The sequence below is a fragment of the Acidovorax sp. IB03 genome (genome assembly GCF_016406015.1).
GTDB lineage: Bacteria > Pseudomonadota > Gammaproteobacteria > Burkholderiales > Burkholderiaceae_C > Acidovorax > Acidovorax temperans.
The window spans coordinates 56,332-114,002 of sequence record NZ_JAEFCH010000003.1 but is presented as its reverse complement, the minus strand read 5'-3'; the positions used below and the strand labels follow the sequence as shown (position 1 = coordinate 114,002).

Genomic DNA, 57,671 nt, shown 5'->3' with positions numbered 1-57,671 from the left:
TACTACTGGCCCTCCCCCCTCGCAGACGAGCGCCCAATGGTCTTCTGGCTACCACCCAAAATCCTACCGGATGAGCGGGTCATCTCACAACTCAAGAATATCCCGGTACACCAAGGCGTCAACCCACATCTCGTAAGCCAAGACAGGTGGATCAACGACGACCCGGACCCGAAGAAAACCATCTGGAGCAAGACGGGGGTCGAGTTCTCTTACATCACGGCCGATGGTGAGGAGATACCGACACGGAAGATGACCAAGGGCATGCTGTACGCCAGGAGCTTCAAGTTATCGGACTTCCCTGACGCGCTATGGCTGCTCTCCGAAACCAAGTGTGACGCCCCAGAGGGCGGCTCCCAGCCGCCGCTTGGCGAACCGAGGCCAATGTGGTTCTACATGCCACAACTCGGCGACGACATTGCAAACAAGAAGTTCCGCATCGAGATGCGGGACGGCGAACTGTATATGTGGACTGACGATCTTCCGGCCAAGGATGGCATGGAGAAACCATCAGACCCCTACGACAGAGAAGTCAAACTTTACTCGGTATGACGTCATGAGCAACACCATCGTAATGAACACCCTCACGGGCGCCGTCACGGAGTACGACTGGGCATTCCAGTCCATCGCGCCTTGTCATGCGGGCGACGCGACCGGGCTCTATGCGCTGGGCGGCAGCACTGACGCAGGGCGCCCCATCGTCGCCACGGTGACCACCGGCACAAAGCACTGGGGGAGCACCCTGAAGAAGTTCGTCGCTGCGGTGTACTTCGCCATGCGTGGTACCGGCACCGGCAAGCTCACGGTGCACTGCCCGACGGCAGACATGTCCTTCTCCTACCTGTTCCCAGTGCGGCCATCCGGCGTGTCCCGCGCCGTCACTGGGCGGGGCATCCGCGAAAACTATCTCGCATTCACGTTCCAGAACCCAGACGGCGACGACTTTGCCCTCGACCGCATCGAGGTACTGTCATACCCATCGACCACCCGGAGGATTTAGTCATGGCATCCGCAGCAGAACTTGTCAACTCGACTTTCAGCCTGGCGCAGACCTATGCGTCGGCGGCGGAGAGCAAGTTGACGACATTCACCGACAAACTCGCCAACGCCTTCTACACCGCGCCCACTGTGTCGGTGGAGTGGGTGACGCCCGGAGAAATCACACTCGACGCACTGCCTGATGCGCCGGATATGCCAGCCATCGAGTTCAACGAGGCGAACTTGGGGACCACGCCGAACCCGCTCACGGAAGACATCCCGGAGATCGAGCTGCCCGAGTTCACTGACACGATGGACGAGCTTGTGATGCCAGAGCGCGTCACCGTCAGCTACGGTGCCATCCCTGCGATCCCAACCATCGGGGAGGTGGCCGTCCCGAACGCGCCAACAATCGCTACCCCCACCGCCCCGACGTACCTTGGGCTTTCCACGATTACGACCCCTTCCATAGACCTGCGGGAGGATTGGCTGGACGGCCTGGGCGATGTACCTACGCTGTCACTGCTTGCACCGACGCCGTACAGCTACACCAGGGGCGCTGAGTACGCATCCGCCCTGCTGGATGGGATCAAGTCCAGCCTTACTCTGCGCCTCGAAGGGGGTACCGGCCTCCCGGTAGCGGTCGAGCAAGCCATCTGGGACCGCGCCCGCAGCCGCGAGACGAAGACGGCGCTGGCCAACGAGGCAGAGGTCATGCGGGCGTCGGAGGCCATGGGCTTCCAGCTCCCGCCAGGTGTTCTGGCTGCGCAACTGCGCGAAGCCCAGCAGAACTACTACGACAAGCTCTCCGGCCTGTCGCGTGATGTGGCGATCAAGCAGGCCGAGATGGAGCAGGAGAACCTCAAGCAGACCATCGCCCAAGGGATGCAGCTTGAGAGCCAGCTCATCGACTACAGCTACAAGATGGAGCAACTCACTTTCGAGTCCGCGAAGCTCGTGGCCGACAACGCGATCCAGGTGCACAACGCTGCGCTGGATCAGTTCAAGGCACTGCTGCAGGCCTATGAGGCATACGCCAGCGTCTACAAGACCATCATCGATGCACAGCTCGCCAAAGTCGAGGTCTACAAAGCGCAGCTCCAGGGCGAACAGGCCAAGGCGGATGTCAACCAGGCGCTGGTGCAGCAATATAAGGCCGAGGTCGAGGCGGGCATGGCGCAGGTAGAGATATACAAAGCCCAGGTCGGCGCAGCGAATACGCTGGTGCAGCTTGAGCAGGCGAAGATCGGTGCAGCAGGAGAACAGATCCGAGCATTCGTCGCACAGGTGAACGCAGAGACATCGAAGGTTGAAGCGTACAAAGCGGGGGTGAACGCGGAAGCGACCAAGGTCGAGATATACAAGACCAAGGCAGAGGTATATTCGGCCAGGGTAAACGCCCAGGCCGAGAAGTCCCGGGCGCTGGTGGCGCGATACAGTGCGCTTGCGCAGGCGAAGGCTGGGGAGTGGAGCGGTTACCAAGCCCGCATATCGGCCGAGAGCACCCGCATCGAGGCGCTAGGTAAACAGTCGGGTGCGCTGCTGGACAAGTTCCGGGCGGAGACCGCTGCGATACAGGCCAAGGCGGAGATGAACACTCAGATATGGACGGCCAACATGAAGCAGTACGAGGCGGGGACCTCGGTGGCGCTGCAGGCAGCCAGGATCAACAACGACGCAGCGATCCAGGTCAACAACGCCCGCCTTGACGCCGCAAAAGCCGGAACCCAGGTGTACGCACAGCTCACATCATCTGCATACGGGATGATGCACACCAGTGCTGGCATCAGCGGCAGCGCGTCCATGAGTGTGGGCTACAGCTACGGCGGCGACGTATCTGGCGCGGTCTCGCCAGTGCAGTCTATATAGTAGCGCCCCCCAGTCTGGTTTGCCGCCACAGGACCACCCCGGAAGAATTGCACGAACGCGATTCAAAGGGTGTGCCATGTACGGCTTCAAACCACGACACGCACAGGGTAAACCCGTGCAGAACCTTGCCGATGGCGGCATTGTCCATTCACTCACTGGCATGCTGGGGATGCGCAAGCGCACGCCAGAGGAAATGCTGGCGGCAGACGCCAAGGTGCAGGAACGCAACCGGGAGGCCGCAGCCCGCGTGGCAGCTCGCGCCAAACCAGCACAGCCAGCAGCCCCGGCCGAGGGAAAAGCAGTCTCCGACTACGCGGGCATGAGCGCCATGCAGCGCCGCGAGAAGGAACTCGGGCTGAAGGATGGCGGCTTGGTGCCGCGCGGGTTCAAGCCAGGCGGCCTGATCCGTGGGCCTGGCACCGGCACCAGTGATTCCATTCAGACCGAAAAGCGACCAGGCACCTTCATCATGCCCGCTGACTCCACCCAGGCCATTGGCCCCGAGGCCCTGGAAGAACTGGGCGAGGTGGATGACAGTGCTATGGAAGAACAGGGCGAAAAGACGCCGGTTCGCCTGAGCAATGGTGAATTTGAGCTGCCACCCGAGCAGGTGCAGGCGCTTGGCGAGGCGGTGCTGACAGTGATGCGCAACGCCACGCACCAGCCAGCATCCGGCCAAGAAGCGCCAACCGACAAGGGCTTCGCGCCACACCAGTTCTTTGCCGATGGCGGCACGGTGAAGGATGAGGAACAGCAGCGCCTGGCCAACCAGACGGCCATGTACGTGCGAGGCGCGCAGGAGGCGGCAGCGAACCGGCCGCCAGCGCCACCAGACGCGGCTGCATCGCAGGTGCAGAACAAGGCTCCTGCACGTACCGCGGCACCTTTTGCCACAACTGCGCCTACTTCGGCAGGGTTCATGCCTGGCGCCCGTGCGGTGTTCAATGAATCCGGCAAGGCCATTGGCGACTTGGCAAACCAGGGGCGATACGCGGCCGCAGCCGGGGAGACTGCGCGCGCAGCCCTGGCCTATGTTCCTGCCGTGGTGGACGATGTTGTGGGCGGTGCTGTGCGGGCAGTAGGCCCAGCACTGGCAGACGCTGGAAAGCAGTTTTTGGGTATGAACGAAGCGACTGCACCAGCACCAGCGCCTGTGCCAGCAGCAGCTGCCCAAAACCCCAGCCCAGCTGCACCAACCGGTACGACGCAAGCGCCCACACTAGCGCAGCAACCCAGTCGAAACTCTCCAGTAGGAATGTCTGTCGCAGACGCGCAAAAGCAGGGGCTTGTTGGAGAGCGTGTCGGCTACGACCCAGCCTATGACCAGCGCCTTACTGGAGCACCAGGACAAAACGGCGCCGTCACTCGCAACGGCAATAGCTACGCCGGAACCAATGTTTCCGGCGACATTACAGTGAACGGCCAGGCCCCGGGCGGCGGCGCTGTGAGCGCGCAGAACATGGTAGCCGCCGATGCGCTGCAAGCACGCCAGACCCCCGCAGGATTCCAGCCGGCAGGATCGCAGCCAGCCGGCGTGCAGGCCCCCGTGGTGCGCAACTCCACCAACGACTGGGCCGCGCGCAACAACCTGCGCAATCTGGAGGTCAGCGCCAGCAGCATCACCAACCAACCCGGTTTCAGCCGCGGCGGACGCGGCTATGTGCCGCCCGATGTGGCGGCCTACCAGGCGGCGCTGCAAACCGATGCCGCCTTGCAGCAGGCCCAACCCGGCATGGACCAGACTGCCATGCGCGAGAACGCGGGTATCCAGCGCGAAGGGATGCAGCAAGACGGCGCCACCATGCGCACCAGTATGCAGGAGCAGGGCGCCACAGCGCGAGAAGCCGGGCGCACGGCGCTGGCGGGTGAAGAAATGGGTTTGAAGCGCACGGCCGCAGGGTTCCAGACCCGCGCCCTGCAGCGGGTGGAGAATCTGCAAACCCGCTACGAAGCGGAGAAAGACCCGGCCAAACGTTCCGAGTTGGCGCGGCAGCTGCGCGAGATCCAGGGCAAGGAGCAACCCAGCGAGTGGGGAATCCAAGTCACGCCAGCCACCAAGAACGCCGATGGGTCAACCACTGAGGGCAGCGTGATCCGCTACAACAAGGCCACCGGGCAGGCAGAGCGTGTGGACACCGGGGCCAACCGAAATTCTGCCCCATACCCGGATGGCACCCGCCTTAATGGGAAGGATGGAAAGGCGTATGTCGTCAGAAACGGTGTCCCGGTACCAGCGTGATGCTGCTCAAATGGTTGCTATCGCATGCGCGGGCTCACGTTACCTTGTGAGTCCGTGCACCAGTTGCCATTGCAGGTAACTGGTCCACCTACAGGCGCATGGTTATGAATGATGACCTTCTTTGGTTCTTGTTGCAGGGGTGTGTTTGAACCGCAGGCTGCATTCACTTTGGTGATGGCTGCATTGGTCCTGATTCTGCGGTCAGCATCAGAACCCGTGCGTATGGAAGCCACGAAATCGTAGTCCTTTTGGGCATCTTTGCATCCCTGGCTTGCCGCAAGTGGCGCAGGCGCAGGTGCGGGCTGGTTCATCCGCATAAGGGTTTCTTGCCTATCGCTGGCCAACTGCCCTTGCTCTGCAGCGCGTGCACGGTACTTGCGTTCATTGGCCATGTCCGCACGCATTTGGTCATCCATGATTTCCTGCTCGGTTCGCTTGCGCTGCACCTGCTTCCCGGCAGATCCATCTGCGCAAGGCTGGTCAGAGAATGTGACTTTGCCACCCCCAGCATCGCACCGGAAAACCTGGGCAAACGAGCTTTGAGAAGCTGCCGCAAGCAGTGCTCCATAGATCAATAACTTGGATACCTTCATGTAAAACCCCCTTACCCACTCACTCTATCACCAGCCACAAGAAGTGCAATCTGCACATCGCCCCCCCGTCTGGTTTGTGGCTGCGCCCGCCACCCGGAACACTCGCGGGTATGAGCCAAACCAACTGGAACGACTTTACGCCGGTCGATGACAAGGGCGCCCCCATCAAACCCGCCACGGTGGATTCTGGTACGAACTGGGATGATTTCACGCCAGCACCGGAGCCAGCAGGTTTGTTGCGCAAGGCGGGGGATCTTGGTCTGTCCGTGGCCAAGGGCGTGGTTTCCGTGCCAGAGGCGGCGGTCGGTATTGCCGACATTCCCGCGGGTGGGCGCGTAGGCAAGTTCCTGGAAAACGAGGGTGGCGCCTTCGGGTTCCGGCCAAAGCAAGCCAAGGAATACCTTTCGAGCCTGCAATCTGACGATCTGCAGAACAAGCAAAAGCAGTTCCAGCAGGCCGATGGTGTGCTGGACAAAGCAGGCGTGGCCCTGTCGAATCCTTCCCTAGTTGCCAATGCCGTGGCCGAATCCGTACCGCTGATGGGCGCCGGCGCGGTGCCTGCGCGCGCCTTGCTGGCAGCCGCCCCAAGGGTCGGTGCAGCTGCGGCCGGTGCGATTGGTGAGGGTGTTGTCGGCGCAGGCTCAGCGGCCGAGGCAATCCGCCAGGAAACACCGGATGGATTACTTACCCCCACCCAGTCGGGCCTGGCTGCGGCCACGGGCGCCGCCACCAGCGCATTTGGCTTTGCTGGCGGCAAGGTTGCGCAGCGCCTGGGCATTGGTGACGTTGACACGATGTTTGCCCAGGGCGCCGCACGCGCCGCTGGCGCGCCGTCTGCCAAAAGCATCCCCCGCCAAGTTGTGGAAGGTGCCATTGCCGAGGGCTGGCTGGAAGAACTGCCACAGTCTGTGTCGGAACAGGTGTTGCAGAACCTGGCACTCAACAAGCCTTGGCACGAAGGCGTGAGCGATGCCGCCGTGATGGGAACGCTGGCGGGCATGGCTATGGGTGGCGGTGCCGCTGGTGTGGCAGGCTTCTCGCAGCCCACGCCAGAACAGACCCCGCCGCCCAACCAGCCGGCCCCCGTTCCCGCACCCGTTGCCGGGCCCACCTTGGCGCTGGCTGGCCCTGACCGTGGCGTTATCCAGGTTGCCGGCGACGGTACCGCCCGCACGCCAGCCTACCAAGCCCCCGGCTACGTGGGCGATGTGACCGATGTGGAGCCGCGCGCGGTCAACCCCGTGCGTGAGCAGGTGGCCCTGGCGGCCGAGCAGGGTGGGGCGCTCTCCAGCGCAGCCCTGACGGCCATTGATACCGGCCTGTCCGATGCCATGCAGCCCGCCCCCGAGCAGGCTCCCCCTCAAATCAGCCTGGAAGAAGCCGATGCGCGCGACCGGGCCGCCTATGAGCAGTTTTTTGCGAGCCACGATTCTGACCCCGTGGTCAGCCGTTACTTTGAAAACGACGACGACATTCCCGACTTCGACGCGGCCAGCAACGCCAGCGAAGAAGATTTCTTGCGCGCCCTGGGCGCTACCGACGAGGACATTCAAGATGCCATTGCCACTACCCGCCAACCCTCAAGCCCGCAAGGCAGTGCTGCAGGCAATGCTGGCGCTCAAGCGAATGAGCCCGCAGGCCCGCGCGAAGGTGCTGGAGAAGGCGCGGCCAGCCAAACCGGCCAAGTAAATGCAGGAGCCATCCAACAAGCTGCCCCTGATGCACCAGTACCAGGCGTGGGTGGAACAGTGGGTGCTGACGGAGCCGGAAGCGCAGCAGCTGCAGTTTCTGGCGCAAGCGGCCCTGGTGGGGCCGGAACTGGAGCCGCCACCGGGAGTGGTGCAGGCGCTACAGAAGCTGGCATTGCACGGGCTGGTGGACGTGGAGACAGCAACCAGGCACTGAGCGCCCCCACCAACCTGCGCGATGCGCTGGTGCGCGTGCGCCAGCAGAAGCAGGAGTCCGCCAATGCCCAAGTTGCCCAAGCGCCAGCACCCGCTGCCGCCCCTGTACCCGGACCCGCCGCCGCCCCCGCCGTGGAAGCCGCTGGGCTGAATCGGCCAAAAAGCACTCGCAAAGCGGCCGAGTTTGATGCGCGCAAGGCCGCCGAGATCGAGGCCGGGGCATTGGGCGCGCAAGAGGCAGAGGCGGCCGGCGTGCCAACGCAGGTCACATGGCCTGCGCATCGCAAGTGGGTTTACTCGCAGGCGCCGCGCATGACGCTGCGAGAGTTCCAGGTGGCACTTAAAGGCCGGCATGGGATGTCGGGGTCAGAGATTGAGGCCTATTACAAGTCAAGCAACGGAGGCGCGGAAGTGAGCGCCGCCAAAATAACCACCGAAGGAGCCGCGAATGTCCCTCAAGCCGATCAAGCCCAGCAAACAGCAACGCAACCAACGCAAGCAGGCGCAGCACAACCAACCAAAGGGCTGACCAATGGCACCACCACGCCTCAGAACCTTGGAGCGCAAGCAGCGCCAGCGGGCGGCACGCAAGGCAAGGCGCAAACGCCAGATCAGATAAGGCGAGCCCGCTTGGAGCGTGAGATTTCCACGGGCAAGACAAACAATGGTGGCGTCATCGCAAGCCTCCGACCATCAGCCATCGAGAAGCGCAAGCAGGAGCTTGACGCCATGGGAGAGCGCGGACGAATTTTGGACGCGCAAGGCAAGGCGCCGCGCGCAACGGCCGAGCAACTGACCGGCGCCCAGGAGCGCTGGCAGCGCATGACCACGGCCGAACGCCAGGCCGTTGCAGCCCGCACCGATGGGCTGAACCCCATGCAGCGCAAGAACGTGCCGCGAGCGGCATGGGCTGACCTGAGTGCAGACATTCAGCGCAAGCTGGCCGATGCGATGGGTGCCAGCGTGAATACTGCGCAAGGCGCTATCAAAACAGAAGCAAATCAAGTTGCAGAACTGTCGCTTGACGAGCAGCTGAAACAGGTGAATGACCAACTGGCCAACCGGGGCCCAGTGCAGAACGCTCGCACACGCGAGAAGCGCGACCAGCTCCGCAAAGCCATTGCCGAGCGTGATTTCCCGGCCATCCTCAAGGCGGTGGACGGTGACATTGATTCGGCAGAGGCTATCAACCAGGCACTGCAGTTCGCTGGCGACGAGCCCAAGGCCAAGGTCATCGAGCGTGTGCTGAAAAACCGAGGCATCACCGCCGAGTACCGCCAGCGCTGGGCTGAGCGGCTGATGGATGGCCAGGTAGATGAATTGGACGCAGAAATGCAGTCCTACGAGAACAAAGCAGATGTTGAGCGCCGTCCAAACCTGAAAAATGGGCCGAGCAGCGCCAACACGCCAGTTGTCCCGCCCGCACCTATCTCCACCGCAGTCCCAAGCGCACAAGCGAGATGGGATGTATTCATGCCAACGGAGCGCCGCGAAATGCTGCGCGCAGCAGGCTATGCAGACGCCGATCAAGCACGCGCGCTTTCAGGTTTGAAATGGGTAGAGCTTTCCGAGGCAGTGCGCAAGGCGGTTGATTCCGCCTATAAACAGCAAGTTTCCGCTGCAGCGCCTGCACCGTCTCCCGGTGTAGTGAACGTGCCCCCGGCCATCGCAGAGGCACTGGACGCGGACATGCAAGCCCAGAAAGCGCGCATTACCCGACTGCGCAACGCGGCAACGGCGGACGGCATGAGCCTGGACGAGAAGAAGCACGCGCAGACGCAGCTCAAGGGTGCAGAGTTCACGCTGCAGACCATGCGCCGCACGCGCTTCGATGCCGAGGACGCCGCGATCAAGGCCATTGAGCAGAAGGACATGGCGCCGTTCGCTGAGCACATCACGTTCTTCAAGACGGAGAAAGCGCTGCAGGAGTTGATTGGTGCAGCACCAGCACCAGCTACCGCTGCGGCCCCAAAGAAGAAGCCCAACGCAGACAAAACCCGCGCTAAGGCCGACGCACTGACCGAGCGCGAGAAGGCCGCCAAGGCAAAGATGCTTGGCGCCCTGGGCAAGCTGGCCGCCCTGGCATCCAAGAACACGCGGATGAACTGGACGCCAGAGGAAGAACAAAAACTGCTGCCCATCGTCATCGAGTTGTTCGACGGCGCCATCGAGCTGGGCGCCGTGACGTTCCAGAAGGCCGTGGCCTACGTGCGCGACTTCATTGCGCAGGGCATCGACCAGGAAACCGCCGATGCCATCCCCTTTGAAACCCTGCAGGGCGCATACATCGCCGTGGCCGGGCGCCACAAGGACAAGGGCGTGACGGCCAAGAAGGAAGTGGCCGGGTTTGAGTCGCTGGAGGAATTGCAGGCGGCAGACGAGCCTGCGCCAGCCGACATGCAGACCCGTAGCAGCACCCTGACGGAATCGCTGTACCAGGCTATCCGCGCCGGCAACATGCCAAAGGATAACCCAGCCCTTAAAAAGCTGGTGGAATCCTTTGACGGCAAGCCCGCTGACCCGGCGCGCATGAAGCAGGCGCAGGAAGAACTGGAAACCGCCATCGCCATGGCCGCGCGGGACATTGTGGCTAAGGGCGAGAGCGACAAGGCCACGTTCGACGCGCTGTTGCGCTTGTACGAAAGCCAGCCCAGCCTGAACATTCGCACCAGCACCAGCGTGGCCAACCAGGCGTACAGCACGCCCGCGCCGCTGGCTTACCTGGCATCGAAGCTGGCCGGCATCAACCCGCAGACCCGCGTGCACGAGCCTACGGGGGGGACCGGGATGCTGCTGATTGGCACGGATCCCAAGAATGCGGTGGTCAACGAGTTGAACGACCTTCGCGTGTCGCTGCTGAAAGAGCAGGGATTCAACCCGACGCAAAAGGATGCCGCCATTGGCCCCATGCGCGACGGCAAGGGGCCGGTCGATGCAGTCATTACCAATCCTCCGTTCGGCTCCGTCAAGGGCGAGGATGGCAAACCCGTCAAGGTGAAAGTGGACGGCTACAACATCGGCCAGATTGACCACCTGATTGCTGCGCACGCTCTGGCCACCATGAAGGATGACGGCCGCGCCGTACTGATCCTTGGGGCCAACAAGGCGCCCGGCGGCCTGAGCACGGACGACCGCATTTTCTTCAACTGGCTGTACTCGCACTACAACGTGGTCGGGCACTTCGAGGTGGAGGGCGATCTTTACGCCCGCCAGGGTGCAGGCTGGCCCGTGCGGGTGATCGTCATCAATGGCCGCGAGAAGTCGTCCAAACTTTCTCCGGTTGCAGGAACCATCCAGCGAGCAGACAATTGGGATCAAGTCTATGAACAGTTCAATCAAATTCTGGGTTCCGGCCGGCGACCTGTCCGAGGGGCAGGCGATGCTGCTGGCCGTGCCAGCGACAGCCAAGCCCGACAGGCAGGTGTACCTAATGCAGCTGGCGCAGAAGCTGCAGGAACTGGTGGACCAGTCGCCCGAGCTGGCGCGGACGGTGCTGGAAATGTCCCAGGAGCAGGCGCCGGAACTGTCGCAAATCGCACAGGAGCAACCACAGACCCAGTGGGGCATATCCCTGACGAGCAGCGACTCAATGGCCAGTCTTTTGTCCCGCCTGGACTGGTCGAAGCCCGGCCAGGTGCAGACGCACCAACAAACCGACCTGCAAAGCCTGCTGGAACAACTGCCGTAGCTGCAGCGCCAGCCGCCGCTGGTAATGAGTTCCAGACCCCCTATGTGCCACGCAGCGCCCGCAAGGACGAGGGCGTGCTTATCCCATCGAACATGGCGCAGCCCACGCAGGATGCGCTCAACCGCCTGGAAGATGCAGTAGGCGACATTGACGAGTTCGCCCGCAAGGAGCTGGGCTACGAATCCACCGAGGCGCTGCACAACGCGCTGATGGGCTTACAGGTGGACTCCGTGGCCACTGCAATCTACCAGATCAAACAGAACAAGGCGGTGGTGATTGCCGACCAGACCGGTATCGGCAAGGGGCGCCAGGCCGCGTCCATCATCCGCTGGGCGGCCCGCAATGGCATGACACCTGTGTTTGTGAGCGTTAAGCCGAGCCTGTTCACCGATATGTACGGCGATCTGGCCGATATTGGAACCCATGACGTTGCACCCTTCATTCTGAATTCAACGGAGTGGGTTTCTGGCGCCGATGGTGAGAAGCTGTTTGCCAACAAGCCATCAACCCACCGGGCCGCCATACAGTCCATTGTGGACAACGCGGCCTTGCCGCAGGGCCGTAACGCCCTGTTCATGACCTATTCCCAGATCAACACGGCCAACCTGCAGCGGCAGGCACTGATGGCCTTGGCCCCCAATGCGGTGTTCGTCCTGGACGAATCGCACAACGCGGCAGGCGACTCTGGCACGGGCGACTTCATGATTTCGGTGCTCAAGGAGGCGCGCGGCGTCACGTACCTGAGCGCCACCTACGCCAAGCGGCCAGACAACATGCCGCTGTACTTCAAGACCGACATTGGCGATGCAGCTGCCGACTCGGAGGGCCTTGCCGATGCCATGGCCGCTGGCGGCCTTCCTCTGCAAACGGTGGTTTCCAACAACCTGGTCAAGGCCGGGCAAATGTTCCGCCGCGAGCGATCCTATGACGGTGTTTCAATTGCATCGACCTTCGACACCGCGAATCGCCAGCTGCACGAGCGCCTGAGCGATGAGGCAACCGAGGCCCTGCGCGCCATCGTGTCGGCCGACAAAATGTTTCACTCCGTGTTTGTGAAGTCCATGGACAAGGCCTTGAAGGCCGAAGGCTCCAAGGTGCAGGACAACGCGGGCAACCAGGTTTCCGCTGGCGTGCAGCACACCGAGTTTTCCAGCGTTGTGCACAACTTCGTGCGCCAGATGCTGCTGGGCCTGAAAGCCCAGACGGCCGCTGACGAGGCCATTGCCTCGCTCAAGCGCGGTGAAAAGCCCATCATTGCAGTGGAAAACACGATGGGTTCGTTCCTGTCTGAATACGCCGCGCAGAACAACATCAACCAAGGCGATAGCCTGGGCGCGTTTGACTACCGCACCGTGTTGTCGCGCGCCCTGGAGCGCAGTCGGGTCATCAATGTGGTGCTGCCCACCGGTGACAAGTCCAAGCAGAACATCCCGCTCTCGCAGCTGGACCCCATCACACGAAAGGCCTACGACCATGCGCAAGAGGTCATTGACCGCTTGGCCATCGACATTCCGGTGTCGCCCATCGACTGGATGCGTGCTGAGATTGCGCGCGCCGGGTTCTCGGTGGCGGAAATCACCGGGCGCGACCTGGCAGTGGACTACAGCAACCCGCGCAAGCCGGTGCTGTCAGCCATTGATCTGACCGAGCAGCGCGACAAGGTGGCATCGACGCGCCGTTTCAACGGTGGCGAGCTCGATGCGCTGATTCTCAACGTGGCGGGTTCCACAGGTATCAGCCTGCACGCATCGGAGAAGTTTGCCGATCAGCGACAGCGCCACATGATCGTGGCGCAGGCTGCTGGTGACATCAATATCTTCATGCAGATGCTGGGCCGTGTGCACCGCACCGGCCAGGTGCGACTGCCCAAGTACACCATCCTGAGCGTTGACCTTCCGACCGAGAAGCGACCTACGGCGGTGCTGTCGCGCAAGATGAAGTCGCTGAACGCCAACACTTCCAGCAACACCGAGTCGGCTACTTCGGTCAAGACTGCTGATATTCTGAACAAGTACGGTGACCAGATCGTCAACCAGTATCTTGCGGACAACATTGAGCTGGCCCGCCAGTTGGGTGTGGATGACCTGATCTCGGCCGATGGCGAGCGGGTCACGGACGACATTGCCCGCAAAGCCACTGGGCGCCTGGCTCTGCAGCCCATCGAGGTGCAGCGCGCCTTCTATGAGGATGTGGAGGCGCAATACGATGCGCTGATTGAGTACCTGAACAAGACCAACCAGAACGATCTGGAGCCGCGCACCTTCGACTTCGATGCCAAGGAAGTGCGCACTGAAATCCTGTTTGATGGCCCCAACAAGACCACGCCCTTTGGCGAGGACGCCGTGTACGGTGAATACTCGATCAAGGCGCAGGGCATGGCCATGAAGCCCGAAGAAATTCAGGCGGCCATTGCCGAGAGCTTGCAAGGCAAAACCGGGGAAGAGCATGCGCGGGATCTGCTCAATGGGCTGTTGCAGACCTATGTTGAGCAGACGAATGCAGCGCTGGCCAAAAAGGTGGGGCAGGGCGCGGCATTTGATCTGGACGAGTACGCGGCTTTCTTGAAACCGCTCTTTGGTGAGGATGGCGCCGCCCGGATGATGGCGCAGGCACAGGCGTTCATGGCCAACGGCACGCAGGTGGGGCAGCTCACGGTGCGCGACCTGTCTGGTGCGCAGGGTGTTGGGGCGGGCATGGAGTTCTTGCGTAATCACGCCATCGGCAAGACCTTCCGTGTTGAAATCAACAGTGAACCCTACAACGCCGTCATCACCAACGTGCGCAACACGCACAAGACGACTGGCAACCCTTTCAGTCTGAGCAAGTTCCAGATCACCCTGGCGGTGAATGGTGCACTGCGCAGCATCACGGTGCCTGCCACCCAGTTCAAGAAGATCGAAGTTTCCAGCATCGCCCCTGCCTTCCGCATCGAAACGCTGTTCAAGGAGCAGCCGGCCAACCAGCGAGAAACCGCAAAGATCGTGACCGGCAACCTGCTGGCTGCCTACGGTGAGATCAAGGGTGCGCGCGGCACCATCATCAGCTTCACCAAGGCTGACGGCGTGATTGAGCAGGGCATTCTGCTGCCCAAGCTGTTTGATTTCAGCAAGAACACCCAGGGCGACTACCGCCTGCGCAGCGGTGCAGACGCACTCAAGTTCCTGCAGCAGAGCACAAATAAGGACATTGGCAGGTTCGGCATTTCAACGCGCGATGGCCAGGTGCGTGTGTTGCCACGCGGCGACGGCGTGCAGGTGCGCGTTCCAAAGTCCAAGGCCCAGGGCGCCCGCTATTTCTTGGACAAGAACCTGATCGCCGTGGCAGGGGACTTTGTTTCCAGTGCCAACGCCATGGTGGCAAATGTTGACGACGCAGCCAGCGCTGTAAAAGTGCTTGATCTTTTGATGGACAAGCAGGCTCTGTATGCGCTGCCCAGCATGGCCGAAGAAGCCAAGAGCATGGCTGCAAAAACGGCAACCAGCGATGGTGCGGCATTTTCCCGTGGGCAAGGACTTTCCGCTGAGGAAGCGGTGGCGATGTTCAACGCAGCCAACCCAGTTTCTCCAGACGCCCGCAATGCCCAGCGCAGCATCAGCGATGCCCGTCTGGTAGCTACGCAGCAGCTGATTGACGGCCTCAAGGCCAAGTGGACCCGCGCCCCGGAAATCATCGTGGCCCGCAATATGCAGGACGCCCAGATCCCGCAAGCAGTCCGCGACTACGACGCATTGCTCAAGAGCCAAGGCGCCACAGGGGAGCCGCGCGGCTTCATCTACAAGGGCAAGGTTTACCTGCTGTCTGACGAGTTGAAAGGCCCGCAGCAGATTGCCGAGGTGCTGTTCCATGAGGTGCTGGGCCACTATGGATTGCGCGGTGCCTTCGGGGATGGCCTCAAGCCCATCCTGCAGCAGATCGGAACCATGCGCCGCCGTGACGTGCTGGCCAAGGCCCGCGAGTACGGCATGGTGGCCAAGGGCCTGAGCGATGCCGACACCTGGGCGGCCATGAGCGAAAGGGACCGGCTATCGGCTGCAGAGGAAGTGCTGGCCGAAATGGCGCAGAGCACGCCTGAAATCGGTTTCGTGCAGCGCGCCATTGCCGCGATTCGCAACTGGCTTCGCACCAACGTGCCGGGTTTCAAGCGCCTGGCCCTGACGGACGCCGACATCATCCAAGCCTACATCCTGCCCGCCCGTGGCTTTGTCACGCGCAGCAAGGAGACGGGAGCGCAGTCGCTGGAGAGGGCGATGGCGGCATTCAGCCGTGGTACAAATGAGGCCATGACGAACAATGATGTCGTCGGCAACCAAGGCGGGCGCTCTGCCGATGACTCAACACCGGGCGCTATGTTCGACGCCCAAGCCGCGTTTGAAAAACACGGCGGAATAGGTGATGTTGACGAGTCAACAGACATAACCGCAAAGTCTCTGGCATTCGCAGAAATGGCTGAATCACAGGGGTGGACAGTAGTGGGGCGCGGGGATAAATACGTCACCCTAAAAAAGCATTTTGGCCTTGATGGCGAAGGGTATCCAAAGAACGCAGTAATAAAGGCAAGAATCTCAGACCATTCAAATGTTAACAGAGGTGTTCATTTTGGAGAAATTGACATCAATATCGCACCTGATGACGGGCATGGCCGCGATACATTTGAAGATGCCTTGCGTAAAATAAGGTCAGCCTATGTAACAGACGATCTTGATACGGTAATCCCGAATGAGCCCGCCGCGTCAGATGGTTCTGACGCACCCATGTTCAGCCGAACACCCGGCGACCAGACCCAGACCGAGGCGTTCAAGCGCTGGTTTAAGGGCAGCAAAGTGGTGGATGCCGAAGGCAATCCGCTGGTGGTGTATCACGGGACGAACTCCGACCTGAGCGCCTTCGCATCCGACCGAGCCAACTACTTCACCGCAGACCCTGGAGCAGCCAGCGTTTACGCCGAAGGCTTCGGAGCGCCGCGCGAAGGTGCGAACGTGTCCCCGGTGTACCTGTCAATCCAGCGGCCGAAGTGGATGCCGCTGACGGACTCGGCCAAGCTGACCGCGGCGGACTTGGCCGCGATCAAGGAGGAAGGGTTCGATGGCGTCTTCGGGTGGACGCTCGACACCGGCATGGGCGGGCCGACTCCAATCGCCCGCGAAGTCGGGACTGGGCAGCGCGGCATGGACAAGATCGTTACCGAGGCGATCCCCTTGTCGCCCGAGCAAATCAAGAGCGCCATCAGCAATAACGGCAACTTCGACCCCGAGGATGACCGCATCAATTTCAGCCGCGCCGGCATGGCCGACCTAGCCAGCAAGGCCCGCGACGAGCTGAACCGCACGTTCACTGCCCCAGGCAAGCTGTCGTGGTGGCACAAGACAGTGGGCACCATGTACAACCTGGCCGAGCGCTCCCCTGCATTCAAGCGGGTGTTTGAGGCTGCCCAGGGCTTTGTGGATGACGTGAGCTACTACGCCACCGACGCGGCCGAGCAAGCGCCACGCCTTCTGCCCAAGCTGGAAACCTGGCGCGACATTGCCAAGCGGCCCATCACGGCTGCCGACAATGCGGCCGTGGCCAAGCCGGTGTTTGAGGGCACGCTGGTGTGGACCCGCGACGAGGCAGGCAAGCCCGTGCGCGTGGATGACCTGGCGGCAGCCGCCGAGAAGCTGACCGCCGAGGAAAAAGCCCGCCGCCTGCTGCGCCAAGACAAGATCAGTGCGGGCATGCTGCGCGCCTGGCAGGGTCTGCCACTGGAGCAGTACGAGAAGCTGGTGGAAAGCCGCTACGAGTCGCAAATGCTCAAGGCGGGCATTGTGTGGACGCCGGCAGAGCTGAAATCCATGTTCAAGCTGACCGATGACCAGGTGGCGCTCTACAAGGAGTTCCGCGCGGCCACCGACCGCAGCCTAGACACCATGGCCCGCTCGGACATGCTGCGCTACGGTGGCAAGGATGTGGCCGACCTGCGCGACATGGTGATGGACGCGGCCGATGCCCAGGACGCGGCACAGATTCTGCGCGACCACCTGCAGATGCTGGCAAAAGAAAACCCAGAGCGGGCAGGAGAGTTGGGCCAGCTTTCCAGCGGCATGCTGGACCGGGCAGCCAAGGTGCAGGAGCTGCAAGAGCAGGGCTATGCGCCGCTGTCACGCTTCGGCAAATACACCGTGGATGTGGTGGATGCCAACGGAGAGCGCCAATACTTCGGCCTGTTTGAAACCCAGCGCGAGGCCAACATCATGGCCATGAAGATGCGCAAGGGCTATGGGCAGGATGCCGTGTCGCAAGGCACGCTGTCGAACGAGGAATTCAAGCTGCTGGCCGGCATCACCCCTGAGTCCTTGGAACTTTTCGGCAACATGCTGGGCCTGGACTCCACCGGGGACGATGCCCAGGACCAGGCTTTTCAGGAATACCTGCGCCGCACCAAGACAAACCGCAGCGCCATGCGCCGCCTGATCCACCGCCAGGGCATTGCAGGCTACAGCGAGGACGTGGGCCGGGTGCTGGCCAGCTTCATCTACAGCAACGCGCGGCAGACTTCGGCGGGGCTGCACATGGGCGAGTTGGGCGAGGCCGTCACGGCCATTCCCAAGCAGCAGGGCGAACTGAAAGACGCCGCAGTGCAGCTGTCGGAGTACGTGAAGAACCCACAGGAGGAAGCCCAGGCCATCCGTGGGCTGCTGTTTGCCCAGTACCTTGGCGGCTCCATCGCTTCGGCGGTGGTGAACATGAGCCAGCCGGCCGCCGTCACATTCCCATGGCTGTCGCAGTTTGGCGGGGCCAAGCAGGCAGCCGCCGAGCTGGGCCGCGCAGCCAAGAATCTGGCCAACAAGGCTCACCGCTACGAGGCTGACCTGGCTGCAGCACTCAAGCACGCCGAGGAAGAAGGCACCGTAAGCCCGCAGGAGGTGCACCAACTCATGGCGCAGGCCCGTGGTTCCGGCTCGCTGCGCCCAGGGGATGGCACGCGCGTAGGGGATGCACGCGCCACAGCGGGTAATGCGCTCACCCGCCTGTCACTGGCGTGGGGCAAGGTGTTCGGCGCCGCTGAGCAGGTGAATCGCCGCATGACCTTCATTGCCGCGTACCGCGTGGCTAAGGCGCAAGGCATGGCCAATCCGGCCGTCTTCGCCAAGAAGGCCGTGATCGAAACCCAGTTCACCTATAGCAAGGCAAACAAGATGAAGTGGGGCAGGGGAGCTGTGGGCGCCACGGTGATGACTTTCAAGACCTACTCGGTGGCATACCTGGAGTTGCTGGGCCGCATGTGGAGCCAAGGCGGCCCCGAGGGCAAGAGGGCGGTGCTGCTGGCGCTGGGCATGCTCATGCTCATGGGCGGTGCGGGTGGCCTGCCGTTCGCCGAGGATGCAGAGGACCTGGTGGACGGCTTGGCACAGCTGGCTGGCTACAACTTCAATAGCAAGAAGGCCAAGCAAGAATTGCTTGAAAGCGTGTTTGGGCAGGCTGGCGCCGGGTTTGTGGAGCGCGGGATTACCGGGCTGCCCGGCATGCCGCTGGACGTTTCTGGACGCTTGGGCATGGGCAATCTTCTGCCCGGTACCGGAATCTTCAAGGAGAAGACCGACCACACCCGCGACGTGCTGGAGGTGGTGGGGCCTGTGGGCGACTTGGCCAAGCGTGCAGCCTCTGGCGCTCGGTCCATTCTCGCCGGCGACGTGGGCGCCGGGCTGCTGCAGATGGCACCTGCCGCTGCACGTAACTGGGCCAAGGGCTATGACATGGCCTCCACTGGCATGTACCGCGACGACAAGGGCTACAAGGTGCTGGACACCAGCCCGGCCGAGGCGGCAATGAAGTTCATTGGCTTCCAGCCGGCCAGCGTGGCCAAGGTGCAGGAGTCGAATTTCATCAACCAGCAGGCCAAGAACTTCTACAACATGAAGGCCCAAGAGATCCGCGCGAAGTGGGCTCGGGGCATTTTTGAGAAGGACCAGAGCATCGTGGCAGAGGCCCGCGCGGACCTGGAGGAATGGAACCGCAAGAACCCCGAGCAGCGCATCGTGGTCAGCATGCCTGCTGTGCTCAAGCGGGTGCGCGAAATGTCCAAGACCAAGGATCAACGGATTGCGGATACCGCGCCGCGAGCCATGCGCCAGCAGATGCGAGAGGAAACTGAGAAGGCCCGCGCCACGCTGTAGTGCTTCCCCCCGGTCAGGTTCGACGCCGAGCCTGATAAGGGGAAAACTGCATCGCCATGACCAAGCCGGCCAAACTCAAATTCACGATCTACCAGGGCGCCACCTTTCGCAAGCGCCTTCGGTGGAGCGTCAAGGCCACAGGCGTGCCTATCGACCTGACGGGCTGCACAGCACGCATGCAGGTGCGCGCAGAAGCTGGTGCCACGATCAACGTCAGCAGCAACGCCATGGTGCGAGTGGGCCTGCGTGATTTCACGCTCGATGTGTCCGTGGTCACGATGCTGAGAGAGATCAGCGCGCGGACTGAGCCTTTGTCTGTGGTGGCGATGACAGCACAGCGACAGGTCAATGCCACCACGAAAAAGCAAGAGGTTGCCGTTACGGCATGAAGACATGAAGAACGAAACCATCGGCGCCATGGCGCGGCGGGGGCAGAAATGATCGAAAAACTCCGCGCCGCATTGCAGTCCATCGACCTCACGCAAATCATCATCGCCGCCGCCGGTGGTTTGGGTGGCGCTGCTTTGGGGGCGCAGAAGCGATACAAGTGGATCTCAACTCGGATGGCAGCGCGTAGGGCGCGGCGCACAACGCTTGAAGAGCTGCCGTCGCGCATGGACGCCATGTCAGTGCTGCTGGAGTCCGTCGTGGGCCAAGGCGCCAAAACGGTGGGTCTACTGGAAGAGCACTCCAAGACACTTAACGATCAGAACCACGTACTAGGCACCATAAGCGCGATGGTGCACGGGGAGATGGAGTTGGACCCTACGCCCCGCTTTATCTGTGGGGATGACGGCGGAAATCTGAACGTCAACACGGCCTATGCGCGGCTCGTGGGGTGTGGGCGCGACGAGTTGCTTGGCTTCGGGTACCAACGCTTCGCTACAGCGGCCCTGAACCCTGGATACAAGGCTGGGTTCACTGAAGCGACGCTGCAGCACCGGTCTTTTGAGAGTCTGGTTTTTTTCCGGCGCCCTGACGGCAAGGTAGTGGAAGCCCAAGTGAGGATCGTCCCTCACCCGGAACACGAGCCACCGGCGCATTACTGGGTGGGCATCATCATTCTGGCGAGGCCAGCGCTATGAGCGAAAAGAGAATCCAACCCAAAGTGATCTGGGTGGCCGCCCTGGGCGGCTTTGTCACCCTTTTGTCGCCGCAGCTGATCGAACACCTGCAGAAATGGGAAAGCGGCAAGGCCAGGGTGCTGGTGGTCTACCCCGACAAGCTGGCGGGCGGCATCCCCACCGTCTGCAACGGGCTCACCCGCCACGTCACCAGCACCCCCATCATCGTGGGCGAGCGCTGGACAGAGGAACAGTGCGTAGTGGAGGAATCCAACGCCCTGGAGCGTGTGCAGCGTGCGGTGCTGGCCTGCTTCAAACGCCTGCCACCGCCCAGCGTCCTCGATATGGCCAGCAGCCACGCATGGAACTTTGGCGCCAGCGCCACCTGCGGAAGTGGAGCTATGGCCGCATGGAACCGTGGCGAGTGGGAGCGCGGTTGCCAGCGGATCAGCCGGGGGGATGACGGCACTGTGGTGTGGAGTTTCACCAGCTACATCGACCCCAAGACCGGCAAGAAGGTTTTCACGTTCGTGCAGGGCCTGGCCAACCGCCGCGCCGACGAAACCAAGAAGTGCGGAGCTGGCATATGAACCTCACCCTCATCACCCACCTGATCGCTGCGGCGGTGGCCGCTGCTGCCGCCTGGTTCTACCAGGGCGCGCAGATGGATGCCGCCGTGGCCAAGCTCAACGCCACCCACGCAGCGCAAGAGTCGGAGCGCCACCGCATCGCTCTGGATGATGCCCGCGAAACCTTCCGCAAGGGTGAGATCCACGCCCGCAACCAACAGGAGATTGCCGATGCCCACGATGCCCAAGAAAAGCGCCGCCTTGCTCGCCTTGCTGCTGCCGCTGCTGATGGTGAGCGGCTGCGCCAGCAAGTCACAGAATTTGCCGCCACCTGTGGTGGGCGAGAAGCCCAAAGCCTTGCCGCTGCCCTCCAGCATTGCCGGGATCGAGCCGCCACCCTCGGGGTTCTATACCGAGAAGCTGATGGCCAGGCGGAAGAATTCGCAGGAGCTGCTGAGAAACACGCTGATGAAGTCCGCACCCTGAAAGCTGTGATTGCCAATGACCGCGCGCTGATCGCGCCGGCGCTGGGCCTCAAGATTCGCAATACGGCAACGGTCCCCCTGCCGTAGCCGCGGCTTGTAAAATTAGCCTATGTTTGCGGGGTCTTGGGTAGCGCAATTGGTAGCAAGTTGGTAAGTGGTTGATTTTAAAAGGCTGTTGTGGCCTTTTAATCCGTTGGTCACAAGTTCGAATCTTGTACGTCCTACCACCCAATTTAGCCCATCGGCTTCAAACCCGCTGCTTGTAAAAGCAGTGGGTTTTGTTTTTTTGCTCTCGTGAATTATCTAGCAGGGTAGCCGCCCATGGTTGCAACAGGCGGCCACCCGAGACTCATGCTCCAGCAGTCTCGTTATTTTTTGACACTGGCGCGTTTGGACTGGGGCTTTGCAGTTCGCTTGTGACTTGTTGGTTTCGCCTTGCTGCGGCTGGCGTTGTGGGATGGCTTCATTTGTGAGCTTTTTTGCACAGCGTGTACTTTCGGGCTGTGGTGCAACCCCTTCGCCATGAGGGCTGGTGACAGTGCGAGAGCGAAGGCAAGAACGAGAATTTTTTTCATGTTGTGATTACTTTTGGGTGCCGAGATTGGCGCAGCGATGTTGCGTGAACTCGTGCTTCATGACAATCAATCACAGGGTATTTCCTCCCCTTGGATATTGCTTACATAGAGCCTGCTTCGGAGCAGCAAAGTAGCCCTCGCGGGGCGGCTCGTCAAATCAACGAAAATATGCGGTCGCCGGTGTCTGTCTTCCCTCAGGGTGCAAGACACCTGCACAACACATATCAATGACAAAACAGGGCGCCTGAGCGCGCTACAACACAAAGAAAGAGAAGCACCATGGGCGCGCAGTGGAAAGCAAAGGGCAAGGCACTGGTGGCTGATGCCAAAGGCAAGCTGTTTGGCAAGCTGGTCAAGGAAATCACTGTAGCTGCGCGTGGTGGGGCAGACCCTGCTACCAATTCTCGCTTGCGCTTGGTGGTCGAGCAGGCCCGCAAGGCTTCCATGCCCAAAGACACGCTGGAGCGCGCCATCAAGAAGGGTTCGGGTACAGGCGCTGATGCGGTGAGCTACGAGCGCGTGATTTACGAAGGGTTCGCTCCGCATCAAGTGGCTGTGATGGTTGAGTGCCTGACCGACAACGTGAATCGCACCGCGCCTGAAATGCGGGTGCTGTTTCGCAAAGGGCAGTTGGGCACCTCGGGTTCCGTGGCGTGGGATTTCAACCATGTGGGCATGATTGAAGCTGAGCCCGCTCGTCCTGACGCCGACCCCGAGCTTGCAGCGATTGAAGCGGGAGCCCAGGACTTTGAAGCCGGTGACGAAGAGGGCGTCACCATGTTCTGGACGGATCCCACGGATCTGGATCTGGTCAGCCGTGCACTGCCAGCCCAAGGCTTCACCGTGTTGTCTGCCAAGCTGGGCTACAAGCCCAAGAACCCTGTCAATCCAGCGAATCTCACGGCAGAGCAGCTGGAAGAGGTGGAGAGCTTTCTGGCTGCCATTGATGCCAATGACGACGTGCAAAACGTCTTTGTCAGCCTGGCGGGCTGATTCCAGCTTTTTCAAGCTTCCGGGTTTTCAAGAGGCTGCGCCGCGCACTTGATTTCAAGTGTGCGGCCCCCATTTTTCGCCCGGGGCAAGAGCGCCTGATGAGTGCAGTGCGCACGATTTGCCCCAGGGCCTCAAGCAACCGCCCTGGGTATTCACACAGACAGAACCATGACCGATCACTACTCTGCTTTGGGGCTGGCGGCCCATGCTTCGTTGGCAGATATCAAAAAAGCCTTTCGGCAAAAGGCCTCTTTCTATCACCCGGACAAGAACGACGCCCCGGATGCCGCTCAGCGCTTCGCTGCCGTGCAAAAGGCTTATGAGGTGCTCTCGGACGAGGCCGCTCGCCAAGCCTATGACGATAACCGCCGACGCAACCTGCTGGACGACCCTCTGCAGACCGCCCAGGAAATCTGGCAAACCTACACCCACAACATTCTTGCCCCGTGAAAATCTCCCCTTTTTTCCATGACCTGCGCTCGGCTTATCAGGCCGAGATTGATGACCTGACCCAAGACTCCGAAGGCAAGGATGTGCTGCGCAAGCGGCTGGCCCAAAAGCGTTCGGAGATCGGCTTCTTGGTCAAGATGATGGAGCTGGCCCCGGAGATGGTGGCTGTGGTCTTCCACCAAGGTTTTCGCTTCACCCGCGCTGCTCCGCTGGAACAGGCGCTGGCTGTGGGGCAAGACCATCTGCCACCGTGGGAAAGCCTGAGCACTTGCATCTCCCTGGAGCCCTGGGCAGCAGCGCTGGCCAAGACGGTGCTTGCAGAGCCAGGTGGCGACCGTTTCATGGTGATCGCTGCCGGTTTGGAGTATTTACAGCAGGCCAGGTTTGCGGGTTCGGCTGTGGGTGGCGAGGCAGATGCTGAAGGTGATGAGGACGATGTAGACGACCGCGAGCACGACGATGACTACGACGCACTGAGTGCAGACGATGTCGTGGAACCACACGACAGCCGCAGCCGCGAAGAAGCCAGCGCAAACTGGCTGGCCGACGTGGGCTTTGAGCGCAAAGACTGATCCATTCCCCAACCAATGCACCGACATCCATGAGCAATCACCTGGCCCTCATCACCAAAACTACCAGTCTCATTGCTGCAGGCGACATCGTGGGCGCCGAGTCTGCCCTGGCCGAGTTGGCAGACACCGAAGGCGATAACGCCCTGATGGTCGTGCTGGATCAGCTGGAGCCCAAAGACATCTTGGCCGTCATGCGCGAATACGACGACTCCAAGGCCTCCGTAGTGAACCTGCTGGTCACCCCCGAGCAATTCGCGCGGGCCATGGTGCTTGAAAAGCAATACAAGGACCTGACCCACACACACCTGCGCAACATGGTCAACGCCGTGGTGTTCCGCGACGATGCAGACCCGGTGGAGTTTTTGAACGCGATTGGCAACCTGGAGGGCGGGGCCGAGGCCCTGGCCAATTACTTCGCAGAGAAGTGGAGCCGACTGGAAGCCTTTGCCCGCACCGGCACGTTTGATGCCACCGAGGACTATGGCCCCACGCTGAGCGATGACGAGCTCCTGGCGTCGGGCTATGTGCAGCCCCGCGTGGAGCTCGACGAAGTGGCTGATGGCGACTGGATGCAAATGGCCTGGTTGCTGCGCTATGAATGCCGCGACCTGTTCATTGAGACCTTGCTGGTGCTGCGGGCCAAGGCGCGGGCCTTTGATCTGGGGTTGGACGACGCCGAAGAGCCCGCGGAAGAAGACGACGGCAAGTTTGAGACCAGCGAGACCGACCGCGGCAAGGCCACACCCGCGGCCCGCGTGTCTGATGAAGAATCTGCCATTTGAACGGGCCTGCGAACCAAGCCATGCCTGAAACCACCGATTCCAGCGCTGTGCCAGCGGGCAACGCACTGCAACTGCACGACGCACGCCCGTTCTTCGACAAGGTGCTGGCCCATGGCGTGCGTCGCGGCATCATCGACGCAGAGCGGCTTGCCGCCATCAATGCCGATGCGCCCAAGGGCATCGTGCAGATCGCCCGGTACTTTGGAAGCGAGTTTCTGCGCCCTGAACTCGAAAAAGCGCGGGACCGCATGGTCAACATGATCAGCCTCTACCTGCTGGAGACCACGGGTGGCGACCTCGACAAGGCCGCTGTGTCGCTGCGCGACAACTCGTTGCTGTCGCGTTCCAAAGGCGGGTCCGACATGCTCAAAAAGCTGATCGCCATGCCCGAGAGCAGCAATTTCGGCATGGCGGGTTACGACGATGCGCAGACTGCACTGCTGGCCGTCTGGACGCTTCGCAGCCATGCGGAATACCAGGCCGAACTGGCGCGGCGCAGCCAGATGGCCCAGGCCATCACGGCGGCCCAGTGGCTGGCTGAACAGTTTGACCTGGACACGGACGAGCTGGAGTCTGCCGGGGCGGATGCAGAAGCTGTCATCCGCACCGGCCTCCTGATGCAGGCCCTGGCCCCGAGCGCGATGGCTGCTGGCGAATGGCCGCACACGGTAGGTTTCGAAAAACTGGTGACAGCACTGCGCAAGAAAAAGCAGCCAGCACCCACCGCGCTGCGTTTGCCCCCAGGCCTGCCTGCAGACATGCGCCCGGTGGTTCAGGCACAGTGTCCGGCAGTGCTGGCCGACTTGCCCAAGCTCCTGGATGCGGCTGTGCCGCTGCGCAATTTGCTGCGTCCCATGGGGGCCTTTCGCGCGCGGTACTTTCTGCTGGACGACCCCTTGGCCGAGGTCGATAGCTACCACCGCAGCCTGGATGCACTGGACGAAGCTGCAGAGCCACCGCAGCCCGCCAGCAAGCTATGGACCAAGACCACACAAGGCAACGACGATGAGCATTCGCTGCTCACGCTGTTCTTGTGCGTGGCTGCTGGGGTTCCGAAGAAGACGCTGCTCACCGAAAAAGCTGCAGCCAGCCTGGTGCGCCGCATTCGCAAGCATGGGTGGCAGCCCCCATTGGCGGCTGAGTTCATTCAGGCCCACGCGCCTGGCGTGTACCAAGACGATTACCTGGCGCTGTGGAACGGTTTTGTTCAAGAGGCGACCAGGACCTTGACCAGCGATATGGACTACCAACTGCACGACGCATTGGCGCTGTTGCGTCGGGAGTGCCACGTCGCTGGCTGACGGCGTGGTCGTGTGCTGTGCCGCGTTGTGGTCGCAGACCTGACGCTTCGGTGTCTGGTTCGCGCCACTGCGCAGGGTATAAAAATCTCTGTGCCGTGCTTTGGTATGTAGCCGGGCAGGTTAACATTTAAAAGTCATTTCGGCGGCATGTTCTGAAAAACCTGTCGGCGGTTTGTTGGTGGTGGCTGCTCGACTCCCGGCTACACGCCAGCGGTTTTTGCTACTTCGCTCGCTCCCAAACCGGCGCCTCACGCCCTCCTGCAGTGCACAGTCCCACCCTTATTGCCCTTGCCGCCATCCTCGCGGCGCTGGTCACCGCTGTGCTGCATTTGGTGTGGCGGTTCAACAGGCACATTCCTGGGCTGGGTTTTTGGGTGCTTTCATTTTTGAGCGCCTCCGTTTTTGGTGCCAACCTGCTGGTGCGCGAGCACATGCCCTTGGTGCTTTCTGTGGTGCTGGCCCAGGCAGGCATTGCAGTTGCGGCGTATTGCTGTTTTCTGGGCGGTCGCGTCTACCTGGGGCTGCGGCCTGCCACACCATGGATATGCAACGGCAGCGATTGTTGCGGTGGTGGCATTGGCGGTGTATTTCGCCGTGGGGCATCCCCATCCGGTAGCGCGCTTTGTGCTTTCGGGTTTGGTGGGTGGGGTGTACTTCCTGCTCACGGCGGTGACCTTGGCGCGGGGTGGCTTCAACAAGGTGCCCGCCCGCTACATTTTTGCGGCCATGGTCGGTTTTCATGGCGCATTTCTACTGCTCCGTCCGGCGCTTTTTGGTCTGGCCAGCGCGGCGGATGCCGGGTCCGACATGGCGCAGCGGATTTCGCAGTATGTGGCGCTGGAATCGACCGTGGCCTTGGTGATGATCGCCTTCGGGACCTTGCTGCTGACCAACGAACACGTCACCACAGAACTGCGCCATCTGGCGGAAATGGACTCGCTGACCAACGTGTTCAATCGCCGCGCCTACCTCACGCTGCTGGACAAGGCCATCAGCAACGCCCAGCGCACGCGCCAGGGGCTGCCCGTGCTGGCGCTGGACCTCGACCACTTCAAGAAAATCAACGACACCTGGGGTCATGGCGGGGGGGGAGGATGTGCTGCGCCAGTTTGTGGCCCTGGCCCAGCAGTGCCTGCGCAAGGAAGACGTGATGGGCCGGCTGGGCGGTGAGGAATTCGCCATTTTTCTACCCAACGCCGATGGGCCGGGCGCCGAAGCGGTAGCCGAGCGCCTGCGTGCCTTGGTGGAAAGCCAGCCTTTGCGTGCGGACCACCACGCCATTCCCGTCACGGTGAGCATCGGGGTAGCCCTGTGCACGCGCGGTGATTCCGCCGAGACAGTGCTCAAGCGTGCGGATGCGGCCATGTACCTGGCCAAGCAAAACGGGCGCAACCGCGTCGAAGTGGTGGCGTCTCCAGTGCCAATCTAGGGCGCTTGCGAACGGGGCGCCTCGCAGTGGGAGGGGCGGTGGAGTCGCCTTTCTCTTTTTGCTATTAAAAATGTAGCTATTGGCGCTTTGCTATAGAGCGCTAGAGCCCATTTTGATGTGTATAGCCACTGCCTGGTGCCGCCAAGCTGTCTCTTCACTCCAGGCGCCATGAGCATTGATGCAGGTCAATTGATGCGCGCCCGGCTCCCTGGCTTGTCATGCGGATGGCATAGCATTGACTGCTTCAAGGCTTCACCCGATGCGTGTTCTTGCGCACTGGCCCAGCGGCGTGCGGTGAAGGCCACAAGGAGGAAGCATGAACAAGAAGCTCAAGACCTTTGCTGCCGCAGTGGTGCTGCTGGCGGTACTGGCTGCAGGGCTGGTGTATTGGGCGCCCTGGAAGACCCAGGGGCCCGGCGAGGGATTTGTCAGCGGCAACGGCCGCATTGAAGCCACGGAGGTGGCCGTCGCCACCAAGCAAGCGGGCAGGGTGCTCGACATCCTCGTGGGCGAGGGCGACTTTGTGAAAGCTGGCCAGCCCGTGGCCCGCATGCAGATCGACAGCCTGCAGGCCCAGCGCGACGAGGCCATGGCCCGCCTGCAGCAGGCCCAGCTGGCTGTGAGCAGTGCCCAGGTGCAGGTGGCCCAGCGCGAGAGCGATTACCAGTCGGCCCTGGCGGTGGTAGCGCAGCGCGACAGCGATCTGGATACCGCCAAGCGGCGCCTGCCACGCTCTGAACAACTTGCGCGCGACGGTTTCTTTTCCACCCAATTGCTCGATGACGACCGTGCCAAGGTGCGCAGCCTGCAAGCCGCCCTGACAGCAGCTCAGTCGCAGGCCAAGGCCGCGCAGGCGGGCATCAGTGCCGCCCGCACCCAGGTGACCAGTGCCGAGGCCAATGTGCGCGCGCTGCAGGCCACGCTGGCCCGCATCGACGTGGAGTTGGCCGACAGTGAACTCAAGGCCCCGCGCGATGGCCGCGTGCAGTTCCGCGTGGTGCAGCCCGGCGAGGTGGTGGGCGCAGGTGCCCGCGTGCTGCAGTTGGCCGATTTGACCGATGTGTACATGACCTTCTTTCTGCCCGAAACCGTGGCAGGCCGCGTGGCGCTGGGCAGCGAAGTGCGCATCGTGCTCGACGCCGCACCAAATTTCGTGATCCCTGCCAGCGTCTCGTTCGTTGCCAGCACGGCGCAGTTCACCCCCAAGACGGTGGAGACCGCCAGCGAACGGCAAAAGCTCATGTTCCGCGTGCGCGCGCAAATCCCCAAGGAGCTGTTGGTACGCCACCGCGAACAGGTCAAGACCGGCCTGCCCGGCGTGGCCTGGCTGCGCATTGACCCGAACGCCACCTGGCCCCAGCAACTGGCTGTGAAGGACAGCCTGCAAACCGCAGCCCCCAAGGCCGCACAGTGACCGCACCCGTCGTCACCCTCACGGGCGTCAGCCAGCGCTACGGCGCCACGGTGGCGCTGGAAGACATCGATCTGGAAGTGCCTGCAGCCCGCATGGTGGGCCTGATCGGGCCGGACGGGGTGGGCAAATCGAGCCTGATGGCCCTGGTTGCCGGGGCCCGCGCCGTGCAGCAAGGGCAGGTGCAGGTGCTGGGCGGTGACATGGCCGATGGCCGCCACCGCGATGAGGTGTGCCCGCGCATTGCCTACATGCCGCAGGGCCTGGGCAAAAACCTGTACCCCACGCTGTCGGTGGAAGAAAACCTGCAGTTCTTTGGCCGCCTGTTTGGCCACGACACGGCCGAGCGCCGCCGCCGCATTGACGACCTGACCCGCAGCACCGGGCTGCACCCGTTTCTGGCACGGCCCGCAGGCAAGCTCTCGGGCGGCATGAAGCAGAAGCTGGCCCTGTGCTGCGCGCTCATCCACGACCCGGACCTGCTCATCCTGGACGAGCCCACCACCGGCGTGGACCCGCTGGCCCGCGCCCAGTTCTGGGACTTGATCGCCCGCATCCGCTCCGGGCGCCCCGGCATGAGCGTGCTGGTGGCCACGGCCTACATGGAAGAAGCCCAGCGCTTTGACTGGCTGGTGGCCATGGACGAAGGCCGCATTCTGGCCACGGGCACGCCTGCCGAGCTGATGCAGCGCACCGGCCACGCCAGCCTGGAAGCCGCCTTTGTGGCCCTGCTGCCCGAGGCCAAGCGGCGCGGGCACCAGCCCGTGGTCATCACACCCTTGCAAGCCGATGCGGCGGCAGAAATCGCCATCGAAGCCCAGGGCCTGACCATGCAGTTTGGCGACTTTGTGGCGGTGGACCATGTGAGCTTTCGCATCCAGCGCGGCGAGATTTTTGGTTTTTTGGGCAGCAATGGGTGCGGCAAGTCCACCACCATGAAGATGCTCACCGGCCTGCTGCCCGCCACAGACGGCAAGGCCTGGTTGTTTGGCCAGCCGGTAGACCCTAAGGACATGGCCACGCGCCGCCGTGTGGGCTATATGTCGCAGGCGTTCTCGCTGTACAGCGAGTTGTCGGTAGAGCAAAACCTGGTGCTGCACGCCCGCCTGTTCCATGTGCCAGAGGCCGAGGTGCCCCAGCGCGTGCAGACCATGCTGGAACGGTTTGACCTGCAGGCCGCACGCAGCACCTTGCCCATGCAATTGCCGCTGGGCATGCGCCAGCGCCTGTCGCTGGCCGTGGCCATGGTGCACCAGCCCGAGCTGCTGATCCTGGATGAGCCCACCTCGGGCGTGGACCCGATTGCGCGCGACAACTTCTGGCGGCTGATGGTGGAGCTGGCCCGGCGCGACAAGGTCACCATCTTCATCTCCACCCACTTCATGAACGAAGCCGAGCGCTGCGACCGCATCTCGCTCATGCATGCAGGCCGGGTGCTGACCAGTGCTGCCCCGGCAGACATCGTGGCCCAGCGTGGGGCGGCCACGCTGGAAGAAGCATTCATTGGTTACCTGCAAGAGGCCGCAGGCAGCCCAAGCCCGGCAGAGCAGGAGGCTGATGTGCCAACGCCGGCGGCCTCTGCAGCAACACCCGTGCTGCAAGCTGCGCCCGCGCGTGCTGGCTGGGCCACCCGCTTGCGCCACAGCCTGGTTCGTATCTACAGCACCCAGTGGCGCGAGGCGCTGGAGCTGCGGCGCGACCCGGTGCGCAGCGCCCTGGCCCTGCTGGGCTCGCTGCTGCTGATGTTTGTGATGGGCTACGGCATCAGCATGGATGTGGAGAGCCTGCGCTTTGCAGTGCTGGACCGCGACCAGACGGCCACCAGCCGCGCCTATGCGCTCAACCTGTCGGGTTCGCGCTATTTTGTAGAGCGCCCACCGCTGGTCGAATACGCCGAGCTGGACCGGCGCATGCGATCGGGCGAGCTGTCGCTGGCCATCGAGATCCCGCCTGGCTTTGGCCGCGATGTAGAGCGGGGCAAGCCTGTGCAGATTGCCGCCTGGGTAGACGGTGCCATGCCCCAGCGCGCACAGACCGTGCTGGGCTACGTGCAGGGCATGCACCAACAGTGGCTGGTCGATGCGGTGCGCAGCCGCACCGGCGTGGCCCCCACGGCCTTGCTGGAGGTAGAAACCCGCTACCGCTACAACCCCGATGTGCGCAGCCTGCCCGCCATGGTGCCTGCGGTCATCCCGCTGCTGCTGCTCATGCTGCCCGCCATGCTCACTGCCTTGGCGGTGGTGCGTGAGAAGGAAATGGGCTCCATCATCAACCTGTACGTCACGCCCACCACGCGCACCGAATTTATGCTGGGCAAGCAACTGCCCTATGTGGCGCTGGCCATGCTCAACTTTGGGCTCATGGCGCTGGCGGCCGTCACAGTGTTTGGCACGCCCATCACGGGCAGCTTTGCCACGCTGACGGGGGCGGCGCTGCTTTTCAGTCTGTGCTCCACCGGCATGGGGTTGCTGGCGTCCACCGTCACGCGCAGCCAGATTGCGGCCATGTTCTTTGCCATGGTGGGCACGCTGATCCCGGCCGTGCAGTTTGCCGGGCTCATCAACCCTGTGTCGTCGCTGGTGGGCGTGGCCCGGTGGATTGGCGAGGTTTACCCGGCCAGCCACATGTTCACCATCAGCCGGGGCGTGTTCAGCAAGGCGCTGTCGCTGCAAGACCTGCAGCCCGAGTTCTGGGCGCTGGCGATCTCGGCCCCCGTCATCATCGGCACCGCGATTGCGCTGCTGCGCAAACAGGAGAGCTGACATGCCCGTAAGCCCTTCGTCTGCACCTTCACACGCCCGCAGCCGCACGGCCACGCTGTGGGCGCGCTGCGCCACCATCTTCCGTCTGGGCATCAAAGAGCTGTGGAGCCTGTGGCGCGACCCGATGATGCTGGTCCTCATCGTCTACACCACCACGCTGGCGGTCTACAGTGCAGGCAAGGCCCAGCCAGAGACGCTGAACCACGTGCCCATCGCCATCGTGGACGAGGATGTGTCCACCCTCTCGCAGCGCATTGCCACCGCCTTTTTTGCGCCGCAGTTTGTGGGGCCCGACCTGATTGCCCCGCAGGATGTGGACCCTGGCCTGGACGCCGGCCGCTACACGCTGGTGCTGCACATACCGCCCAACTTCCAGCGCGATGTGCTGGCAGGCAAGGTGCCGCGCGTGCAGCTCAACATGGACGCCACGCGCATGATGCAGGCCTTCACATCCAACGGTGCGGTGCAGCAGATCGTTCAGCTGGAGGTGGCCGAGTTTGTGCAGCGCTACCGGTCTGTGCCTGCGCCTGCCATTGATCTGGCCGTGCGCGCCCGGTTCAACCCGGCTTTGACGCCTGCGTGGTTTGGCTCGGTGATGGAGCTGATCAACATCGTCACCATGCTCTCCATCATCCTCACCGGTGCGGCGTTGATCCGCGAGCGCGAGCACGGCACCGTGGAGCACTTGCTCGTCATGCCCGTCACCCCGGCCGAGATCATGCTGGCCAAAGTGTGGGCCATGGCGCTGGTGGTGCTGGTGGCCACCTGGGTGTCGCTCACCGTGGTGATCCGCTGGGCGATTGGGGTGCCGATTGAAGGCTCGATACCGCTGTTTTTGCTGGGCACGGTGCTGCACCTGTTTGCCACCACGTCCATGGGCATCTACATGGCCACCCTGGCGCGCAGCATGCCGCAGTTTGGCCTGTTGATGGTGCTGACCATGATGCCGCTGGAAATGCTCTCAGGCGGCGTGACCCCGCGCGAGAGCATGCCGCTGTGGGTGCAGTACGTGATGTCTCTGGCCCCCACCACGCATTTCACCGAGCTGTCTCAGGCCATCCTGTACCGGGGCGCGGGGTTGTCGGTGGTGTGGTCGTCGCTGGTGTGGCTGTTGGCCATCGGCGCCGTGCTGTTTGCCCTGGCGCTGGCGCGCTTTCGCAAGACTATCTCGCAGATGGCTTGATCTTGCGCGCCCATTGCTATTGAGGTTGCTATTGATTTGGTAGCTGCTTGCGCTTGCAGGATAAGCGCTGGAGCCGATTTTTACATAAAGTCCACGTTACCGGGCCGCCCAGGCAGGTTCAAAGCTGCCGTGGGCGCGGGCTGGCTCGCTACGCGCTTGCCGCGCCGCCATACGCCCAAGCGCGCGGCCCGCAGGCGAATGGCTTCTGCCGGGTTGCGCGCATGCAGCAGCACAAAGTCCGCGTGGCAGCCGGGGGCCAGGCCGTAGCCCTCCAAGCCCAGCAGGCGGGCAGGGTTCACGGTCACCGCATCAAAGCACTGGCGCATGCCCGCCTGGCTGGTCATCTGGCCCACATGCAGGCCCATGTGCGCGGCCTCCAGCATGTCGCCGCTGCCGCCGCTGTACCAGGGGTCGAGCACGCAGTCGTGGCCATAAGCCACCGTCAGGCCTGCGGCCATCAGCTCGGGCACGCGGGTCATGCCCCGGCGCTTGGGGTAGGTGTCGTGGCGGCCTTGCAGGGTGATGTTGATGAGCGGGTTGGCCACCACGCCCAGGTCGGCCTCACACATCAACGGGATGAGTTTGCTCACGTAGTAGTTGTCCATGCTGTGCATGGAGGTGAGGTGCGAGCCCGTGACGCGGCCGTGCAGGCCCAGGCGCTGGGTTTCAAAGGCCAGGGTCTCGACGTGGCGCGAATGCGGGTCGTCGCTTTCGTCGCAGTGCATGTCCACGCGCTTGGCCAGCTTCGCGGCCAGTTCGCAGAGGATTTTTACGCTCTCGGCGCCTTGTGCCATGGTGCGTTCGAAGTGCGGAATACCGCCCACCACATCCACGCCCATGTCCAGTGCCCGCTTCAGGTTGTCCAGCCCGCCCTGGCGGCGCAGCACGCCGTCTTGCGGAAAGGCCACCAGTTGCAAGTCCAGGTAAGGTGCCACGCGCTGCTTCACATCCAGCAGGGCCTGCACCGGCAGCAGGCTGGGGTCGCTGGTGTCCACATGGCTGCGGATGGCCAGCAGCCCGCGCGCCACGGCCCAGTCGCAGTACTGCAATGCGCGCTGCACGATGTCGTCGTGCGTGAGCTGGGGCTTGAGCTCGCCCCACAGCGCAATGCCTTCGAGCAGGGTGCCGCTTTCATTCACACGCGGCTGGCCGTAGCTCAGGGTCGAATCCATGTGGAAATGCGCGTCCACAAACGGCGGGCTCACCAGCAGGCCGCCTGCGTCCACTGTTTCATGCGCTGGGGCTTGCAGGCCTTCAGTCACTTCGGTGATGCGGCCGTTTTGCACGGCAATCGACATGTTCTGGCGCCCGTCGGGCAGAGTGGCATGGGTGATGAGCAGGTCAAGCATGGGATGAGAGGGGCAGGACGGGTTTTGCTCAGGATACGTTGTTTTTGCGATCTGCAGAGGTGCTGCGCTTCAGTGCTGGGCGCGGGAGATATGCACTTGCATTGTGGTTGCGAAGGCGTGTGTAGCTCTTGATGTCATGGTGATGAAAACGACACGCGGAATCGGGCCACCTGAACCAAATGGGTATCTAACATGAATCATTGATAGGTATCAAAGCGCTGCCGGTTTGGCTGACAAAGAATGCCTCTGAGCCTGCCGAACCCCAGTCGTCGCAGCCCACGGCGGGCCTATTGGAGGGATGGAGATTGAGCCATCTTGGGCCGCGACATACAAGGAGTCCCCATGACAACCCGAAAGCTGGCGCGCCTTGCGGCCCTGGCACTGTCCACTCTGGCTCTGGCCGCCACTGCACAACACAAAGATGGTGCTACGGACCCTGAGGTGAAATACCAGGCAGGTTCTTCACCTCTGGCCGATGTACCGATGTACCAAAGCACGAACCCCAAAGCGCCGAAGATGACGCAGGCCGAGTTCGATCGCGCTCGCCAGATCTACTTCGAGCGTTGCGCTGGCTGCCACGGTGTGCTGCGCAAGGGCGCCACCGGCAAGCCCCTGACCCCTGACATCACCATGGCCAAGGGCACCGACTACCTGAAGGTGTTCATTGCCTACGGTTCGCCCGCTGGCATGCCCAACTGGCAGACCTCTGGTGAAATGGATGAAGCCACGGTGGACCTGATGGCCCGTTACATCCAGCACGACGCGCCTACGCCACCCGAGTGGAGTCTGGACGACACCAAGAAGACCTGGAAGGTAACGGTTGCGCCCAAGGACCGTCCGACCAAGAAGATGAACAACTTCAACATCGAGAACATCTTCTCCACCACGCTGCGTGACACGGGTGAGATTGCTTTGATCGATGGCGACACCAAGGAAATCATCAGCATCATCAAGACCGGCTATGCGGTGCACATCTCTCGCATGTCGGCTTCGGGCCGCTACCTGTTCGTGATTGGCCGCGACGCCAAGATCAACATGATCGACCTGTGGATGGCAAAACCCGACAGCGTGGCAGAAGTGCGCATCGGCCTGGAAGCCCGCTCGGTGGAAACCTCCAAGGCCAAGGGCTACAAGGACAAGCTGGTGATCGCTGGTGCTTACTGGCCGCCCCAGTTCACCATCATGGACGGCGACACGCTGGAGCCCAAGAAGATCGTCTCCACCCGCGGCATGGTCGTGGGCACGCAGGAATACCATCCTGAGCCCCGCGTGGCATCCATTCTGGGTTCCCACTACAAGCCCGAATTCATCGTGAACGTGAAGGAAACCGGCAAGACCTTGATGGTGGACTACTCCAATCTGGACGCCCTCAAGATCACCGAAATCGGTTCTGCTCCGTTCCTGCATGACGGTGGTCTGGATGCTTCCAAGCGCTACTTCATGGTGGCTGCCAACAACAGCAACAAGATTGCTGCGATCGATACCAAGGACGGCAAGCTGGCTGGCCTGACCGATGTGGGCAAGATCCCCCACCCCGGCCGTGGCGCCAACTTCACCCATCCGCAGTTCGGTCCCGTGTGGTCTACCGGCCACCTGGGCGACGATACGATCTCCCTGATCGGCACCGACCCCAAGAAGTTCAAGCAGTACGCTTTCAAGGAAGTGGCCAAGCTCAAGGGGCCTGGCGGCGGTGCTCTGTTCGTCAAGAGCCACCCCAAGTCGCAGCACTTGTACTCAGACGCTCCACTGAATCCTGATCCAAAGATCTCGCAGTCGGTGGTGGTGTACGACATCAACAACCTGGACAAGGGCTACAAGACGCTTCCTATCGCTGAGTGGGCTGACCTCAAGGACGACGGTGCCAAGCGCGTGGTGCAGCCTGAGTACAACAAGGCTGGTGACGAGGTCTGGTTCTCTGTCTGGTCCGCCAAGAACAAGGAAAGCGCGATCGTGGTGGTGGACGACAAGACCCTCAAGCTCAAGAAGGTCATCAAGGATCCACGCCTGATTACCCCCACGGGCCACTTCAACGTCTACAACACGCAGCACGACGTGTATTGATGGCCCAAGGCACTGTGCGGCTTGCCCGCACAGTGGGCAAAGGCATCAGCGCCCTGGCTTGAAAACCGGGGCACAAAAAAACGCCGCAGGGTTTTGTACCCTGCGGCGTTTTTTATTTGCCCGCGCAACGCCTGCGGTGCAGGCGCAGGGCTTTCGCCTTACTTGGTGCCGAAGATGCGGTCGCCTGCGTCACCCAGGCCCGGCAGGATGTAGCCGTGGTCGTTGAGTTCGCGGTCGATGGCGGCAGTGAAAATCGGCACATCGGGGTGGGCCTTTTGCAGCGTGGCCACGCCTTCAGGCGCAGCCAGCAGGCACACGAACTTGATGGAGCGGGGCTTGAGCTGCTTGAGCCGGTCTACGCAGGCCGCAGCCGAATTGCCCGTGGCCAGCATGGGGTCCACCACGATGATGTCGCGCTCTTCCATCTCGGAAGGCATCTTGAAGTAGTACTCGACCGGCTGCAGCGTGTTGGGGTCGCGGTACAGGCCGATGTGGCCCACGCGGGCGCCGGGCACCACGTTGAGCATGCCGTCCAGAAAGCCGTTGCCCGCGCGCAGTATGGAGACGAGCACCAGCTTCTTGCCGTCGATCATCTTGCCGGTCATGGTCTCCAGCGGCGTCTCGATCTGCACGTCCTGCAGCGGCATGTCGCGCGTCACCTCGTAAGCCATCAGCGTGGACAGCTCGCCCAGCAGGCGGCGGAAGCTGTTGGTGCTGGCGTCCTTCTTGCGCATGAGCGTGAGCTTGTGCTGGACGAGGGGGTGGGTGATGACGGTGACGTTGCTCATGAAAAACCTGAATTAGCGAATAGATGACTTGGAAAACAATCGGTATTTTCCACCAACCGGTAAAAGTCGCAGTGCAAAAGGCGGGTCTTCACTCTGCAAGAAAGCGTGCATAGCGCGGCAAGTCCACATTGCCACCGCTGATGAGCACGCCCACCCGCTTGCCACGCACATCCACACTGCCATTGCGTACGCCGGCAAATGCCAGCGCACCCGTGGGCTCCACCACGATCTTCATGCGCTCGGCAAAAAACCGCAGGGCCTGCACCAGTTGTTCGTCGGTGGCAGTCACCATGTCTTCCACGCCTTCGGCAATGATGGGGAAGGTGAGCTGGCCCAGTGCCTGTGTTTGCGCGCCGTCGGCAATGGTGTGGGGTGTGGGTATCTGCACGATGTGCCCGGCCTTGAACGACTGCTGGCCGTCATTGCCCGCTTCAGGCTCCACGCCCACCAGGCGGCACCCCGGCGCCATAGCCTGCGCGGCCAACGTGCTGCCCGCCAGCAGGCCGCCACCGCCCACGCAGACGAACAGGTAATCCAGCCCCGGTACTTCTTCCAGCAGTTCCATGGCGGCCGTGCCCTGGCCTGCGATGACGTGCGGGTGGTCAAACGGCGGCACCAGCGTCATGCCGCGTTCTTGCGCCAGGCGGCGGCTGATGGCTTCGCGGTCTTCGGTGTAGCGGTTGTAGGTCACCACCTGCGCGCCATATTCGCGCGTGGCAGCCATCTTGGTCGCGGGGGCGTCTTCCGGCATCACGATCACGGCGGGCATGTCAAGCAGGCGTGCCGACAGCGCAATGGCCTGTGCGTGGTTGCCCGCAGAAAAGGCCAGCACGCCACGTTCGCGCTGTTCGGGGGTGAACTGGGCCAGCGTGTTGTAGGCGCCGCGGAACTTGAACGCCCCCGTGCGCTGCAGGTTTTCGCACTTGAAAAACACTTGCGCCCCGGTGCTTTCGTCAGCGCTGGTAGAGCGCAGCACGGGGGTGCGGTGGGCAATGCCGTGCAGCCGCTGCGCCGCCGCACGCAGGTCATCAAAGGTGGGCGCAGGCAGGGCGGCTGGGTTCATGAAAGGCTCCGCAATCAATCAGGAAATGCCTTGCATCATAGGCACTGCCATGCCTCAACGCAAAAGCGGCCCAGGGGCCGCTTCGCTCGTAGTGTCTCTGTGTGGCCTGCTGTTTTGCGTCAGCCCAGATCTGCAAAGCGTTGCAGCGGCGTGAGTGCGGGGAAGTCACCTGCGCGCTTTTGCTTCATGGCGGTGACGGATTCGCGCACATGCTGGTTGCTCCAGATGGCGCCCTGCAACCAGCCCATCTGGCGCAGGCTGTCTTCCACCGAATGGTCTCGGGCGTAATGGATCGCCTGTTTGGTGCCCCAGATGGCCACGGGCGGCTTGCTGGCAATCTCTTGCGCACATTGCAGGGCTGCAGCCACCATGGCTTCTTGCGTATCAAATACTTCGTTGACCAGGCCATAACCCAGCGCCTTGGCAGCGCCCAGGCGGCGGCCGGTGTAGGCCAGCTCCTTGACCACGCCCAGCGGGATGAGCTTGGGCAGGCGCTGCAGCGTGCCCACGTCGGCCACCATGCCGATGTTGATCTCCTGGATGCAGAAGAACGCATCCTGCGTGGCGTAGCGGATGCAGCCCGCCGTGACCATGTCCACCGCGCCGCCGATGCAGCCGCCGTGGATGGCTGCAATGACCGGAATGCGCAGGTTTTCCAGCCGCGTGAAGGTGGCCTGCATGTCGGTCACCAGGTCAAAAATGGCGGCGCGGCCCTCGGGGCTTTGGTCGTCCATGGTGATGGCGCCGCCAAAGGTTTCGAGCGCCATGCCCGCGCTGAAATGCTTGCCTGTGCTGCTGATGACGAGCGCCCGTGCCGTACCTGTCTGATGCAGGTGGGCCAGCACCGTGTCCAGCTCACGCCAGAAGGTAGGGTGCATGGTGTTCATGGCCTCGGGTTTGTTCAGAACCAGATGGGCCACGTGGTCAGTGATGCTGAGGGAAAAGCAGGTGAGGGCGTTGATGTCGGTGTTCATGACCTGACACTCTAGGGCGGCCGCGCTTCGGCGTTCGTCGCCTGGGCGACTTTGAATGAAATCAGCCGCCAGCGCTTTATTGCAAAGCGCTGGTAGCTATTGATTTAATAGCGTTTGAACCTCGGCGCTGTGCAGCCATCGTGGCCTGGTGTGGCTTGCCTTGTGCGGCTCAATCGCCGCCCCCGCCACAGCCTCCGCCGTCGCCGCCTCCATCACCGCCACTGCCGTCCGAGCAGTCGGCTCCGCCAAAGTCGCCCGAGCTGCCGCTGTAGCTGCCATCCGAAAAATCGGTGCCGCAGTAGGGGGAACCGCCACAGCCGCCGCTGCTCGAATTGGCCGCCGAGCTGCTTTGCGCACCCGTCAATCGGCAGTCGGGCACGTAGTGGAACCCGTTGGGGATGGCGAACTTGGCATCCAGTGCAAACAGCAGCGGCAGGCGGCTGGGGGCCTTGGGGTTGATGCATTCCTCCTTGCACGCCCAGAACCAGGCGCGCCGCAGGCCGTCGTTGTGTATGCCTTTGCGCCCCAGGGCTTCGGCGGGGGTGTGGTGCAAAAATCGGCCCAGCGCGTGGGTGCACCACCGTTGGTAGGCCTGCGTATGCAGGATGAACTCGTGCCACAGCACATCCACCGCCTGTGAGGGCATGGCCACAAACTGGCGGCTGCGCAGGCAGGCGAGGAAGAACTGCCGCAGACCCCGTTCGACCATCTCGCCATCCTTGGCGCTCAGCTGCGGGTAGGCTTCACGCAGTTTGCGCTGCAGGAAGCGGGGCAAAGGGGCTTCGCGGATGTAGCGCTCGCGCGCCGCGTTGGTTTGCTGGATGCACAGCGCTGTCATGGCCACGGTGGCGATGAAATAGAGGACCCAGTACCACTGGGGGCGCCACAGGCCCGCAGCCACCCAGACGAAGCCCAGTATCCAGCCCACGATGGCGGCAAACATGGGCAGCTGGCCCCAGCGCAGCAGCGCGATTTCGGTTTTTGTCATCGATCCTCCTTTGTTGTTGTTTTTGTTGGGATCGATTCAACGCCTGTTTTATGACGAAATGGTGACTGTCATATGGTGGTCATGCATCTGGTGGCAGCGTACTGTGGCGACAGACGCACACCAGGCGGCGCCTGCGCTGGCGGCCGCCCGGGTTTGTGGCTAGCCCAAGGGATCAGCGCCGCTTGCCGCTGCCGCCAAAAATGCTGCCCAGCACGCCGCGCAAAATCTCTTTGCCCAGGGTGGTGCCCATGGTGCGCACGGCCGACTTGGCCATGGTTTGCGCCAGGCCATCACGGCGCCCACCACGCGGGCCGGTGGAGCCAAACAGCACGTCGTTCAGGCCGCCCAGCAGCCCGCCGCCGTCGTTGGCGTTGTCGCCAGCTGCCGTCTTGCCCGCACCGGTGGCGGCGGGGGCTTGCGCTGCCGCATCCGCGGTGCGGCCTTTGAGCTTTTCGTAGGCCGATTCCCGGTCCACCACTTTTTCGTAGATCCCGGCCACCAGCGATTGCGCTATGAGCGCCTGGCGCTGCTGGGGCGTGATGGGCCCGAGCTGGCTGGCGGGGGGCAGCACAAACACGCGCTCGGTCACGCAGGGGCGGCCCTTGGCGTCCAGAAAGCTCACCAGCGCCTCACCCACGGCCAGTTCGGTGATGGCGGTCTCGATGTCGAGCCCAGGCTTTTGGCGCATGGTGGTGGCGGTGGCCTTCACGGCCTTCTGGTCGCGCGGCGTGAAGGCCCGCAGCGCGTGCTGCACTCGGTTGCCCAGCTGGGCCAGCACGCTGTCTGGAATATCGAGCGGGTTCTGCGTGACGAAATACACGCCCACGCCCTTGGAGCGCACCAGGCGCACCACCAGTTCGATGCGTTCGATGAGCACCTTGGGCGCCTCGTTGAACAGCAGGTGGGCCTCGTCGAAGAAGAAGACCAGCTTGGGTTTTTCAGGGTCGCCAATTTCGGGGAGGGTTTCGAACAGCTCGGACAGCATCCACAGCAAAAAGGTGGCGTACAGGCGTGGCGAGTTCATGAGCTTGTCGGCCGCCAGAATGTTGATGACGCCTTGGCCGTCCACCGTCTGCATGAAGTCCTGGATGTTGAGCATGGGCTCGCCAAAGAACTTGTCGCCGCCTTGCTGCTCGATTTGCAGCAGGCCGCGCTGGATGGCCCCCACGCTGGCCGAGCTGATGTTGCCGTACTCGGTGGTGAAATCCTTGGCGTTGTCGCCCACGTACTGCAGCATGGCGCGCAGGTCTTTCAGGTCCAGCAGCAGCAGGCCGTTGTCGTCGGCAATCTTGAACACCAGGTTCAGCACGCCGAGCTGGGTTTCGTTGAGATTGAGCATGCGCCCCAGTAGCAGCGGGCCCATGTCCGAGATGGTGGCGCGCACCGGGTGGCCTTGCTCGCCAAACACGTCCCACAGCGTGGTGGGGCAGGCCTGCGGTGTGGGCAAATCGAGGCCGCGTTCCTTGAGCACGCCGGCCAGCTTTTCACCGATGTGGCCTGGCTGGCTGGCGCCCGTCAGGTCGCCTTTGATGTCTGCCATGAACACGGGCACACCGATGCGCGAGAAGTTTTCTGCCAGGGTCTGCAGGGTCACGGTCTTGCCCGTACCCGTGGCGCCGGTGATGAGGCCGTGGCGGTTGGCCAGGCCGGGCAACAGGTGGCATTCGGTGGCGGCGTGTTTCGCGATCAGCATGGGGTCTGCCATTTGGGGGTTCCTCAGGGTAGGGGAATTTCTGCACGCATTGCGCGGCGTGTGCATCTGCGGTCTCGGCTGGTCTGCGGCGTTGCAAATGCTCGCAATAGCTGTGGCTATTGCTGTGATTTGCGCCTGGCAGTCTCTTCCGATCCGCAGCGCACCCTGAGCGCGCGATGCGTGCAGAGATTTCCTGTGTTCTGCAAAAAGTAAAATCAGCGGGCTAGATTAAATCAATACCAAAGGATCTCTCGTGGCAGGACACAGTAAATGGGCGAATATCCAGCACCGCAAAGGGCGCCAGGATGAAAAACGCGGCAAGATCTGGACCCGCATCATTCGTGAAATCACTGTGGCAGCCCGCGCCGGTGGCGGCGATCTGTCTGCCAACCCCCGCCTGCGCCTGGCGGTGGACAAGGCCAAGGCGGCCAACATGCCCGCCGACCGCATCAAATACAACATCGACAAGGCCACTGGCAACGCCGAAGGCCTGACCTACGAAGAAATCCGCTACGAAGGCTACGGCATCGGTGGCGCCGCCATCATCATCGACACCATGACCGACAACCGTGTGCGCACCGTGGCCGAGGTGCGCCACGCGTTCAGCAAGCACGGCGGCAGCATGGGCACTGAAGGCTCGGTGGTGTTCCAGTTCAAGCACTGTGGCCAGCTGATTTTTGCCCCCGGCACGAGCGAAGACAAAGTCATGGAAGTGGCGCTGGAAGCGGGCGCAGACGATGTCATCACCGATGAAGACGGTGCCGTGGAGGTATTGACCAGCCCGGCTGAATTTGAAGCGGTGAAGAACGCCCTGGAAGCTGCCGGCCTGACGCCCGAAGTGGCTGGCGTGACCATGCGGCCCGAGAACACGATTGAGCTGACGGGCGACGATGCCGCCAAGATGCAAAAGCTGCTCGACGTGCTGGAAGACCTGGACGACGCCCAGGAGGTCTACCACAACGCAGCGCTCTGATTCGGCTGCTTTTTTCTTGCGCGAGCAGGTTTTTCGACTGATATTTCTCTGAGTTCCTCGGGGGGCGTCTCCACAAGGCGCCTGCAGGACTCACCAAAGGTTCCTATGAAAGTACTCGTGATTGGTGGCGGCGGCCGTGAACACGCAATGGCCTGGAAGCTGAGCCAGTCGCCCAAGGTGACGAAGGTGTACGTGGCCCCAGGCAATGGCGGCACGGCGCTCAACCCCAAGCTCGAAAATGTGGCCATTTCTGACGTGCGTGAACTGCGCGTCTGGGCCCAGGCCGAGAAGATCGCCCTCACGGTGGTCGGCCCCGAAGCCCCGCTGGCTGCAGGAGTGGTGGACGAGTTCCGCGCCAACGGCCTGCGCATTTTTGGCCCCACCAAGGCTGCTGCGCAGCTGGAAAGCTCCAAGGCTTTCTCCAAGGCCTTCATGCGCCGCCACGGCATTCCCACGGCCGATTACGACACCTTTACCGACCCCGCTGCAGCCCACGCCTTCATTGACCGCCTGGGCGCGCCCATCGTCATCAAGGCCGACGGCTTGGCGGCTGGCAAGGGTGTGGTCGTGGCGATGACGCTGCAGGAAGCCCACGATGCTGTGGACTTTATGCTGGTGGACAACAAATACGGCGTGACGCACAACGAAGGCGGTGCGCGCGTGGTGATCGAGCAGTTCCTGGAAGGCGAAGAAGCCAGCTTCATCGTGCTGTGCGATGGCAAGAACGTGCTGGCACTGGCCACCAGCCAGGACCACAAGCGCCTGAAGGATGGCGACGAAGGCCCCAACACCGGCGGCATGGGCGCGTATTCGCCCGCGCCCGTGGTCACGGCCGATGTGCACGCCCGCGCCATGCGCGAGATCATCCTGCCCACCATTCGCGGCATGGAAAAAGACGGCATTCCCTACACCGGCTTCCTGTACGCCGGCCTGATGATCGACGCCAAGGGCCATCCCAAGACGCTCGAATTCAACTGCCGCATGGGCGACCCCGAAACGCAGCCCATCCTCATGCGCCTCAAGAGCGACCTGGTGGATGTGCTGAGCGCGGCGGTGGATGGCAAGCTCGACCAGATCGAGCTGCAGTGGGACCGCCGCACCGCGCTGGGCGTGGTGATGGCCGCCCACGGCTACCCTGAAAGCCCGCGCAAGGGCGACCCCATCACCGGCTTGCCCGCCGAGGCGGACGATGCGGTGGTGTTCCACGCCGGTACGCAGTTGAAGGACGGCGTGGTCAGCGTGACGGGTGGCCGTGTGCTGTGCGTGACCGTGCTGGCCGACAGCGTCAAGCAAGCGCAGCAGCGTGCGTACGACGTGGCGCGCGGCATTCACTTCGAAGGTGCGCAGTACCGCCGCGACATTGGCTTCCGGGCCATCAAAAACTGATGGCTGAAGCACAAGTTCTGAACACGGCAGACACCGTGGCCCGCGTGCGCGGCTACCTGGTAGGCCTGCAGGCCCGCATCACCGACGCGCTGGAGGCTGTGGAAGGCGAGGGCGGTGCCCGCTTCCTGGCCGATGCCTGGAGCAAACCGCCCGGCGAGCCGCTACAGGGCGATGGCATCACCAAAATCATGGAAGGTGGCCGAGTGTTTGAGCGCGCGGGCTGTGGCTTCAGCCATGTGCGTGGCCCACAGCTGCCGCCTTCGGCCACGCAGCACCGGCCTGAGCTGGCAGGTGCACCGTTTGAGGCCATGGGCGTGTCGCTGGTGTTCCACCCGCGCAACCCCTACGTGCCCACGGTGCACATGAACGTGCGCATGATTGCCGCCGGGCACCCTGGTCAGGCACCTACCTGCTGGTTTGGTGGCGGCATGGACCTCACGCCGTATTACGGCTTTGAGGAAGACGCCGTGCATTTCCACCGCACATGCCGCGACGCGCTGGCGCCCTTTGGCGAAGACAAGTACCCGCGCTTCAAACAATGGTGCGACGAATATTTTTTCCTGAAACACCGCAACGAGCAGCGCGGCGTGGGCGGTGTGTTCTTCGACGATTTTTCAGAGCTGGGCTTTGGGCAAAGCCTGGCCATGACGCAATCGGTGGGCGATGCCTTTTTGAGCGCATACCTGCCCATCGTTGAGCGCCGCCAGGCCACGCCCTACGGCGAACGCGAACGCGACTTCCAGCTCTACCGCCGGGGCCGCTATGTCGAGTTCAATCTGGTGTGGGACCGGGGTACGCACTTCGGCCTGCAGTCGGGTGGGCGCACCGAATCGATCCTGCTGTCCATGCCGCCGCTGGTGGCCTGGTCGTATCAGCGCTCTACCGAGCCAGGCTCGCCCGAGGACGCACTGATGCAGCAGTTTCTGGTGCGGCGCGAGTGGCTGTAAACGCCGCGCGACGTCAGTAAACACAAGGGCTGGTGGTAGTTGCCAGCCAGCCCTTGCCACCTCCAAAGGCCCAAAAGCTATAATTTCAATAGCTGGCAGCGCTTGATTCATGAGCGCAAGAGGCCAAAAACACCGATAAACGCCTCTGCGCCCGTGCGCAACACCCAAGGCGTAGCCCCTCTGGCTGTGCGCCGCGTTGCGCGCTATATTGATTCCATTCCTATCTATTTCACTGCCTGATGACCACATCCACCAAATCGGAAACCGCGGCCAAAAAAGACGTTGCCAAACTCCAGCGCGCCATCGTTGATGGCCTGGAAGACGTGAAGGCGCAAGACATCCAGGTCTTCAACACCGAGCATCTGTCGCCGCTGTTTGAACGGGTGATCGTGGCATCGGGCACCTCCAACCGCCAGACCAAAGCGCTGGCTTCCAGCGTGCGCGATGCCGTCAAGGAAGCAGGCTTTCCCAAGCCGCGGATTGAAGGCGAAGACAACGGCGAGTGGATCATTGTGGACTGCGGATCGGCCGTGGCGCACATCATGCAGCCCGCCATTCGCCAGTACTACCGCCTGGAAGAGCTGTGGGGTGACACGCCAGTGCGCTTGAAGCTGGGTGCCGCCAAGCCGTCTTCGACGGCTGCCGCCGATCTGGCTGACAAAAAGTCTGCCCAGAAGGCCGCCAAATCGGATGCGAAAACTGCAGCCAAGAAGGCTCCGGCCAAAAAGGCGGCAGCTGCCCCTTCGGCTCCTGCCCGCTCTGGCAAGGCCACGGTGAAGGCTGTGGCAAAGACCGCTGCCAAAGCAGCCCCCAAGGCTGCACCCGCAAAAACTGCGGCGGCCAAACCTGCTGCGAAAACCACCGCTGCCAAACCTGCCAGCAAAACCGCTGGCACTGCCGCCGCCAAGAAGCCCGCAGCCGCCAAGACTCCCGTGAAGACCGTGGTCGTTAAACCGGCCGGCGCCAAGAAGCCTGCAGCCAAGAAGTCTCCTGCCGCCAAGGCCCCTGCACGCGCAGCCTCCAAGCCTGCTGCCAAAGCAGCCCCCAAGGCTGCGGCCAAGCCCGCTGCCAAGAAGGCACCGGCCCGCAAGGGCTGATGGCCCTGCCGCCGTGCACCCATCGCGTGGGTGTGCGGCGCGTTGGTCTTTCACACATTCAGGTTGACTCATGAAGCTGCTGATTGTTGCCGTGGGGCAGCGGGTGCCCGATTGGGCGCAAACTGCCTACGACGACTATGCCAAGCGTTTTCCACCGGAACTCAAAGTGGAGCTCAAGGCCGTGAAGACCGAGCCGCGTGGCTCCAAGACACTGGAGACGCTGTACGCCGCCGAGCGTGAGCGCATCGAGGCCGCCATTCCCCGCGGCACCCGCGTGGTCGCGCTGGATGAGCGTGGCACCAACCTCACCACCAAGGCGCTGGCCGACCGGCTCAAAGGCTGGCAACTGGGCGGTGACGATGTGGCCCTGGTCATTGGCGGCCCTGATGGCCTGGACCCTGCCTTTCGCCAGGCGGCACACGAGCGCATTCGCCTGTCCGATCTGACACTGCCCCATGCCATGGTGCGCGTGCTGCTGATTGAACAGCTGTACCGTGCCTGGTCGGTGAACGCAGGGCACCCCTACCACCGCGAGTGACTTGCCCATGCCCTGTATTGGCCCGTCATTTGCTTCACTATTAATAGCTGCTGGCGCTTGATGGATAAGCGCTGGAGTCGGTTTTCTTCAAAATCTCTTCATGCCTGATTTCATCTACCTTGCCTCCCAAAGCCCACGCCGCCGCCAGCTGCTGGAGCAGCTGGGCGTGCGCAACGAATTGCTGCTGCCCAATGTGGATGGGGATGTCGCCGAAGACGCCGAAGGCATCGAAGCCGTGCTGCCCGGCGAGAGCCCAGACGACTACGTGGCCCGCGTCACCGGCCTGAAGCTCGACGCCGCTGTGGCCCGGTGCGCAAGGCGTGGGCTGCCCGCGGCCCCCATCTTGTGCTCAGACACTACGGTCGCACTCGGAAGCACCATTTATGGCAAGCCCGACGACGCCCCGCATGCCCAGCGCATGCTGGCCGAGCTGGCGGGCCAAACCCACCGGGTGCTGACGGCGGTGGCTGTGCAGGTGGGTGCTGGCGCAGGTGCACAGCGGCTGCAGGCGCTTTCGGTGTCGGAAGTGACATTTGCGCAGCTCACGGCTGAACAGATCACCGCCTATGTGGCCACTGGCGAGCCTATGGGCAAGGCGGGGGCGTACGGCATTCAGGGGCGCGCGGCTGCGTTCATTCCGGTGCTGCATGGCAGCTATTCGGGCATCATGGGCCTGCCGATGTACGAGACAGCCCAGTTGCTGCGTGCCATCGGCTTCTCTGTGTGAGATTCAACGCATATCTGCCATGGCCGCTATCCAACAAGACATTCTGATCAACTGGTCGCCCCAGGAAACCCGCGTGGCCGTGGTGGAGCACGGGGCGGTGCAAGAACTGCACATCGAGCGCACGCTGGAGCGTGGGCTGGTGGGCAACGTGTACCTGGGCAAGGTTTCGCGCGTGCTGCCGGGCATGCAATCGGCGTTCATCGACATTGGGCTGGAGCGTGCGGCTTTTTTGCATGTGGCCGATGTGTGGCACCGCCAGCCTGATGGCGAGCCACCCGCCTTCGCCCGCAAGACCGAGCCGCAATTACCCATTGAAAAGCAGGTGTTTGAAGGCCAGTCGCTCATGGTGCAGGTCATCAAGGACCCTATCGGTACCAAGGGCGCGCGCCTGTCCACGCAGATCAGCATCGCAGGCCGCCTGCTGGTGTTTTTGCCCCAGGACGATCATGTGGGCGTGTCGCAGAAGATTCCCCCGGCCGAGCGTGATGCGCTGCGGGCACGGCTACAGGCGCTGGTGGGCGATAAATCCACGGGCGGTGGCGGTGGCTTCATTTTGCGAACCAACGGAGAAGACTCGACCGATGCCGAGCTGGCCGAAGACATTGCCTACCTGCGCAAGACCTGGGCGCGCATCAAGGAAGCGTCCGTCAAGCTGCCTGCTGGGTCGTTGCTGCACCAGGACCTGGACTTGCTGCAGCGCGTGTTGCGCGACCTGGTGAGCGACCATACGCAGACGATTCGGCTCGATTCGATGGAGCAGTTTCACCGGCTGCGTGCCTTTGGGCAGGAGTTCATGCCGGCGGCTGCGGGCAAGCTGCAGCACTACAAGGGCGAGCGCCCGATCTTTGACCTGTATTCGATTGACGAAGAAGTGGCCAAGGCGCTGGGGCGGCGGGTGGAGCTGAAATCGGGCGGCTACCTCATCGTGGACCAGACCGAGGCGCTCACCACCATCGACGTGAACACCGGCGGGTACGTGGGTGCGCGCAATTTTGACGACACCATCTTCAAGACCAACTTGGAAGCCGCTCAAGCCATTGCCCGCCAGCTGCGTCTGCGCAATCTGGGCGGCATCATCATCGTGGATTTCATCGACATGGTGCGTGAAGACCACCAGCAGGCCGTGTTGTCCGAGTTCAAGAAGCAACTGGCGCGAGACCGGGTCAAGACCATGTCGTCCGGCACCTTCTCGCAACTGGGCCTGGTAGAGATGACGCGCAAGCGCACCCGCGAATCTTTGGCGCACATGCTGTGCGAGCCCTGCGAAGCCTGCCAGGGCAAGGGCAGCGTGAAGACCGCGCGCAGCGTGTGTTACGACATCCTGCGCGAAATCTTGCGCGAGGCCCGCCAGTTCAACCCGCGCGAGTTTCGTGTGGTGGCCTCTGCCCGGGTGGTGGAGCTGTTTCTGGACGAGGAAAGCCAGCACTTGGCGGGCCTGTCGGACTTCATCGGCAAACCCATTTCCCTGCAGGCGGAAAGCGCCATGGGGCAAGAGCAGTACGACATTGTTCTGCTGTAGCCAACGGGCCAGGGCGGGTGGCCCGTGACCCAGGCTTCACCCTGCTTGCTGGCAGGGCAATCGCATCTAAACGGAGATGCCCAAGAGGAGTTCCAAATAACCCAGACTCCACCCCGCCCGCTTGCGCTTGGCCTGCAAGCCGATCTTCACCGAGGTGTCATTCTTGAGCACCTGCAGCGCCATGCGTCTGAGCACCGTTTGGTTGTGCGGACTTTGATCCTTGTATGACTGCGCCGCATCCTCGCGCATCGCTACGTCCAAACTCCAGTGCAACTGGTTCTCCACGCTCCAGTGCCCACGGATGCTGTGCGCCAGCACCTTCGCGGGCGTGTGCGCTGGCAAGCTGCTCAGGTAATAGCTGACTTCTTCGCTGGCCTCGCTTCCCGCTTGCTGGCGCCTGCGCACGACCTGCACCACGCTGGCCAGCCCCGGCCAGTGGGCTGCTGCTCGCTGTAACGCCCCAGGTACAGGGCTGAGCCGGTAGCTGCGTAGTTCCTGGCGCCCGTGCCCGCTGCAGCTCTCGGTATAGGTGTTCTCCTCGAACCGCTCCTGGCTACCCTGCACTTCAAAGTGTTTTCGCACCACTTGGTGCATGTGTCGCTGGTTGCCCTTGAGACTCAGCACATAGTCCGCGCCATGCTCGTGAAGCTGCTGGGCGATGCTCTTTTGGCAGCCGATGGCGTCAATGGTGACGATGCAGCCTTTGAGGTGCAGCAAGCGCAGCAGCTCGGGAATGGCAGTGATCTCGTTGCTCTTGCCATCGACCTTGCACTGGCCCAGCAGCAGTCCCATATCTGCCGCCCAGGCGCTGACCATGTGCAGTGGCCTGCGAGCATCTGCTTTGCTGCTGCCGCGCACGCTTTTACCGTCAATGGCCACCGTGCCGTGTACCCTGCCTGCTACCTGGGCGAGCCATTGTTGGCAGGCCCGCTCCAACTCTTTGGCATCGAGCAGGCGAAACACCCGTGCAAAGGTATCGTGCGAGGCAATGCCAGAGGGCAGTGGCACCAAGCGCTCAAACCAGTCTTGGTGTTGCTGGCCGAACTCGGCCATCTCTACGCAGTTGTCTGCGCCTGCAATGGTGGCGCACAGCGCCACTACCAGGATCGATTGCAGTTCGTGGCGGCGTGTGCGCTGCACGCGGGGATCGGGGATGTTTTGCAGGTGTTGCAGCAGGCTCATCTCAACAGCGTTTGGCAAGTGACTCAAGCGCTGCAGTGTCGCCGGGTTTAAGGCGTACTTTTAGATGCGATTGCCCTGTGCTTGCTGGCTATTTGCTATGAAAAACGTAGCTGGTTGCGCTTGTAGGATAAGCGCCAGAGTACTAAAAGGCATCAAAGTGCCCTGGCAGTGCGTTCAAAGCTTGCGCAGGCGCTCCAGCGCTGCGCGCAGGGTTTCATCCTTCTTCGCAAAGCAAAAACGCACCACGCGCTGGTCAAAGCCGTCGCCATAAAAGGCCGACAGTGGAATCGCCGCCACGCCCACTTCACGCGTGAGCCACTGGCAAAAATCTGATTCGTTCAGGTCGCTCACGGCCGAAATGTCCACGCACTGGAAGTAGCTGCCAGTGCTGGGCAGCAGCTTCAGGCGCGAGCCTTCCAGGCCCTGGCGGAACAGGTCGCGCTTGGCCTGGTAGAAGGCGGGAAGCTGCAGATAGGGCGTGGGGTCTTGCAGGTAGGCGGCCAGGCCATGCTGCATGGGAGTGTTGACGGTGAACACGTTGAACTGGTGCACTTTGCGGAATTCGGCCGTCAGTGCTGCAGGCGCTGCCACGGTGCCCACCTTCCAGCCCGTAACGTGGAAGGTCTTGCCAAAGCTGGACACGATGAACGCGCGTGCCGCCAGGCCGGCAAAACGCGCGGCGCTTTGGTGTTCGGCACCGTCAAACACCATGTGTTCGTAAACCTCATCGCTGATGAGCAGGATGTCGGTGGGCGCGAGCAGGGCTTCGAGCTGGCGCATCTCGTCGGCCGTCCAGATGGTGGCGCTGGGGTTGTGCGGGCTGTTGATGATGATGGCCCGGGTGCGCGGCGTGATGGCAGCGCTGATCTTGGCAAAGTCGGGGCGGAAGGTGCCGGGCGTGAGCGGTACACGCACGGCCTTGCCTCCCGCCAGCACGATGTTGGGCACGTAGCTGTCGTAGCAGGGGTCGAGCACGATTACCTCGTCACCCGCGTGCACGATGGCAAGGATGGCGGTGATGATGGCCTGTGTGGCCCCGGCGGTGATGGTGATTTCTGTGCCGGGGTGGTAGGCGCGGCCGTGCAACGCCTCGATCTTGCGTGCCACGGCTTCGCGCAGTGCGGGCACGCCGGGCATGGGCGGGTATTGGTTGTGACCGGCCTTCATGGCCTGGGTGACGGCGTCCACCAGTTCAGGGGCGCATTCAAAGTCTGGAAAGCCTTGCCCCAGGTTGACGGCGTTGTGCTCGGTGGCCAGGGCGGACATCACCGTGAAGATGGTGGTGCCCACGTTGGGCAGCTTGCTGGGAAAGGCGGGCGTGCGTGCGGCAGAAGTGGCGTTGGTCATGGTGGGGCGGGTCAGAATTCGTAGTCGTTCACATGGCCGGTCATGGCCCGGGCGATCAGTTCACGGCTCAGGCGGTCGCTGAGCAGTTCGGCAAATTTATAGACGAAATTGCGCAGGTACGCGCCGCGCTTGAAGGCCACGCGGGCCACGCTTTGCCCAAACAGATGGCCCACGGGGCGCACCACCAGGTCGCCCAGCGGGTCGTCGCGCATGGCCATCTCGGCCACGATGCCAATGCCCAGGCCCAGGCGCACGTAGGTCTTGATCACGTCGGAGTCAATCGCTTCAAGCACGATGCGGGGCGTGAGCTTGCGCGCGGCAAAGGCATGGTCGATCTTGCCGCGCCCGGTGAAGGAGGGGTGGTAGGTGATGAGGGCCTCGTGCGCCAGGTCGTCCAGGCCGATGCGTTCTTTCTGTGCCAGCGGGTGGCCGTTGGGGACCACCAGCACGTGCTGCCATTCATAGCAGGGCAGGGTGACGAGCTCGGGGTAGTCGGCCAGGGATTCGGTGGCCATGCCGATCTCGGCCACCTCGTCAATGATCATGCGGGCTACTTCGTGCGGTGTGGCCTGGTGCAGGCTGATGTTGACCTTGGGGTAGGACTCGCGCAGGCGGGCCACGGGCACGGGCAGCACGTAGCGGGCCTGGGTGTGGGTGGTGGCAATGCTCAGGGTACCGCTGTCCTGGGCGCTGAACTGCTCACCGATGCGCTTGAGGTTGCCCACCTCGCGCATGATGATTTCGATGCTCTGCAGCACATGCTGGCCGGGCTCGGTGATGCGCTTGAGGCGTTTGCCGTGGCGGGCAAAGATGTCCACGCCCAGCTCTTCTTCTAGCTCAATGATGGCCTTGGACACGCCCGGCTGGGAGGTGTGCAGGGCCTTGGCAGCTTCGGTCAGATTGAGATTGCGGCGGGCGGCTTCTTGCACGAAGCGGAATTGGTGCAGGTTCATATCTGATGAAGGCTAAAGATTTGCATCATTATGCTTCATTCATCTAAAGAACTGACGCGGATTCGCCCAAGAGCGCAACCTGTGGCGCTTGCCGTATTGCGTTTCAGGCAGCGGGGCGTTCGCAGGCAATGTCGGCCATCAAGGCCGTCATGCGTGGATCTTCGCCAATAGCGGGTTGCACATGAATGGCCACCTGGGGGTGGTTGTCGCGCAGTTGCTGCACCAGGACAGGCAGGTCTTCGCGGGCGTGCTTGCCGGTGCCCAGGAACATGGGCACCACGGTGACATGGGTTGCGCCTGCCTCTACCAGGCCTGCCACCGCTTGTGCCAATGGAGGCTCGCTCAGTTCCAGATAGGCGCAAACCACCGGGCGCGCTGGGTGGTCTGCCTTGATGCGCGCAGCCACTGCTTCAATGGGCGCGCGCCAGAGAGGGTCGCGAGAGCCGTGCGAAAAAAGAACGACAGCAGAAGTGGGCTCGGTCATGGATGTGGAATCAAAGAATTAGCGCGCCAAAATGGGCTGCGCCTGGCTAGCGCCGCAGCACTAGCCAGCCAAAGGCGGCCAGTGACAACACAGAGTAAATGAGCCCTGGCGCGGCAGCGGTAAGCCATGGAGACCAGTTTTGCAGGTTGCCCGCGTAGCCAAACACGTTGTTCAGCAAAAAGAAGCTGATGCCAGCCATGACGCCCCCGAAAACGTAGCCTGCAATGCTGCCTGAGCGGAAGTGCAGGTATGCGAAGGGCAGCGCCAAAACCACCATGACCAGGCAGCTCAAGGGGTAGAAGACCTTGCGCCAAAACTCGATTTCATAACGCTGGGCGGACTGCCCGTTGTCGTCCAGATGGCGGATGTACTGGAACAGATCAAACGTCGCCATGCGGTCAGGCTTGAGCAGCGATGCGGCAATCATGTCGGCACTGATGTTGGTGGGCCAGCGCCACTCTGGCAGTTTTTGGTGCTCTACCTGGGCTTCATCCGCCGCGCGTTGGTGAAAGACGCTGCGCTGCACATCGTGCAGCACCCAGGCGGCGTCGTCCGAACCCTGCACTTGTCCTGTTGCTGCACGGGTTTGCGAGGCGATCTTGCCCTGCTCGTCAAACTCAAAGATGCGCACGTCGATCAGCCCGCCATCGGCACCGATGGCACGCACGTTGACGGCGAAGGAGTGGTCGTCCTGGCGCGCCTTGAGCCACGCCCCGGTGGCACCCGAACTGAGTTTGCCCAGGTGGCGCACCTTGATCAGCTGGGCCGCTTTGTCGGTGAGCGGAGCAAGGTAGTCACCCACAGCAAAGGTCAGCAGCACAAAGAAGCCACCCAGTGTGAGCAGCGTGCGCAATGCCAGCCAGGGGCCCATGCCGCTGGTGCGCATGATGGTGAATTCAGAGCTCTGCGCCAGGCGCGCCATCACAAAAATGGTGCCGATGAGCACGGTGATGGGCAGCAACTCATACAAATGGCTGGGAATGCTGAGCGCGACAAACAGCAGGGCATGGGACAGCTGGTAGCCGTCTGACCCCGTGCGGCCAATCCAGCGCAGTTCATCGACCAAATCGAAGAAAAAGAACAGGGCCAGAAAGCCCATCGTGACAAACGCAACCGCGAACACGGCTTCGCGGTGAATCATGCGGCGCAGGGTATTCAAGCGGGGCTCCTTTGTGCCCAAAGGCGGCGGGGCGTCCATTGGTTGTGCCGTATCGCCAACAAAAGCATGCCTGCTCCTAGCGTGCCGCCATGCAGCAGAGCCATGAACGGCACCAGACCCATGCGCCCAGAGCCCACCCAGCTTTGGCCCAGCGTCATGAGGTTGTAGTAAACAATGAAGGCAAACAGTGCCAGCACCATGCTGGTGCTGCGCGCGGCACGGGGGTTGGCGCTGGCCAGGGCCAGCCCCAGCACGACGAAATTGAGCGCAGCCAGTGCCAGCCCTACGCGCCAGCCCAACTCTGCCATGTGCACAGGCACGGGTTGCGCCAGCAGGGCAGGGGTCGAGCGGGTTTTGACGGAAAACTCTTCCGCTGCACCGGGCGGGGCTGAGCCGATGCGGGTCGAATATTCCTCAAATTCGCTGATCTTCAACCCCGGCTGGTTGCGGGTGGTTTCCAGCCGCTGGCCGTTACTGAGCACAGCAATCCGGTCTTCCCCACGAATTTCCATGCGGGCGCTGCGGGCGCTGGTCACGGTCTCTTTGTCACCCGTCGAGGTCGCGATGAAGATGTTGTTGCCCGCTTGTTCATCAGGAGTGTCCTTGTCGATGAAGAACACCCGGGTGCCGTTGGCCGATTCCTGGAATTCACCTGGGGCAATACGGTCAATGTCGCTGCGCCGCTCGTAACGTGTCTTCAGCTCCTGAATCTGCGTGTTGGACCAGGGCCATACCGCCAGCGACAGCACAGCGATGACGGCCATGACAGGCCAGGCGAATCGCAGTAAGGGGCGCAGCAAGCTGGCCAGGCCGCGCCCACTGGCAAACCAGATGACCATTTCGCTGTCGCGGTACATTCTGGAGAGGGTGCTGACCACCGCAACGAACAGGCTCAGGCTGAGAATGATGGGCAGCTGGCCGAGCACGGTGAACCCCATCACCAGCATGACGTCTGAGGGATTGACGCTGCCACGGGAGGCCTGCCCGAGGGTGCGGATCAGCATCATGGTCATCACGACCGTGACCAGCACCACCAGCGTCGCGCCGAAGCTGCGCGCCAGCTCCTTGCGAATAGATGAATCGAATAACATTGGCTCGAAGGAAAACACCGATTATGAACTTTGATCTGAAGAAACTGGATTTGGAAGCGGCCGCCATCGAAAAATGCGACCTGCTCGCTGTTTTGGTGCCAGAGGAGTTCAAGCCTGGCCGGGATGAGCTGTCGGCCCTGGTGGCGCAGGCGATCAAGCAGGGGGACTTCAGCGCCAAGGTTGGCAAACACCTGCAGTGCTATGGGACCTCGGCAGCGGCTGCAAAGCGTGTGGTGTTTCTGGGAACAGGAGACGGCTCGGCGCGTGCTGTGCGGCAAGCGGTGCTGTCTTTGTCTGGTTTGCTGAAAGGGCCACAGATCAAGCGCATGGTGGTGTTGTCTGCATCGCCGCTGGCAGCTTCCCACGTCAGCATTGCGGTGCAGGCGGTGGCAGAAGCCAGCTATGTCTACACCACCACCAAATCCAAAGCCGAAGCGCGTGCGCTGACCCGCTGTGTGGTGGGCGTAGCTGATGTGGCTGCAGCCCGTGCGGAATTTGATGCCGGAGTCGCTTTGGTGGCGGGTATCGAACTGGCCCGCGAATGGGGCAACCGGCCCGCCAATTACGCCACCCCCACGATGCTTGCCGATGCGGCCAAGGCTTTGGCCAAGCAGCCCCGCGTTCAGTGCAAGGTGCACGGCCCGGCGGAAGTGGCCAAGCTGGGCATGGGCGCTTTCATGGCGGTTGCCCAAGGCACTGAGCAGCCCCTGCGCTTTATTGAACTGCATTACCGTGGTGCTGGCAAAGATGTGCCGGCTGTGGTCCTGGTGGGCAAAGGCATTACCTTTGACACGGGCGGTATCTCCATCAAGCCTGCGGCCGAAATGGACGAGATGAAGTTTGATATGTGCGGGGCGGCCAGCGTGTTGGGGGTGTTCAAGGCCCTGGCCGAGCTGCAGCCCACGCTGAACGTGGTGGGTTTGATCCCGGCGTGCGAAAACATGCCCGATGGCCGCGCCGTGAAGCCTGGTGATGTGGTTACCAGCATGAGTGGACAGACCATCGAAATTCTCAATACCGATGCGGAAGGACGTCTGGTGCTGTGCGATGCGCTCACCTATGCGGCCCGCTTCAAGCCTGCAGCGATCGTGGACATTGCCACGCTGACCGGCGCCTGCGTGATTGCGCTGGGCGGGGTGCGCAGCGGCTTGTATGCCAACCGTGATGAGCTGGCGCATGCATTGCACCAAGCCGGTGAAGCGTCTCTGGACCCATGCTGGCGCATGCCCCTCGACGATGAATACGCCGAGGGACTCAAGAGCAATTTTGCCGACATGGGCAACGTGGCTGGGCGGGCGGGTGGCTCCATCACTGCAGCCAAGTTCCTGCAAAAATTTGTGGGCGACTTGCCATGGGCGCACTTGGATATCGCAGGCACGGCCTGGAAGGGTGGCGCAGCCAAGGGCTCCACGGGTCGCCCTGTGGGGCTGCTGCTTCAGTACCTGCTCGCGCACGCCAGCAACGCTGCTGCCTCTGCCAAGTCCAAGCCCGCCGCCACAGCGCGCGCCAAGGCTGTCAAAACCGTGCGGCGGGCACCTTCTGCCAAGTAAGAAGAGATGACAGAGATTGCCTTCCACTTCAACGCCCCGGACAAGCTCGCCTATGCGTGCCGCTTTGCACGCAAGGCCCAGCGCGCGGGCGCCCGGTTGGTGATCCTTGCCCCACGGCCTGTGCTGACTGAGCTGGACCGCATGCTCTGGTCTTTTTCACCGCAGGACTTTGTTGCCCATTGCTTTGCCGATGCGGATGAAGACCAAATTGCCGCTACCCCGGTCGTGCTGGCCAGTGAGCTGCGCCAGGTTCCGCACCATGAAGTGCTTTTGAATCTGGACAGCCAGGTGCCGGCGGGTTTCGAGCGTTTCTTGCGTTTGATCGAGGTGGTGAGTTCCGTCGATGAGCAGGATCGGGGGCATGCTCGATTGCGTTGGAAGCAATACGCCTCTCGCGGCTATGCCATCGCCCGGCATGACTTGGTGTTGAAAGGGGGTTGATGTGGCAACCTCTCCTCCCCGAGTTCCTCCGAAATTTGTTCCAACCCTCACCGAAGTGGTGCAAGCCCCGGTGGCTGGTGTCCCACGGCCTGCGGCTGCACCGGTCATGCCTCCAGCCTCCCCGAGGCCTGCAACCCGCCCGATTGCGCCAGTGCGGGCAGCCCCGGCCAGTCTGGCTCAGAGGCCGCCTGTTATGCCCGCAGCAGTCCCTTCACCGGCGGCCGCGACCCCGCAGCCACCCGCCCAGCGCATGCCGGATGGCGTCGAGGAATACATGATTCATCGCGTCATGCAGCGCGTGGATGTGGTGCTTGACCAAAGGTTGCGCGAGGCGATCGCCACGGTGGTGCAAGAGCAAACCAGATCG

At 62.5% G+C, this 57,671-nt stretch carries 44 protein-coding genes (2 of these 44 only partly in view); 30 read left to right on the top strand and 14 right to left on the bottom strand.

Annotated features, from left to right (window positions below):
* From IHV84_RS02630 to IHV84_RS02615, 4 genes are all read left to right on the top strand, one after another.
* Window positions 1-549: the final stretch of a hypothetical protein gene (locus IHV84_RS02630; RefSeq protein WP_198845686.1), read on the top strand. 1,992 nt of this gene lie to the left of the window's left edge; 549 of the gene's 2,541 nt are visible here — the last part of the coding sequence; its start codon lies off the left edge, out of view; its stop codon occupies window positions 547-549.
* Window positions 550-553: 4 nt separating this feature from the next.
* Window positions 554-997 carry a hypothetical protein gene (locus IHV84_RS02625; RefSeq protein ID WP_198845685.1) on the top strand — a complete coding sequence of 148 codons (444 nt, stop codon included), beginning with the start codon at window positions 554-556 and terminating at the stop codon, window positions 995-997.
* A gap of 2 nt (window positions 998-999) precedes the next feature.
* Window positions 1,000-2,844 carry a hypothetical protein gene (locus tag IHV84_RS02620; RefSeq protein ID WP_198845684.1) on the top strand — a complete coding sequence of 615 codons (1,845 nt, stop codon included), beginning with the start codon at window positions 1,000-1,002 and terminating at the stop codon, window positions 2,842-2,844.
* Between the two features lie 115 nt (window positions 2,845-2,959).
* Complete coding sequence (locus tag IHV84_RS02615) at window positions 2,960-5,083, top strand: hypothetical protein (RefSeq protein ID WP_198845683.1); 2,124 nt, start codon at window positions 2,960-2,962, stop codon at window positions 5,081-5,083.
* Window positions 5,084-5,100: 17 nt separating this feature from the next.
* Here the strand turns inward: IHV84_RS02615 and IHV84_RS02610 are convergent, their stop codons facing one another.
* Window positions 5,101-5,676: a DUF4124 domain-containing protein gene (locus tag IHV84_RS02610; RefSeq protein WP_198845682.1), complete on the bottom strand. Its 576-nt coding sequence runs from the start codon at window positions 5,674-5,676 to the stop codon at window positions 5,101-5,103.
* Window positions 5,677-5,786: 110 nt separating this feature from the next.
* On the opposite strand from IHV84_RS02610, the gene IHV84_RS02605 reads away from it, so the two are divergent.
* From IHV84_RS02605 to IHV84_RS02585, 5 genes are read left to right on the top strand one after another with little or no spacing between them, the layout of a single operon-like run.
* Complete coding sequence (locus IHV84_RS02605; RefSeq protein WP_198845681.1) at window positions 5,787-19,418, top strand: PLxRFG domain-containing protein; 13,632 nt, start codon at window positions 5,787-5,789, stop codon at window positions 19,416-19,418.
* A gap of 56 nt (window positions 19,419-19,474) precedes the next feature.
* On the top strand, window positions 19,475-19,807 hold the full coding sequence (locus tag IHV84_RS02600) for a hypothetical protein (RefSeq protein ID WP_198845777.1): 333 nt from the start codon (window positions 19,475-19,477) through the stop codon (window positions 19,805-19,807).
* Window positions 19,808-19,855: 48 nt separating this feature from the next.
* Window positions 19,856-20,503, top strand: a complete 648-nt coding sequence (locus IHV84_RS02595) for a PAS domain-containing protein (protein WP_198845680.1) — start codon at window positions 19,856-19,858, stop codon at window positions 20,501-20,503.
* Window positions 20,500-21,072, top strand: a complete 573-nt coding sequence (locus tag IHV84_RS02590; RefSeq protein WP_198845679.1) for a lysozyme — start codon at window positions 20,500-20,502, stop codon at window positions 21,070-21,072. Before IHV84_RS02595 ends, IHV84_RS02590 begins: the two co-directional genes overlap by 4 nt.
* A complete protein-coding gene (locus tag IHV84_RS02585) occupies window positions 21,069-21,623 on the top strand; it encodes a hypothetical protein (protein WP_198845678.1) in 555 nt (184 codons plus the stop codon). The genes IHV84_RS02590 and IHV84_RS02585 overlap by 4 nt, the downstream gene beginning before the upstream one ends.
* Window positions 21,624-21,904: 281 nt before the next feature.
* On the opposite strand, the gene IHV84_RS02580 is transcribed toward IHV84_RS02585, so the two are convergent.
* Complete coding sequence (locus IHV84_RS02580) at window positions 21,905-22,111, bottom strand: hypothetical protein (protein ID WP_157019663.1); 207 nt, start codon at window positions 22,109-22,111, stop codon at window positions 21,905-21,907.
* A 279-nt stretch (window positions 22,112-22,390) separates the two neighbouring features.
* On the opposite strand from IHV84_RS02580, the gene IHV84_RS02575 reads away from it, so the two are divergent.
* The 10 genes from IHV84_RS02575 to IHV84_RS02535 all read left to right on the top strand — a co-directional run bounded on the left by IHV84_RS02575 (window position 22,391) and on the right by IHV84_RS02535 (window position 32,994).
* Entirely contained in the window at window positions 22,391-23,104 is a 714-nt protein-coding gene (locus tag IHV84_RS02575; protein ID WP_142080663.1) for a YebC/PmpR family DNA-binding transcriptional regulator, read from the top strand.
* Window positions 23,105-23,272: 168 nt separating this feature from the next.
* Window positions 23,273-23,554: a DnaJ domain-containing protein gene (locus IHV84_RS02570; protein WP_044394862.1), complete on the top strand. Its 282-nt coding sequence runs from the start codon at window positions 23,273-23,275 to the stop codon at window positions 23,552-23,554.
* A complete protein-coding gene (locus tag IHV84_RS02565; RefSeq protein WP_066786090.1) occupies window positions 23,551-24,126 on the top strand; it encodes a hypothetical protein in 576 nt (191 codons plus the stop codon). Before IHV84_RS02570 ends, IHV84_RS02565 begins: the two co-directional genes overlap by 4 nt.
* Window positions 24,127-24,155: 29 nt before the next feature.
* Window positions 24,156-24,908, top strand: a complete 753-nt coding sequence (locus IHV84_RS02560; protein WP_066786092.1) for a hypothetical protein — start codon at window positions 24,156-24,158, stop codon at window positions 24,906-24,908.
* A gap of 20 nt (window positions 24,909-24,928) precedes the next feature.
* The gene (locus tag IHV84_RS02555; RefSeq protein ID WP_198845677.1) at window positions 24,929-26,209 is read left to right on the top strand and encodes a hypothetical protein; all 1,281 of its coding nucleotides are present in this window, start codon (window positions 24,929-24,931) and stop codon (window positions 26,207-26,209) included.
* Between the two features lie 477 nt (window positions 26,210-26,686).
* On the top strand, window positions 26,687-27,379 hold the full coding sequence (locus IHV84_RS20260; RefSeq protein WP_233099662.1) for a GGDEF domain-containing protein: 693 nt from the start codon (window positions 26,687-26,689) through the stop codon (window positions 27,377-27,379).
* Window positions 27,306-27,638 (top strand): GGDEF domain-containing protein, encoded by a 333-nt coding sequence (locus IHV84_RS20255; RefSeq protein ID WP_370541164.1) that lies wholly within the window; start codon window positions 27,306-27,308, stop codon window positions 27,636-27,638. Before IHV84_RS20260 ends, IHV84_RS20255 begins: the two co-directional genes overlap by 74 nt.
* Window positions 27,639-27,954: 316 nt before the next feature.
* Window positions 27,955-29,052 (top strand): HlyD family secretion protein, encoded by a 1,098-nt coding sequence (locus tag IHV84_RS02545; protein WP_198845676.1) that lies wholly within the window; start codon window positions 27,955-27,957, stop codon window positions 29,050-29,052.
* On the top strand, window positions 29,049-31,811 hold the full coding sequence (gene rbbA, locus IHV84_RS02540; protein WP_198845675.1) for a ribosome-associated ATPase/putative transporter RbbA: 2,763 nt from the start codon (window positions 29,049-29,051) through the stop codon (window positions 31,809-31,811). Before IHV84_RS02545 ends, rbbA begins: the two co-directional genes overlap by 4 nt.
* Window position 31,812: 1 nt before the next feature.
* Window positions 31,813-32,994, top strand: a complete 1,182-nt coding sequence (locus tag IHV84_RS02535; protein WP_198845674.1) for an ABC transporter permease — start codon at window positions 31,813-31,815, stop codon at window positions 32,992-32,994.
* A gap of 80 nt (window positions 32,995-33,074) precedes the next feature.
* Here IHV84_RS02535 and IHV84_RS02530 read toward each other — a convergent pair whose 3' ends face one another.
* Window positions 33,075-34,343, bottom strand: a complete 1,269-nt coding sequence (locus IHV84_RS02530; protein ID WP_198845673.1) for an amidohydrolase family protein — start codon at window positions 34,341-34,343, stop codon at window positions 33,075-33,077.
* 342 nt (window positions 34,344-34,685) lie between these two features.
* On the opposite strand from IHV84_RS02530, the gene IHV84_RS02525 reads away from it, so the two are divergent.
* Window positions 34,686-36,404 carry a nitrite reductase gene (locus IHV84_RS02525; protein WP_198845672.1) on the top strand — a complete coding sequence of 573 codons (1,719 nt, stop codon included), beginning with the start codon at window positions 34,686-34,688 and terminating at the stop codon, window positions 36,402-36,404.
* A gap of 158 nt (window positions 36,405-36,562) precedes the next feature.
* Here the strand turns inward: IHV84_RS02525 and upp are convergent, their stop codons facing one another.
* From upp to IHV84_RS02500, 5 genes are all read right to left on the bottom strand, one after another.
* The gene (upp, locus tag IHV84_RS02520) at window positions 36,563-37,192 is read right to left on the bottom strand and encodes a uracil phosphoribosyltransferase (RefSeq protein ID WP_044394847.1); all 630 of its coding nucleotides are present in this window, start codon (window positions 37,190-37,192) and stop codon (window positions 36,563-36,565) included.
* A gap of 88 nt (window positions 37,193-37,280) precedes the next feature.
* Entirely contained in the window at window positions 37,281-38,255 is a 975-nt protein-coding gene (locus tag IHV84_RS02515; protein WP_198845671.1) for a threo-3-hydroxy-L-aspartate ammonia-lyase, read from the bottom strand.
* A gap of 119 nt (window positions 38,256-38,374) precedes the next feature.
* Complete coding sequence (locus tag IHV84_RS02510; protein ID WP_198845670.1) at window positions 38,375-39,229, bottom strand: enoyl-CoA hydratase-related protein; 855 nt, start codon at window positions 39,227-39,229, stop codon at window positions 38,375-38,377.
* A 169-nt stretch (window positions 39,230-39,398) separates the two neighbouring features.
* Window positions 39,399-40,217, bottom strand: coding sequence for a hypothetical protein (locus IHV84_RS02505; RefSeq protein WP_198845669.1), 819 nt, complete (start codon window positions 40,215-40,217; stop codon window positions 39,399-39,401).
* A 172-nt stretch (window positions 40,218-40,389) separates the two neighbouring features.
* A complete protein-coding gene (locus tag IHV84_RS02500; RefSeq protein WP_198845668.1) occupies window positions 40,390-41,922 on the bottom strand; it encodes a helicase HerA-like domain-containing protein in 1,533 nt (510 codons plus the stop codon).
* A gap of 241 nt (window positions 41,923-42,163) precedes the next feature.
* Between IHV84_RS02500 and IHV84_RS02495 the strand changes: the two genes are divergently transcribed.
* The 7 genes from IHV84_RS02495 (at window position 42,164) to rng (ending at window position 49,097) form a co-directional block, all read left to right on the top strand.
* Window positions 42,164-42,883, top strand: a complete 720-nt coding sequence (locus IHV84_RS02495; RefSeq protein ID WP_066690248.1) for a YebC/PmpR family DNA-binding transcriptional regulator — start codon at window positions 42,164-42,166, stop codon at window positions 42,881-42,883.
* Between the two features lie 105 nt (window positions 42,884-42,988).
* Complete coding sequence (gene purD, locus IHV84_RS02490) at window positions 42,989-44,269, top strand: phosphoribosylamine--glycine ligase (RefSeq protein WP_198845667.1); 1,281 nt, start codon at window positions 42,989-42,991, stop codon at window positions 44,267-44,269.
* Complete coding sequence (hemF, locus tag IHV84_RS02485) at window positions 44,269-45,216, top strand: oxygen-dependent coproporphyrinogen oxidase (RefSeq protein ID WP_198845666.1); 948 nt, start codon at window positions 44,269-44,271, stop codon at window positions 45,214-45,216. The genes purD and hemF overlap by 1 nt, the downstream gene beginning before the upstream one ends.
* Window positions 45,217-45,455: 239 nt before the next feature.
* On the top strand, window positions 45,456-46,313 hold the full coding sequence (gene rsfS, locus IHV84_RS02480; protein ID WP_198845665.1) for a ribosome silencing factor: 858 nt from the start codon (window positions 45,456-45,458) through the stop codon (window positions 46,311-46,313).
* 70 nt (window positions 46,314-46,383) lie between these two features.
* The gene (gene rlmH / locus IHV84_RS02475) at window positions 46,384-46,851 is read left to right on the top strand and encodes a 23S rRNA (pseudouridine(1915)-N(3))-methyltransferase RlmH (RefSeq protein WP_066690244.1); all 468 of its coding nucleotides are present in this window, start codon (window positions 46,384-46,386) and stop codon (window positions 46,849-46,851) included.
* 100 nt (window positions 46,852-46,951) lie between these two features.
* A complete protein-coding gene (locus IHV84_RS02470; RefSeq protein ID WP_198845664.1) occupies window positions 46,952-47,578 on the top strand; it encodes a nucleoside triphosphate pyrophosphatase in 627 nt (208 codons plus the stop codon).
* 28 nt (window positions 47,579-47,606) lie between these two features.
* Window positions 47,607-49,097, top strand: coding sequence for a ribonuclease G (gene rng, locus IHV84_RS02465; protein ID WP_198845767.1), 1,491 nt, complete (start codon window positions 47,607-47,609; stop codon window positions 49,095-49,097).
* Between the two features lie 66 nt (window positions 49,098-49,163).
* Here rng and IHV84_RS02460 read toward each other — a convergent pair whose 3' ends face one another.
* The 6 genes from IHV84_RS02460 to lptF all read right to left on the bottom strand — a co-directional run bounded on the left by IHV84_RS02460 (window position 49,164) and on the right by lptF (window position 55,313).
* A complete protein-coding gene (locus tag IHV84_RS02460; protein ID WP_198845663.1) occupies window positions 49,164-50,279 on the bottom strand; it encodes an ISAs1 family transposase in 1,116 nt (371 codons plus the stop codon).
* 174 nt (window positions 50,280-50,453) lie between these two features.
* The gene (locus tag IHV84_RS02455) at window positions 50,454-51,626 is read right to left on the bottom strand and encodes a pyridoxal phosphate-dependent aminotransferase (protein ID WP_198845662.1); all 1,173 of its coding nucleotides are present in this window, start codon (window positions 51,624-51,626) and stop codon (window positions 50,454-50,456) included.
* 11 nt (window positions 51,627-51,637) lie between these two features.
* Window positions 51,638-52,579: a CysB family HTH-type transcriptional regulator gene (locus IHV84_RS02450; RefSeq protein ID WP_067512837.1), complete on the bottom strand. Its 942-nt coding sequence runs from the start codon at window positions 52,577-52,579 to the stop codon at window positions 51,638-51,640.
* A gap of 103 nt (window positions 52,580-52,682) precedes the next feature.
* Window positions 52,683-53,063, bottom strand: coding sequence for a sirohydrochlorin chelatase (locus IHV84_RS02445; RefSeq protein ID WP_198845661.1), 381 nt, complete (start codon window positions 53,061-53,063; stop codon window positions 52,683-52,685).
* Window positions 53,064-53,109: 46 nt separating this feature from the next.
* The gene (gene lptG, locus IHV84_RS02440; protein WP_198845660.1) at window positions 53,110-54,222 is read right to left on the bottom strand and encodes an LPS export ABC transporter permease LptG; all 1,113 of its coding nucleotides are present in this window, start codon (window positions 54,220-54,222) and stop codon (window positions 53,110-53,112) included.
* Window positions 54,219-55,313: an LPS export ABC transporter permease LptF gene (lptF, locus tag IHV84_RS02435; RefSeq protein WP_044394807.1), complete on the bottom strand. Its 1,095-nt coding sequence runs from the start codon at window positions 55,311-55,313 to the stop codon at window positions 54,219-54,221. Before lptF ends, lptG begins: the two co-directional genes overlap by 4 nt.
* Window positions 55,314-55,336: 23 nt before the next feature.
* Here lptF and IHV84_RS02430 point away from each other — a divergent pair, with 23 nt between their 5' ends.
* The 3 genes from IHV84_RS02430 to IHV84_RS20715 all read left to right on the top strand — a co-directional run.
* Window positions 55,337-56,863: a leucyl aminopeptidase gene (locus IHV84_RS02430; protein ID WP_198845659.1), complete on the top strand. Its 1,527-nt coding sequence runs from the start codon at window positions 55,337-55,339 to the stop codon at window positions 56,861-56,863.
* A 6-nt stretch (window positions 56,864-56,869) separates the two neighbouring features.
* Window positions 56,870-57,304 carry a DNA polymerase III subunit chi gene (locus IHV84_RS02425; RefSeq protein ID WP_066699357.1) on the top strand — a complete coding sequence of 145 codons (435 nt, stop codon included), beginning with the start codon at window positions 56,870-56,872 and terminating at the stop codon, window positions 57,302-57,304.
* A gap of 193 nt (window positions 57,305-57,497) precedes the next feature.
* Window positions 57,498-57,671, top strand: the 5' portion of a protein-coding gene (locus IHV84_RS20715) for a hypothetical protein (protein ID WP_338071829.1). 93 nt of this gene lie beyond the right edge of the window; 174 of the gene's 267 nt are visible here — the first part of the coding sequence; its start codon is at window positions 57,498-57,500; its stop codon lies off the right edge, out of view.

Bases quoted from the DNA above. Each gene is read 5' to 3' on its own strand.
- IHV84_RS02515 (WP_198845671.1), bottom strand. From the start codon at position 38,255: ATGAACCCAGCCGCCCTGCCTGCGCCCACCTTTGATGACCTGCGTGCG.
- rsfS (WP_198845665.1), top strand. From the start codon at position 45,456: ATGACCACATCCACCAAATCGGAAACCGCGGCCAAAAAAGACGTTGCC.
- upp (WP_044394847.1), bottom strand. From the start codon at position 37,192: ATGAGCAACGTCACCGTCATCACCCACCCCCTCGTCCAGCACAAGCTC.
- hemF (WP_198845666.1), top strand. From the start codon at position 44,269: ATGGCTGAAGCACAAGTTCTGAACACGGCAGACACCGTGGCCCGCGTG.
- IHV84_RS02560 (WP_066786092.1), top strand. From the start codon at position 24,156: ATGAGCAATCACCTGGCCCTCATCACCAAAACTACCAGTCTCATTGCT.
- IHV84_RS02545 (WP_198845676.1), top strand. From the start codon at position 27,955: ATGAACAAGAAGCTCAAGACCTTTGCTGCCGCAGTGGTGCTGCTGGCG.
- IHV84_RS02445 (WP_198845661.1), bottom strand. From the start codon at position 53,063: ATGACCGAGCCCACTTCTGCTGTCGTTCTTTTTTCGCACGGCTCTCGC.
- IHV84_RS02525 (WP_198845672.1), top strand. From the start codon at position 34,686: ATGACAACCCGAAAGCTGGCGCGCCTTGCGGCCCTGGCACTGTCCACT.
- lptF (WP_044394807.1), bottom strand. From the start codon at position 55,313: ATGTTATTCGATTCATCTATTCGCAAGGAGCTGGCGCGCAGCTTCGGC.
- IHV84_RS02585 (WP_198845678.1), top strand. From the start codon at position 21,069: ATGAACCTCACCCTCATCACCCACCTGATCGCTGCGGCGGTGGCCGCT.
- IHV84_RS02600 (WP_198845777.1), top strand. From the start codon at position 19,475: ATGACCAAGCCGGCCAAACTCAAATTCACGATCTACCAGGGCGCCACC.
- IHV84_RS02575 (WP_142080663.1), top strand. From the start codon at position 22,391: ATGGGCGCGCAGTGGAAAGCAAAGGGCAAGGCACTGGTGGCTGATGCC.
- IHV84_RS02425 (WP_066699357.1), top strand. From the start codon at position 56,870: ATGACAGAGATTGCCTTCCACTTCAACGCCCCGGACAAGCTCGCCTAT.
- IHV84_RS02510 (WP_198845670.1), bottom strand. From the start codon at position 39,229: ATGAACACCGACATCAACGCCCTCACCTGCTTTTCCCTCAGCATCACT.
- IHV84_RS02580 (WP_157019663.1), bottom strand. From the start codon at position 22,111: ATGAAAAAAATTCTCGTTCTTGCCTTCGCTCTCGCACTGTCACCAGCC.
- IHV84_RS02455 (WP_198845662.1), bottom strand. From the start codon at position 51,626: ATGACCAACGCCACTTCTGCCGCACGCACGCCCGCCTTTCCCAGCAAG.
- IHV84_RS02460 (WP_198845663.1), bottom strand. From the start codon at position 50,279: ATGAGCCTGCTGCAACACCTGCAAAACATCCCCGATCCCCGCGTGCAG.
- IHV84_RS02595 (WP_198845680.1), top strand. From the start codon at position 19,856: ATGATCGAAAAACTCCGCGCCGCATTGCAGTCCATCGACCTCACGCAA.
- purD (WP_198845667.1), top strand. From the start codon at position 42,989: ATGAAAGTACTCGTGATTGGTGGCGGCGGCCGTGAACACGCAATGGCC.
- IHV84_RS02470 (WP_198845664.1), top strand. From the start codon at position 46,952: ATGCCTGATTTCATCTACCTTGCCTCCCAAAGCCCACGCCGCCGCCAG.
- IHV84_RS02555 (WP_198845677.1), top strand. From the start codon at position 24,929: ATGCCTGAAACCACCGATTCCAGCGCTGTGCCAGCGGGCAACGCACTG.
- IHV84_RS02500 (WP_198845668.1), bottom strand. From the start codon at position 41,922: ATGGCAGACCCCATGCTGATCGCGAAACACGCCGCCACCGAATGCCAC.
- IHV84_RS02535 (WP_198845674.1), top strand. From the start codon at position 31,813: ATGCCCGTAAGCCCTTCGTCTGCACCTTCACACGCCCGCAGCCGCACG.
- IHV84_RS02610 (WP_198845682.1), bottom strand. From the start codon at position 5,676: ATGAAGGTATCCAAGTTATTGATCTATGGAGCACTGCTTGCGGCAGCT.
- IHV84_RS02450 (WP_067512837.1), bottom strand. From the start codon at position 52,579: ATGAACCTGCACCAATTCCGCTTCGTGCAAGAAGCCGCCCGCCGCAAT.
- IHV84_RS02530 (WP_198845673.1), bottom strand. From the start codon at position 34,343: ATGCTTGACCTGCTCATCACCCATGCCACTCTGCCCGACGGGCGCCAG.
- rlmH (WP_066690244.1), top strand. From the start codon at position 46,384: ATGAAGCTGCTGATTGTTGCCGTGGGGCAGCGGGTGCCCGATTGGGCG.
- IHV84_RS02620 (WP_198845684.1), top strand. From the start codon at position 1,000: ATGGCATCCGCAGCAGAACTTGTCAACTCGACTTTCAGCCTGGCGCAG.
- IHV84_RS02570 (WP_044394862.1), top strand. From the start codon at position 23,273: ATGACCGATCACTACTCTGCTTTGGGGCTGGCGGCCCATGCTTCGTTG.
- IHV84_RS02605 (WP_198845681.1), top strand. From the start codon at position 5,787: ATGAGCCAAACCAACTGGAACGACTTTACGCCGGTCGATGACAAGGGC.
- IHV84_RS02625 (WP_198845685.1), top strand. From the start codon at position 554: ATGAGCAACACCATCGTAATGAACACCCTCACGGGCGCCGTCACGGAG.
- IHV84_RS02430 (WP_198845659.1), top strand. From the start codon at position 55,337: ATGAACTTTGATCTGAAGAAACTGGATTTGGAAGCGGCCGCCATCGAA.
- IHV84_RS02505 (WP_198845669.1), bottom strand. From the start codon at position 40,217: ATGACAAAAACCGAAATCGCGCTGCTGCGCTGGGGCCAGCTGCCCATG.
- IHV84_RS02590 (WP_198845679.1), top strand. From the start codon at position 20,500: ATGAGCGAAAAGAGAATCCAACCCAAAGTGATCTGGGTGGCCGCCCTG.